Origin of the sequence: Vibrio sp. 10N.222.55.A1 (assembly GCF_041473835.1) — a bacterium.
In the GTDB taxonomy this organism is placed as follows: domain Bacteria; phylum Pseudomonadota; class Gammaproteobacteria; order Enterobacterales; family Vibrionaceae; genus Vibrio; species Vibrio crassostreae_C.
Window position 1 is genome coordinate 1 of the sequence record NZ_JBFRSX010000015.1, and the last position, 57,671, is coordinate 57,671.

The 57,671-nt window shown below is 45.6% G+C and carries 42 protein-coding genes and 2 pseudogenes (1 of these 44 running past the window's edge); 14 read left to right on the top strand and 30 right to left on the bottom strand.

From position 1 onward, the window contains the following. Together AB4493_RS04380 and AB4493_RS04385 are read left to right on the top strand one after the other, a co-directional pair. Window positions 1-242 (top strand): annotated as a pseudogene (locus AB4493_RS04380) (radical SAM protein); the annotation flags it as partial. A 10-nt stretch (window positions 243-252) separates the two neighbouring features. Beyond that, window positions 253-606, top strand: coding sequence for a hypothetical protein (locus tag AB4493_RS04385; RefSeq protein WP_372154562.1), 354 nt, complete (start codon window positions 253-255; stop codon window positions 604-606). A gap of 388 nt (window positions 607-994) precedes the next feature. Here the strand turns inward: AB4493_RS04385 and AB4493_RS04390 are convergent. The 3 genes and pseudogenes from AB4493_RS04390 to AB4493_RS04400 all read right to left on the bottom strand — a co-directional run. After that, window positions 995-1,675: pseudogene (locus tag AB4493_RS04390) on the bottom strand (MFS transporter); the annotation flags it as partial. After that, on the bottom strand, window positions 1,665-2,813 hold the full coding sequence (locus AB4493_RS04395; protein WP_372154563.1) for a phosphotransferase: 1,149 nt from the start codon (window positions 2,811-2,813) through the stop codon (window positions 1,665-1,667). The gene AB4493_RS04395 and the pseudogene AB4493_RS04390, both read right to left, overlap by 11 nt. 11 nt (window positions 2,814-2,824) lie before the next feature. After that, window positions 2,825-3,109 carry a GNAT family N-acetyltransferase gene (locus AB4493_RS04400; RefSeq protein ID WP_004732803.1) on the bottom strand — a complete coding sequence of 95 codons (285 nt, stop codon included), beginning with the start codon at window positions 3,107-3,109 and terminating at the stop codon, window positions 2,825-2,827. A 274-nt stretch (window positions 3,110-3,383) separates the two neighbouring features. Here AB4493_RS04400 and AB4493_RS04405 point away from each other — a divergent pair, with 274 nt between their 5' ends. Then, window positions 3,384-4,130, top strand: coding sequence for a flagellar brake protein (locus AB4493_RS04405; protein ID WP_017065025.1), 747 nt, complete (start codon window positions 3,384-3,386; stop codon window positions 4,128-4,130). A 167-nt stretch (window positions 4,131-4,297) separates the two neighbouring features. Here the strand turns inward: AB4493_RS04405 and AB4493_RS04410 are convergent, their stop codons facing one another. Further along, the gene (locus AB4493_RS04410) at window positions 4,298-6,658 is read right to left on the bottom strand and encodes a Lon protease family protein (RefSeq protein WP_017061577.1); all 2,361 of its coding nucleotides are present in this window, start codon (window positions 6,656-6,658) and stop codon (window positions 4,298-4,300) included. Between the two features lie 240 nt (window positions 6,659-6,898). Here AB4493_RS04410 and AB4493_RS04415 point away from each other — a divergent pair, with 240 nt between their 5' ends. Next, the gene (locus AB4493_RS04415; RefSeq protein WP_029235272.1) at window positions 6,899-7,393 is read left to right on the top strand and encodes a hypothetical protein; all 495 of its coding nucleotides are present in this window, start codon (window positions 6,899-6,901) and stop codon (window positions 7,391-7,393) included. A gap of 12 nt (window positions 7,394-7,405) precedes the next feature. Then, window positions 7,406-9,034, top strand: a complete 1,629-nt coding sequence (locus AB4493_RS04420; protein WP_372154564.1) for an ABC transporter ATP-binding protein — start codon at window positions 7,406-7,408, stop codon at window positions 9,032-9,034. A 322-nt stretch (window positions 9,035-9,356) separates the two neighbouring features. Here the strand turns inward: AB4493_RS04420 and AB4493_RS04425 are convergent, their stop codons facing one another. Both AB4493_RS04425 and AB4493_RS04430 read right to left on the bottom strand, forming a co-directional pair. Next, entirely contained in the window at window positions 9,357-10,370 is a 1,014-nt protein-coding gene (locus AB4493_RS04425) for a LacI family DNA-binding transcriptional regulator (RefSeq protein ID WP_372126514.1), read from the bottom strand. Between the two features lie 96 nt (window positions 10,371-10,466). Continuing rightward, window positions 10,467-13,565: a GH116 family glycosyl hydrolase gene (locus tag AB4493_RS04430; RefSeq protein WP_372154565.1), complete on the bottom strand. Its 3,099-nt coding sequence runs from the start codon at window positions 13,563-13,565 to the stop codon at window positions 10,467-10,469. Between the two features lie 64 nt (window positions 13,566-13,629). On the opposite strand from AB4493_RS04430, the gene AB4493_RS04435 reads away from it, so the two are divergent. Beyond that, window positions 13,630-14,577: an aldose 1-epimerase gene (locus AB4493_RS04435; RefSeq protein ID WP_372154566.1), complete on the top strand. Its 948-nt coding sequence runs from the start codon at window positions 13,630-13,632 to the stop codon at window positions 14,575-14,577. Window positions 14,578-14,705: 128 nt separating this feature from the next. On the opposite strand, the gene AB4493_RS04440 is transcribed toward AB4493_RS04435, so the two are convergent. The 11 genes from AB4493_RS04440 to AB4493_RS04490 form a co-directional block, all read right to left on the bottom strand. Continuing rightward, a complete protein-coding gene (locus tag AB4493_RS04440; RefSeq protein ID WP_372154567.1) occupies window positions 14,706-17,120 on the bottom strand; it encodes a GH36-type glycosyl hydrolase domain-containing protein in 2,415 nt (804 codons plus the stop codon). A 157-nt stretch (window positions 17,121-17,277) separates the two neighbouring features. Then, window positions 17,278-18,369 (bottom strand): ABC transporter ATP-binding protein, encoded by a 1,092-nt coding sequence (locus AB4493_RS04445; RefSeq protein WP_372052400.1) that lies wholly within the window; start codon window positions 18,367-18,369, stop codon window positions 17,278-17,280. Beyond that, window positions 18,369-19,718 (bottom strand): GH1 family beta-glucosidase, encoded by a 1,350-nt coding sequence (locus tag AB4493_RS04450; RefSeq protein WP_372154568.1) that lies wholly within the window; start codon window positions 19,716-19,718, stop codon window positions 18,369-18,371. The genes AB4493_RS04445 and AB4493_RS04450 overlap by 1 nt, the downstream gene beginning before the upstream one ends. Before the next feature lie 17 nt (window positions 19,719-19,735). Beyond that, window positions 19,736-20,584, bottom strand: a complete 849-nt coding sequence (locus AB4493_RS04455; RefSeq protein ID WP_017061568.1) for a carbohydrate ABC transporter permease — start codon at window positions 20,582-20,584, stop codon at window positions 19,736-19,738. 46 nt (window positions 20,585-20,630) lie between these two features. After that, window positions 20,631-21,617: a carbohydrate ABC transporter permease gene (locus tag AB4493_RS04460; RefSeq protein ID WP_017070431.1), complete on the bottom strand. Its 987-nt coding sequence runs from the start codon at window positions 21,615-21,617 to the stop codon at window positions 20,631-20,633. Window positions 21,618-21,684: 67 nt separating this feature from the next. Next, window positions 21,685-22,932, bottom strand: a complete 1,248-nt coding sequence (locus AB4493_RS04465) for an ABC transporter substrate-binding protein (RefSeq protein ID WP_372154569.1) — start codon at window positions 22,930-22,932, stop codon at window positions 21,685-21,687. An 18-nt stretch (window positions 22,933-22,950) separates the two neighbouring features. Next, window positions 22,951-23,958, bottom strand: coding sequence for a LacI family DNA-binding transcriptional regulator (locus tag AB4493_RS04470; RefSeq protein ID WP_009846150.1), 1,008 nt, complete (start codon window positions 23,956-23,958; stop codon window positions 22,951-22,953). A gap of 446 nt (window positions 23,959-24,404) precedes the next feature. Next, window positions 24,405-26,423, bottom strand: coding sequence for a methyl-accepting chemotaxis protein (locus tag AB4493_RS04475; protein WP_372154570.1), 2,019 nt, complete (start codon window positions 26,421-26,423; stop codon window positions 24,405-24,407). 200 nt (window positions 26,424-26,623) lie between these two features. Continuing rightward, complete coding sequence (locus tag AB4493_RS04480; RefSeq protein ID WP_372154571.1) at window positions 26,624-27,964, bottom strand: carbohydrate porin; 1,341 nt, start codon at window positions 27,962-27,964, stop codon at window positions 26,624-26,626. A 373-nt stretch (window positions 27,965-28,337) separates the two neighbouring features. After that, window positions 28,338-30,398: a prolyl oligopeptidase family protein gene (locus tag AB4493_RS04485; protein ID WP_372154572.1), complete on the bottom strand. Its 2,061-nt coding sequence runs from the start codon at window positions 30,396-30,398 to the stop codon at window positions 28,338-28,340. A gap of 11 nt (window positions 30,399-30,409) precedes the next feature. Then, a complete protein-coding gene (locus AB4493_RS04490; protein ID WP_017081288.1) occupies window positions 30,410-31,327 on the bottom strand; it encodes a LysR family transcriptional regulator in 918 nt (305 codons plus the stop codon). A gap of 247 nt (window positions 31,328-31,574) precedes the next feature. Here AB4493_RS04490 and AB4493_RS04495 point away from each other — a divergent pair, with 247 nt between their 5' ends. The 3 genes from AB4493_RS04495 to AB4493_RS04505 all read left to right on the top strand — a co-directional run bounded on the left by AB4493_RS04495 (window position 31,575) and on the right by AB4493_RS04505 (window position 37,625). Further along, entirely contained in the window at window positions 31,575-33,269 is a 1,695-nt protein-coding gene (locus tag AB4493_RS04495) for an L-lactate permease (protein ID WP_017071915.1), read from the top strand. Window positions 33,270-33,470: 201 nt separating this feature from the next. Further along, entirely contained in the window at window positions 33,471-34,610 is a 1,140-nt protein-coding gene (lldD, locus tag AB4493_RS04500; RefSeq protein WP_048663885.1) for an FMN-dependent L-lactate dehydrogenase LldD, read from the top strand. A 159-nt stretch (window positions 34,611-34,769) separates the two neighbouring features. Then, window positions 34,770-37,625 (top strand): FAD-binding and (Fe-S)-binding domain-containing protein, encoded by a 2,856-nt coding sequence (locus AB4493_RS04505; protein ID WP_372154622.1) that lies wholly within the window; start codon window positions 34,770-34,772, stop codon window positions 37,623-37,625. 121 nt (window positions 37,626-37,746) lie between these two features. On the opposite strand, the gene AB4493_RS04510 is transcribed toward AB4493_RS04505, so the two are convergent. The 7 genes from AB4493_RS04510 to AB4493_RS04540 form a co-directional block, all read right to left on the bottom strand. Then, the gene (locus AB4493_RS04510) at window positions 37,747-37,989 is read right to left on the bottom strand and encodes a hypothetical protein (RefSeq protein WP_017061558.1); all 243 of its coding nucleotides are present in this window, start codon (window positions 37,987-37,989) and stop codon (window positions 37,747-37,749) included. A 160-nt stretch (window positions 37,990-38,149) separates the two neighbouring features. After that, on the bottom strand, window positions 38,150-39,886 hold the full coding sequence (locus AB4493_RS04515) for an ABC transporter permease subunit (protein ID WP_372154573.1): 1,737 nt from the start codon (window positions 39,884-39,886) through the stop codon (window positions 38,150-38,152). 4 nt (window positions 39,887-39,890) lie between these two features. Further along, complete coding sequence (locus AB4493_RS04520) at window positions 39,891-41,402, bottom strand: ABC transporter substrate-binding protein (RefSeq protein WP_372154574.1); 1,512 nt, start codon at window positions 41,400-41,402, stop codon at window positions 39,891-39,893. 48 nt (window positions 41,403-41,450) lie between these two features. Next, window positions 41,451-42,302: an ABC transporter ATP-binding protein gene (locus tag AB4493_RS04525; protein WP_017065049.1), complete on the bottom strand. Its 852-nt coding sequence runs from the start codon at window positions 42,300-42,302 to the stop codon at window positions 41,451-41,453. Further along, window positions 42,299-43,057 (bottom strand): ATP-binding cassette domain-containing protein, encoded by a 759-nt coding sequence (locus AB4493_RS04530; protein ID WP_102321379.1) that lies wholly within the window; start codon window positions 43,055-43,057, stop codon window positions 42,299-42,301. The genes AB4493_RS04525 and AB4493_RS04530 overlap by 4 nt, the downstream gene beginning before the upstream one ends. Window positions 43,058-43,266: 209 nt before the next feature. Further along, window positions 43,267-44,604 carry an MATE family efflux transporter gene (locus AB4493_RS04535; RefSeq protein WP_372154575.1) on the bottom strand — a complete coding sequence of 446 codons (1,338 nt, stop codon included), beginning with the start codon at window positions 44,602-44,604 and terminating at the stop codon, window positions 43,267-43,269. Between the two features lie 209 nt (window positions 44,605-44,813). Then, the gene (locus AB4493_RS04540) at window positions 44,814-45,683 is read right to left on the bottom strand and encodes a GyrI-like domain-containing protein (protein WP_136982302.1); all 870 of its coding nucleotides are present in this window, start codon (window positions 45,681-45,683) and stop codon (window positions 44,814-44,816) included. 115 nt (window positions 45,684-45,798) lie between these two features. On the opposite strand from AB4493_RS04540, the gene AB4493_RS04545 reads away from it, so the two are divergent. The 4 genes from AB4493_RS04545 (at window position 45,799) to AB4493_RS04560 (ending at window position 49,279) form a co-directional block, all read left to right on the top strand. Next, on the top strand, window positions 45,799-46,947 hold the full coding sequence (locus tag AB4493_RS04545) for a PLP-dependent aminotransferase family protein (protein WP_017061551.1): 1,149 nt from the start codon (window positions 45,799-45,801) through the stop codon (window positions 46,945-46,947). Between the two features lie 262 nt (window positions 46,948-47,209). Then, entirely contained in the window at window positions 47,210-48,199 is a 990-nt protein-coding gene (locus AB4493_RS04550) for a rhodanese-related sulfurtransferase (RefSeq protein WP_017065056.1), read from the top strand. Between the two features lie 201 nt (window positions 48,200-48,400). After that, window positions 48,401-48,658 carry a YdcH family protein gene (locus AB4493_RS04555; RefSeq protein WP_009846137.1) on the top strand — a complete coding sequence of 86 codons (258 nt, stop codon included), beginning with the start codon at window positions 48,401-48,403 and terminating at the stop codon, window positions 48,656-48,658. 96 nt (window positions 48,659-48,754) lie between these two features. Further along, window positions 48,755-49,279, top strand: a complete 525-nt coding sequence (locus AB4493_RS04560) for an N-acetyltransferase (RefSeq protein ID WP_065583568.1) — start codon at window positions 48,755-48,757, stop codon at window positions 49,277-49,279. Here the strand turns inward: AB4493_RS04560 and manA are convergent. The 6 genes from manA to AB4493_RS04590 all read right to left on the bottom strand — a co-directional run bounded on the left by manA (window position 49,276) and on the right by AB4493_RS04590 (window position 56,513). Beyond that, on the bottom strand, window positions 49,276-50,481 hold the full coding sequence (gene manA / locus AB4493_RS04565) for a mannose-6-phosphate isomerase, class I (RefSeq protein WP_372154576.1): 1,206 nt from the start codon (window positions 50,479-50,481) through the stop codon (window positions 49,276-49,278). The genes AB4493_RS04560 and manA overlap by 4 nt on opposite strands. A gap of 291 nt (window positions 50,482-50,772) precedes the next feature. Continuing rightward, a complete protein-coding gene (locus tag AB4493_RS04570) occupies window positions 50,773-52,113 on the bottom strand; it encodes an MFS transporter (protein WP_065583566.1) in 1,341 nt (446 codons plus the stop codon). 8 nt (window positions 52,114-52,121) lie between these two features. Further along, window positions 52,122-53,618 carry a signal transduction histidine-protein kinase/phosphatase UhpB gene (gene uhpB / locus AB4493_RS04575; protein WP_372154577.1) on the bottom strand — a complete coding sequence of 499 codons (1,497 nt, stop codon included), beginning with the start codon at window positions 53,616-53,618 and terminating at the stop codon, window positions 52,122-52,124. Continuing rightward, a complete protein-coding gene (gene uhpA / locus AB4493_RS04580) occupies window positions 53,618-54,226 on the bottom strand; it encodes a transcriptional regulator UhpA (protein ID WP_372154578.1) in 609 nt (202 codons plus the stop codon). Before uhpA ends, uhpB begins: the two co-directional genes overlap by 1 nt. A gap of 147 nt (window positions 54,227-54,373) precedes the next feature. Next, the gene (gene uhpT / locus AB4493_RS04585; RefSeq protein WP_017061544.1) at window positions 54,374-55,768 is read right to left on the bottom strand and encodes a hexose-6-phosphate:phosphate antiporter; all 1,395 of its coding nucleotides are present in this window, start codon (window positions 55,766-55,768) and stop codon (window positions 54,374-54,376) included. A 406-nt stretch (window positions 55,769-56,174) separates the two neighbouring features. After that, a complete protein-coding gene (locus AB4493_RS04590) occupies window positions 56,175-56,513 on the bottom strand; it encodes a DUF1840 domain-containing protein (protein ID WP_017061543.1) in 339 nt (112 codons plus the stop codon). Window positions 56,514-56,828: 315 nt separating this feature from the next. Between AB4493_RS04590 and AB4493_RS04595 the strand changes: the two genes are divergently transcribed. Beyond that, a protein-coding gene (locus AB4493_RS04595; protein WP_029235516.1) for a GGDEF domain-containing protein crosses the window boundary here: on the top strand, window positions 56,829-57,671 show its 5' portion. 348 nt of this gene lie beyond the right edge of the window; 843 of the gene's 1,191 nt are visible here — the first part of the coding sequence; it begins with the start codon at window positions 56,829-56,831; its stop codon lies off the right edge, out of view.

The window sequence follows — 57,671 nt, forward strand, 5'->3', positions numbered from 1 at the left end:
GTATGCTCCCGCCCTGGGGGTTACCTGTCTTTGCAGAGTCTAACTCTACGATGACAGAATCATACTTGATGATTGATCCTCAGGGGCGCTTTTACCAGAATTCCGCCAATAAATCCGGATATAAGTACAGTGAGAATATTAATCTATGTGGTGTAGAGAGTGCCCTTGCTCAAATTCAGTTTAATCCAAGAACCTTTGCTTCAAGATATCGCAAAGCCGATATTAACGTTGTAGAGCTTTAAGGATACCGGTATGAAAAGCGAAACATGTTTGGGAAAAATGTCCGGCCAACCCTTAACTGAATATTACACCGAAGATGATGCTCAAAATGCAGCAGAGTATTCTAAAGAGCATTATGGCAATGATTTAACTCCTTACAATTGCACTAAGTGTGGACTTTGGCATCTATCACCACGGAGTAGGCAAACCTCAAGTAAAAAATGTAGCCGTTGTACTGGTCGAGACGGCGTTTACAAGGACTCTTATCACTCCAAACGGGAAGCTCGGCTTAGAGCAGATATCATCTACGAAGAACACGGCATTAGCTTACGGACCTATAAATGCAAATATAGCTCAGGATGGCATCTAACAAAGGATGAAAAATAGATATTGTAGTTGCTAACATTGCAATTTATGCAGTGTTAGCACCATATCCGCCCCAAAAATACCTGAGGACTGGATAAGCATATATGAAGATAAGTATGTAAAATGTTCACATGCCAAAGTCAGATTCTGTTGGTTGATAACACATAATGAGATAAAGGCGTGTTACGATCTCAATCTGAGAGGCCTTTAGGTAAAAATGCATGGGTAAATGATTGATTACTGATGATGAGCTTACAGAAAGTGTAAAGAATGAGCTCAAAAATCAAAATATATTACATAAAGCAGTAATTATGTAAAGAATGTGGCAAGAAAAAAAACACACGCACCATACAGCGCGGTACGTAGAGAGCTTTACCAAATATCAAGCAAGTCTAGTTACTCTGTATAATGCAAATACGGTGAAGATTTGTCTTCTCGCACCGCTCATAAACGTTAGCGCGTAGCAGAGCCAGTAACGCTTTCGCAGCACCAACTTCTTATTCTGTGGCGTCTTGGTTTGAAATTCAGGGAAACCAAAGGTCATCACCAAAACCAGAATAAAACCAATACCGCCAGTAATACCGTACACCCAAGCAAAGTCGAGCTTCAGCTGTTCTAGCATCACCCAGATAGATCCGTAAGTGATTAAGGATGCCAGTGCGCCGACTGAGATCATCTTACCTAGCATCTCTGGCGCTTCTTCTTTACTCAACCATTGCAGTGACAAAGACTGCTTCAGCGTTTCAAAATAGTGAAAGCCCGTCGACATTAAAATGGTAGTCAGCAACAATCCAGTGAGTGAGGGGAACAGACCCGTAATCGCGGTGCCTACAGTGAGCATCGCCAGCGATATCAACATGAAGCGTTGCTCACGAATGAATGCCAACACAAACACTACGGTAAACGCTAAGAAACCCGGGATCTCACGCACACTTTGCAGCAAGCCAATATCCGCACCATCAAAGTTCGCCTTCTCAATCACGAAGTTATTAAGTAAAGCCATCCAGCTCGAAAACGCGATCGGTACAACAATCGAAATCAGTAATAAAAAGTTTTGCGGCGTTTTCCAGCTCGCGGTTCTATCGAACATTGACGGACTCCTGTTCGTCTAATTGAGTGAGCACTCGTAAGGTCAACTGCTCAGTATAAGGGTTAATCTTCCAATGCTCTGGGCTCCAGCCTTTTACGAAACGTTGGAAATCGGCCCACGCCACGTAAAACATTGGTCGCCATGCTGCTTCTACCTCATCAAATGAAAGGTGTGGCTGATAGTACGCCAATGCCTCTTTCAAGTAGTGGAAGTAAGCATCTAGTACTTCTGATTCAAGCTCTGCGCAATCTTGTGGCCTAATCGCGCTGCTCATGAACAAGGCGACGTCTTTCATCGCACAGCCGTAACCCACATATTGGAAATCGACCGCAGCTGCTCGCTCGCTTTCAGAATCAAAACAAAAATTGGCGAGCTTGGCATCGCCATGGACTAAGGTTTGATATGGACACTCTTTGAGTAAACGGTCGATGTGCTTGGCTTGATTCTTCAATGGTAAATCAGCCAAGGCATTGAGCTCATCAGGACGTGTATCTAGATGCCAATAAGTACCGACTTGCCACAATGATGACAACTGCTCTTGATTGATATTGATATGCTTTGCGTGAAAGTTAGCGAGCCATTTAAGGCAAGCATCGCGTTGTTTTTGCTCTTCTCGTGTGTAACTAGGTGCCTGATAGTCAGAAGCAGCAAGCACATCAAACTGAGAGATCAACGGGAAGCCAATATCCGCTAAGTCTTGCATCACTATCAGCCACTCATTCTCTTCTAGTTCACATTGCAGCCCAACAGGTACAGGGCAGCGCTCGTCCCATTGTTGGGTGAATGACTGATACCAAGCTGTTTCCACTTGGTAAGAGTGTACCTTTCGTTGGTGAGAGAGTTTGGTATTCCAACCCTTTGGGTGTTCAGCTTTATCTGGCAACGCGACATGTTTAACAATCACACTCTTGAGTTCCGCACTGCTTTCTTGAGAAAAGACTAAGCGAACTAACTCGCCATATCCACCCCATAGGCGTTGAATCACTTGGACATCAAACCCTTCATGACAACCCAGCGAGGTCGCTATTTTTTGATAAAGCTCATTTTGATAAAGCTCTTGTTGATAAAGCTCTGGCTGATTTTGACTTGAACCCGCTTCAGGTTGAGCTCGATTATTCGACGATATTGATTGAGACATATTACTCGTTGTTATGCTTTATCGGATAGAAGGTGTGACCACTGTGGCTGCCTATTCATGTAGTGAACCACATAGCTACAAACCGGCACAATTTTGAAGCCCGCTTGTTCAATTTCAGGCAATACCGACTCCATCATCACCTTCCCAAAGCCCTTGCCTTGCAGTTCATCAGGAATGCGTGTCGACGTGATATGTAGTACATCTCCGTCCTTTTGATACTTAACGACCGCGAACTGGTTGGGTTCTAACTCTACCGTGATCTGGTTCACTTCTTGATCCCATTTTACTGCCTGCATTCTCAACTCCTGCAAATAATTGATACGACAAACAATAAAAGTTTGAAGTATGAGTTCCTTGTAATAGACTAGCGCAAGTGCATATAAATAAAACTAAGTACTTACAATCAAAGAAAATATTATTATAGCGTGTGGTTATAAATAAAATTCAAACCAATTAAAAGCACTCTATAAATTGCGTTAGTACACCTACTAAATCTAGCACGTAATAACCCCTTGTTAGCAAGTTACCAGTATAACTAACAGACGCATGTTGGCGCATGGAGAACATATAATGAACGCACCCCTGAAGAAGCCTTTGGAGCATAATCAGGCACTTCAAGACCCTCGTAATCGCACCGTTTCCACCATCAATAGCACTGATGCACTGGCCATGATTGAGCACGGCAGTGAGCTGACATTAAATGTCTCGACTCCCGTTGGCACGAAGTTTCTCGCCACCACCAAGTTTATCGGAACGCACAGTGATAACTGTATTGTGGTTGAGGTTCCCGAGGTATCCAATGAAGATCTGAACTTTTTCTTTCAAGAAGGTTTTTGGATGACCGCTCGTGCGTATTCTCTACGAGGTGAAGGCGCGCTTATCCACTTTAGAAGCCAAATTCACCATAAGATTGGTGAACCCTTCCCTATTCTAGTGCTGTCTACACCAAGCACGATGCAAGTGACTCAGCTACGTAAAGAAACACGCTATGAAGTGAATCTGGCTTCAAGAATCATCTTCAACGACCAGCGAGCAAACTGTGAGATACGAGATTTATCGAAAAGTGGTTGTCGTTTCGTTACCTCACCAACCTCTCGTGCGATTCAGATTGCCGATCGCGTGTCTATTGAGATAACCCCTGAGAACTACAATGGCCCACTGATTCCGCCATTGCGAGGCATCGTCTGTAATTTACAGAAATCGACGCACTACGCTCGATACGGTGTCGAATTTGATGATATTGGCAGAGCTAACGCCAAACACTTATTGGCAAAACTGAAGTTCGATGGCACCAAGCTCTGCTTGCGAAACGGTTAACACCATTTAACACGCAACTTTTACCGAATACCGTAAGCTGACCAAATACAAATAGCTCACTGGCAAACTAAACCTCAACCAACAAAAAAGCCATCGATTCTAGAATCGATGGCTTTTGCGTTTTGGCTGTTTGTTTGTTTATTTGTTTAGCTATCTAGATATTCAAACTATTTGCGCAGTGCGTTCAGTTTAGCTTGGGCGATACCAAAGATAGTATCAATTGGATAGCTACCCTCATCACTCGCCTCACCAGCGGCTTTGCCTGTGAACAGTTCAATCGCCTCTGTTACATGGTCAATCGCCCAGATATTAAACTCGCCCTTTTCAACCGCTTTCACAATATCGCTACGCAGCATCAGGTTGTGAACATTTGAACGTGGGATGATCACCCCTTGTTCGTTTGAACGCCCTTTGATTTCACACACATCAAAGAAACCTTCAATTTTCTCGTTCACACCACCAATTGGCTGAGACTCACCAAACTGGTTCATCGAGCCTGTAATCGCGATGTCTTGACGGTTTGGCTGCTTAGAAAACGCTGACACCACCGCACAGAACTCAGCCATACTCGCACTGTCACCATCGACGCCACCATACGATTGTTCGAAGGTGATGTTAGTGGTGAGCGGGACTTTGGCTGTCTTGCCAAATACGGAAGAAAGGTAAGCCGACAAGATCATCACGCCTTTTGAGTGAATGCTGCCACCTAAGTCTACGTTTCTTTCGATATCAATCACTTCACCATCGCCGTAAGCCGTGGTGGCAGTAATTCGGTTTGGCGCACCGAACATGTGATCGGTGGTGCTTAATACAGACAGAGCATTCACTTGCCCAACCGCCTGACCATCAACATGGATCAGTGTTGTGCCGTTGGTAAACGTCTCCATCACACTGTCTTGCAGTCGTCCGACACGCATCTGTTGGTTAGATAACGCTTGGTCGACGTGTGTTGCTCGAATCAGGTTCGACTTTGAACCTCTCGCCACGTAGTTTGACTCACGAAGCAGATTAGCAATGTGTGCCGAGTGCAGAGACAATTTACCTTGGTCACCCGCCTGACGAGAGCTGTGCTCAATGATGCGAGCGATCGCTTTACGGTCACAATGCAGCATGTTGTTGTCGTGCACGATACTCGAAATAAAGCGCGCGTAGTGCATTTCAGAATCGGGAGTACGCTTCATCTCATCTTCAAAATCGGCCGTCACACGGAACAATTCACCAAACTCTGCATCGTAGTGTTGCAGCAGTTGGTAAGTTCGGTAGTCGCCAAACAGGATGATCTTGACGTCCAATGGAATCGGCTCTGGATCAAGCGATACCGCGCCCGTTAAGGTCACCTCTTTCTCTAATGAAGTGAAGCTCAATTGACGTGAACGCAGCGCTCGTTTCAAGCCTTCCCAAACGTACGGCTGCTCAAGTACCTTCACCGCATCCATCAGCAATACGCCACCGTTAGCTCTGTGTAAGCTACCTGCGCGAATCAATGAGAAGTCAGTAAAGACAGTACCCTTGAACGTCGCCGTTTCTACATAGCCAAACAGAGAGTGATAATTTGGATTCTCTTCCACCACGATCGGCAGAGTCTCCTCCTTTTGGCTCACAATCACGTTAACCTTGTAGCGACGCGGCATTTTCTTATCCAAAGAGGCCGTTGCAACTTCTGCTTGCTCCGTGCTCTCTTCTAAGAAGATGTCAGCGTTGTCGACAATGTCTTTACGCAGTGCCGTTAGGTACTTTTTGATGTCTGGATATTGGCTGTAATCCTTCTTCAATTGCTTGATGAAGTGAGTGATCACGTCTCGCGCCGTATCATCATTCAGCTTTTGAATTTTCTCAGTGTACGTCTCTTCAAGTTCCGTCAGTTCGCGAGAAATGGTTCGTAGGCCGACTTCCAATCCATCAATGGTTTTATCAAATTGATCTTGTTCTTCCGGCGAAAGCAGATCGAAGCTCTCTTCGGTATGAAGATCATCACCATTCATTGCCACAAATTGGTAATCACCCTGAGTGGTAATCGTCAGGTTAATGCCTTTGTCTTTCGCTTCTTGACTAATGCTTTCTAACGCGGCTTGTTGCTTAGCTGCCAGTTGATTTTTAAGCCTGTCAGCACGGCTAAAGTACATCTCGTTATCAAACGCTAGAGGCATACCTTTCAGCAGTTTACGCATCAATTTTTCAATATCTTGCTTTAAACTGCTGCCAACGCCACGCGGCAATTTCAGTACCTTAGGTGTACGAATATCTTCAAAGTTCGCGATATAACACCAATCAAAAAGCTCCTGCACTTCTTGAGGGTGACGGTTCAGATAGCGCAAGATCATGGTGCGTTTACCCAGACCATTTCGCCCTATCGCATAAATGTTGTAACCCTTTTCCTTGATTGACATCGCGAACTCAACGGCTTTTTGTGCCCGTTCCTGCCCGACGATTTCGTCAATTGGAGCCAGTTCTTTGGTCGACTTACATGGTAGCTTGTCTAAATCCGCCACCTGATACAGCTGTTCTGTATTGAGTCTTTGCATCGCCATCGCCGCCTCCTTAGTCCTTCATTACTTGGGTGTAGATAAAATCAGTGTAGATGTAATTTCCTACAAATTTAGTGACTTACGCTACACAGCTGTTCAACTGAACAAATAACACACAATTTAAGCCATTTTTAGGAATAGCTCGTTATTTAATTCACCAACTTAACATGTGAATGATTTTAATTTGCAATTGATAATAAATATCATTAACATTTTCAGATATTATAAATTGAGGATGTGGATATGGAAATTGAACGATGCTGGATGCACTACCTAAAAGCTGAACAGTTAATGGAACAAGGTCACTGGCCTGAAGCACAGCGCCTGTATGGTGATGTTCTAACCTCACTTCCTCATCACATCCAAGATGCAGCATACCAAAGCGATATTAAGCCTTGCCAATTTGCCTGCCTGCTTGCCGGGTTAAGAGACGCAAGTGTCGCTCAATCAGAGATACTCAACCGATTAGGTCAGCATCAACAAGCCTTCGATACCTTGAATCAATCTTACGCTCTGATGCAATTTATCTCTCTTGAGAACACTGAGCTGATTCAACGTACCTTTGGGTTATTGGAAAAGCAGAGCGAAGATTTACTCAATCACCTGATCGCTTTTTGCAGCGCTCAGCGCAGTTCGCATTGGATGCTCGAACTAGAACAAATTCAACGTGCTCATCACCATTTTGGGCAACTTAAAACAACGTCAGAAGTTCAATCTTCACCTAATGTCTTAAATTGATAAGGATATATCATGTCGGACCGGGCCATACTTAAAGTCAATAACCTCTCCGTTAGTTTCACAACCAATGATGGAATCATTGATGCGGTCAAAAAGGTTAACTTTACCCTTAACTCAAGCGAAACCTTGGCCATTGTTGGTGAATCAGGTTCAGGGAAATCCGTCTCTTCCAACGCGCTTATGCGTTTGCTTCCTGATAACGCGATTATTGATAAACAATCAGACATCGAGTTTGAGGGACAATCGATTCTTGGGAAAACTGAGCGAGAAATGCAGTCGATTCGTGGCGATAGAATCGGCATGATCTTTCAGGAACCGATGACCTCTCTCAATCCTTACCTTCGTGTTGGCATTCAAGTGGCAGAAGCTATTATGTGTCATCGTAAAGTGTCAAAGTCTAAAGCCAAACAGCGAGTGATTGAGCTGTTTAATCTTGCGCACTTGCCAATGCCAGAAAAGTCGTACACCAAGTACCCTCACGAATTTTCGGGTGGTCAGCTGCAACGCATCATGATCGCAATGGCGCTGATTAATGAACCGGATATCCTGATTGCTGACGAGCCTACAACTGCATTAGATGTAACGGTTCAAGCTGAAGTGCTTGCTCTTATCAAAGAGATCCAAGGCAAGATGGGAATGGCAATTTTGTTCATCACCCATGACTTAGGTGTGGTGAAACACTTTGCAGACCGCGTGCTAGTGATGTGTAAAGGTGAGCTCGTAGAAGAAGGGATGACTCAATCTTTGTTCGATAGTCCTAAACATGATTACACAAGAATGCTCATTAACTCGATTCCGAAAGGCGCTAAGGTTCCTGTTGAGGCGTCAGCCCCAGAGCTATTGTCTGCTGACGACATCCGAGTTCAGTTCTTGGTTAAATCACATTTCATCAAGAGTAAAAGTCAGTACTTCGAAGCCGTAAAAGGCATTTCGTTGAATCTTAAACAAGGCGAAACGCTAGGCATTGTGGGTGAATCAGGGTCAGGTAAATCGACCCTTGGACGTGCATTAATCGGCTTGCTGCCAAGTACCGGACGTATTGTTTACAAAGGCCAAGACGTTAGCTTATTAAATGATAAAGAGCGTCACAAGCTCAAGAAAGATGTCCAAATGGTGTTCCAAGATCCTTATGGTTCTTTATCACCACGCATGACCGTTGGGGAAATCATCACCGAAGGCTTAACGGTGCATCAACCTCATCTATCCAAGCAAGAACGTTTAGAAAGAGCGCGCAAAGCATTGATTGAAGTTCGCTTAGAGCCGAATTCAATAAACCGTTATCCACATGAGTTCTCTGGCGGGCAAAGACAACGTATCGCGATTGCTCGCGCACTGATTCTAGAGCCCTCTTTCATTTTGCTGGATGAACCAACTTCAGCACTCGATCGCTCAGTACAACTGACCGTGATTGACCTGCTAAAAGACATTCAAGCCAAGCACAATATCGGCTTTCTGTTCATCAGCCACGATCTCTCGGTAGTAAAAGCACTGTCGGATCGTGTACTGGTGATGCAGAAGGGTGAAGTGATGGAAGAAGGGTCTGCCGAAGAGATTTTCAATGCGCCGAAAAATGACTACACCAAGAAGTTAATCGCTGCGTCATTCGACTTAGAAGATAAATCGAAAAAAAATGCCGCATAAAGGGAACTAATCAACATTAACAGCGTCTTATATGTACATTCTGAATATTTATCGATACTCAAAATAATTGGAGTTGCAGCTAGGCAACAAATAAGTTCAGCCCTATGAGCATAGGGGTTCTATGTGATTAGGGTGAACTTAGGCAGTTAACAACGCTGCAGCTTCAAGTATGAAGAGTAGAATGGATTGAAATCTAGAATGGATATAGCAAAACTGGTTTGGCCGCCAAAAGAAAAATGTCGCATGGATGCGACATTTTTCGTTTCTGAAGGGAAATAATGTGTCTTTGACTGTAACTCCCTATGATTCAATCATTTCACAACTAACGATACAGAGACTTGGTCGACTCTCTGACGATTAAATCTATCGGTGGTAGTCGTGCTTCATGCCTCTCACCTGAAAGTAAGTTCAAAATCGACTGAGCACACACCTCTCCAATCTCTTCAATTGGCTGCCTTAATGTTGTTAACGCAGGTGTGAAATACTTAGACGTTGGCAAGTCATCAAACCCAATCACTGACACATCTTCTGGCACTTTATAACCGTGGTCAGACAGCGCCTTAATCGCCCCGTAAGCCGTTTGGTCATTTGCAGCAAACAAGGCGGAGAAGTGAACCTTAGATTCAATCAACTCTACCGTTTTCTCGTAGCCAGACTCACTACTGAAATCACCCTGTTTAACGAGTTTTGGCATCACTTTTATGCCCGCCTCTTGAAGTGCTTTCTTATAGCCTTCAAAGCGATTTCCCGAATCAGGTTGACTTGAAAGTCCCTTAATATGAGCAATATTCACATGCCCTTGTTGCAGTAAATGTAAGGTTGCCATGTAGCCGCCCAACACGTTATCAATGTTGATGGAGCGGACGTTATTCTCAACAAAATCGTAGCCAACCATCACGATAGGAATGTCTTGTGCATACTTGGTAATCTCTTCTTGAGTAATGCTTCCTGTCACGATGATCATGCCATCCACGTTACTTTTTGCGAGATACTCCAACGCGTGCATTTCTAACTTTTTCTGCCAATGCCCTGTCGCGATTACTAACGAATAACCTTGAGCGATCAGTGTTTTCTCCATGTCATTGAGAATACGGCTGGTATAAGGGCTGTCAGGGTGTTGCACCAACACACCAATGGTGAGTGAACGTCGGTTGGTGTTTTCTTGCATTTGAAAATTAGGTTTGTAGCCAGTGTCTTTAATCGCTTGCTCGATGTTCTGGCTTTTATCATCCGACACATAAGTGGTTCGATTAAGAAAACGAGAAACTGTGCTGGGAGAAACACCAGCCAGTTTTGCTACATCGTATACTGTTGTTTTTTTTGTTTTAGTGCGCATCTCGAACCCCTAATCAAGTGACATTCGGGGAGCTTTAAGCTCCCCATCAGTTTCAACCTGCATACCACTGCTTTAGCTGAAAATCGTGTCATTAAGTTAATACAAGTAGGCGAAGATCATCCCCGGTCTAAAGTAACGACCAGCCGTATATTTCAAGCCAGTACTCAGTAACCATTTGTGTAAGCCTGCCAGCTTTTCTAACGGAATTTCACCGCTCACCATTTTAACAAAATTATCAGTATCTTTCGTCAATGTTGGATTGATCCGACCGTCAGACAGCACACAGTTTTGATATTTAAGTACACTTAGCCAGTTTTTCGCATCATTTTGCGTCAATTTAAAGGCTTCTATAAGATATTTCTCATTGACAGACACAGAGCAATTGAACCCTTCTGGCGCTGCAAATGGAATTTTTGAATAGTCATAGAGTGCGGTATACACGGTATCCATCAATGTTTCTGCTTGCTGGTTTTTACCTGCCAGACTCAACGCCGTTGCGACACTAAACTGCACACCAATCCACACATCTTGAGCCTGAAATGCCTCATGCGGCGAACCATCGGCCAACGTCATATTCGCAACCCCAAGCTTAGGGCTGTTAATTTCGAAGTTATGCTTATAAACATAGTCTAGTGCGCGTTGGATGTTCTCTTGCGGGAAAATACCTTCTAAACCGATGAGCTTTAGGTAGCTGTCAGCCAATAAAGCATCGCCAAAGCTGTTGTCTGAATCAGGTACTAAATCTAAGTAGTCTTGTGTAAAGGCTTGAGGCGCGGTCTCGCTCAATAAGCGCTTCTTAGATACTCTTTGAGACACCTTGCTGATGCTGATTGAAGTATCTGTTTCATTGAGATAGGTATTAAGCGTGTTCTTATCGGCAATCGCATCGCCCGTCAAAGTTAGGCCTAAGGTTTCCAGAGCTTGGTAGCCTTCACCCGTTAGATGCTTGGCTTGAACTGGCGTCACGAAGAAGTGGTAGTAACCCTCTTTGTCATCCCACAAGCTTTGCTCAACCGTGGCTAACGCCTTTTTAGAACGCGTTAAGTAACCGCTAGCTCGCTCGCTTTCACCCATCAATTGTGCAAGTTCGCTCGCGGCTTGCAGGCCAGCAACCCACAGGCTCGCACAATAAATAGAGATGCCGTGAGAAGCTAGGTTATCAAAGGTATCGTCTGTGCCTCGGGTTAGTGGTAAATCGTCACCCTCAGCGATCAAATTCGATAAGAAATCGATGCTTTCAGTTACCGCTTGCCAGCACTCATTAACCACAGAGAGATCTTGGGTGTTTTGATAATGGCGGTACACCATCAGAATGTATTTCGGCGCTAAGTCCTTCCATTCCTTAACATTATGCCAGCTATACGCGTCAGGCTGAATGTCGAACGGGCTACCCAAATCGTGGATTACTGCACCTCGAATCGCACGCACACCTTGGTACTTTTCATCAATCAATTCAGCATTCGGGGTCGCTTCATATTCCCAGTAACGGCGCTGAGTGAAGTCTTCAGCCAAAATCGCTTTTGAGAACTCTTTCATTACGCAGCCATCAAGCTCCGGCAGCAAGTAAAGCAGTGAAAATGAGCCGTAAAAATACACATCCAGAGAGTTAAAGAATGGGTAATCAACACACTCTTTCACTAGGAACTTATCTTCTTTATCCCATACCGTAGATTCGGCTAAAAACGATAGTGAGTTCATCGCCATCGTCGCATAGCGCAGCGCTGATTCAGGCTGTGATATTTTGCTTTGAGCTTGCTCTAGGAAAGCGATCTGTTGCTCAATAATCTTCTGCTCAATCACCTCAAGCTTTGGCAAAACATCTTGTAACATCGGTAAGGCAGGCTTTGCTTGTGGGTAGAATTGCGTGTAAGCCTTGTCTGAGTGCCAGCCATTGAGCATAACTTTACTGTGTGCCATCACCTGTGCGAAACGCAGGTCAACGGATTCGCCCGGCTCCAACTCAACCTGAACCACGACCAATGCGCTCAATGCTTCACGCCCCGTGTAAATTCCTGTTTGGAATTCCGCGTTGGTACGGCCTGTTTTCAGTGCGAACTCTGTTTGCTGAGCTGTCTTAGAGGTATAAAGCGTTGGTTTGACAGAAATCGAAACCTTACCAGATTCAGTCAAATGGTTATCCGCTTGAACACCAAACACCACTTCGCCTTCAATATCGCTTTGATAAGGCGATTGGCTAGACAATTGAACACCCGTAAAGCTGTGTCTTTCACCCTTTAAGTTAACCACTTCATGCTGCTGAGCAATCGGATTTTGAGACAAGGTACATGCCGAATCCTGAATACCATCACGGCCTTTTTGGTAGGTTGAACCAATCAAGTTTTGTAGAGGCTGAGCAAACGTAATCACGCGTGTTTGCGATGAATTATTGGTTAATTCGAAGTGATTCCAGTGCATCGGTAAAGAGCAAAGGCGTTTGTTCTCTTTAACGATCGGAGAGACGACCTTACGCTTTATATTAATATCTTCGAAGCTACTGTATTTATATTCAGCTAATGGATACAAAGCTTGATATTCTATATCCTTGCCATTAACACTATCTATATCACGGCCATTGATATTATCCATATCATTATTATCACCCGCAGTGAGTGATAATAATCTCGTTGTATCATTTATTAATAAACCATTAAAGAAATCTAAGGCTACATATAATTGACAAATAATCGAAGATGAATCTTCTTCAATCAATAATTGAGTCTTATTTGAAAATTCAACGTTCCATTTTGTAAAGTTATCTTTATTTTCTTGGTAGAAGCGACCATTTTTTAATGCTGCTTGAATGAGACTAATCGCATTCGACATTTCTCGACTTTCAATCTTTTTGCCATCGAACAAAGCCGGATAAAAGTTCAGGTGAACGCTTAACTCTTGTTCATTAAGAACTTTCAGCGTGTCGATGGTTGGCACATTCATCACTGACGCATAAAAATCATTAAAATTAATAGCTTGCTCTGAACAATCGACAAATATTCCCGGAATAAAGCTGAAGTTCGGCGTGTTGCCGTTTGGTGTGAGTGTAAATGTGTTACCAATTCCGCCGACTGCCATACCGGTATTTTCTGGTGTAGTCGAAATTGGCGTGTACCAAGGTTGAATAAATTCAACTGCATCACCTTTTTTACACAAGTGTTCTGAATTTCCTGAGTAGCTCGTATATGGAATTTTATTATTCATTTTAAAACCGCCATTGAATATTTTTTTCTTCTTGTTAATATCTTTTAAAAATGGAGACATCAACATGTTTAAAATTATAAATGAAAAATTTGGAAATATTGACTCTGTCACATTAATAAATCAGCAGCATGGTATAGAACTTCAAATAATCAATGGGTTTGGTGCTGTTATAAATAAATACATTGTAAATAACAGTCCATTCTCTTTTATTTGTGGCTATCAGAATTATGATGAACTGATCAACCAACATCCGTTCTTTTCCCGCAGTGCTAAATTATTCCCTTTTCCAAATCGTTTAAACTTAGGTCGCTACAGTTTCGACAACCAAAACCATCAACTCCCAGCTAACTTCCCTTGGTCTGATCACGCCGTACATGGCTTGCTCTACAACCAACCTTTTTCAATCAAAAACAGCGCAGCCAATGAAAAATCAGCCAGTGTGACGCTGCAATATCAGACATCATCTTTACACCCTGCTTTCCCGTTCGCTTTTAACCTTGAAGTCACCTTCACTATCGACACAACGGGTAGACTCTCTTCCTCAACGACCGTCTCTAATCTGGGTGATTCAGCCTTCCCATTCGGTGATGCTTGGCACCCTTACTTTTCACTCGGCACTGAGCTAGCACAATGTGGACTCGCTATGTCGCCTTGCTCTGAGGTCATACACGAAAACGACTTACCCAATGGTGAAAAACACGCTTTTGACCGTTTGTCTTTGGACGATTCACTGACCAATCAAAGCTTAAATCACTGCTTTGAATTTGATTCCAAGACAACCAACCAACTTGCGTTTACGCGCTCAGATTCGTCTGCCGCAATTCGCTACCAACAAGATGAAAGCTACCCATTCGTTCAGCTTTACACGCCAACTAGCGAGCAAAGTATTGCAATAGAACCAATGACTTGCCCAGCTGATGCGTTCAATAACCAGATCGGCTTATTGACACTTAGCCCGAACCAATCTCAGACCTTTACTTGGCAATGCCAAGCCAACTATCAACCCAACTAAGGCAAGCAAAGTAAGACAGCCGCTGAATGCGAAATCAGCCCCCAGAGAACGCATTGCTAACGAAACAACGCAACGAAAGAACCAAACTAAAGAAGCAATAAAGGGCGCATAAAGCGCCCTTCTCTTTGTTAACCTAAAATCACCTCGATGGTGTGCTCACCAGAGGTAAACACTGGCGCTTTATTACCTGAAATTAGGTCACCGTTGACCTTCATCTCTGCCACTCCCTTACACACGTTATTTGGGTTGGTAACATGGATATTGTAGGTCGCGCCACGGAACTGACGACGCACTTTGAATTCAGGCCACTCAGCAGGAATACAAGGATCCACCAGCAAACCATCCACTTCAGGTCGAACACCCAGAATCCACTGCGTACCCGCCACGTAAGTCCAAGATGAAGTACCTGAAAGCCATGCATTACGTCCTAAACCGAACTGTTTGTGCTCGTCACCCAGAATGTTTTGTGGGTAGCAGTATGGCTCAGATTCGAAGGTATCAATATCGTCGTTCTTAGAAGCCGGATTAATTTGACGGTAGTACTCATAAGCACGCTCGCCGTTGCCCATTTTCGCTTCCGCGATCATCACCCAAGGGTTGGAATGCAGGAAGATACCGCCGTTCTCTTTCGCACCCGGTGGATATGTCGAAACGCCACCAAGTTGTGGATCAAAGCCGTTGTAGCCTGGAGTTGAAAGCTTGATACCATTGGTCGTGTTCAGCTTGTTGTAAACCGAATCTAGCGCTTGTGTGGCACGTTCTTGTGTCGCGAAACCAGAAATCACAGGCCAGCTTTGACCGTTAGTGTAGATCTGCCCTTGTTCATTCTTGTGAGAACCAATTGGCAGGCCTTGCTCATCAAAGTAACGCACAAACCATTCGCCATCCCAACCGCACTCATTCACTGTGCTCTGCATTTGTTGGTATTGCTCTTTGAACTGAGCGGTCAGCTGTTCCTCACCGCGTAACTCACAGAGGTCGAGCATATCAAGCAGGGCTTTACCGTACATGTTAGCGACCATCATCGACTCAGCACCCGTTGGCAGGTTCACCGTGTCATTCCAGTCTGCAAAACCTAATAACGGTAGGCCGTGCTCACCCGTATTGGTGTAGGTAAACTCGATCGCGCGACACAAGTGATCCCAAACGGTGCCTGTTTCCACAGGGTTGCCCGCTTTGTCTTTTTGATAGAACGGAATCACTTTGTTCAAGAAATCAGCATTGCCTGTCTCTTTCACATATTGAGTGACTGCGTAGATGATCCACAGATGATCGTCGCCGTAGTAATCCGGACGATCTTCCTCTTCACGTGAGTCACCCGCGTTCGCTTCCATGGTTGATGGGAAGAACTGGTGCATCGCAGAACCATTGATGTTTTGCACTGATAGTAAGCGCTCAATGAACTCACGCGCCTCTTCTGGCATATGAGTAATCACGCCCAACGTATCTTGCGAAGAATCACGGAAACCGATGCCACGTGCGCCATAGCCAAGCTGGTACAGAGACAGGTAACGAGACCAGTTTTTAGTGGTGTGACACTGACGTGGGTTATGTACGTTAAGCATCGAGTTCATAGCAGGGTCTGGCGTTTCAACCTGAACCGCTTGTAGGTAACCATCCCAATGTTCAGCCAGTTCAGCGAAAGCTGAATCAACCACTTGATGGTCACGATATTTAGCCAGCAGAGGAAGTGCAGCTTCTAGGCTCTGTTCTTGCGCGATTTGTACGACCGTACGTTCTGTCTGCTCTGGAGATAACCAACCCAAACGCAGGTTAAGCGCGCCAATGTTGTCACCACGCAAACACTCAGTATTGCCAAGCTCATCGTTTTCTAACGCTTGCGGGGCAGCCCATGTGCCGTAACCAAATTGACCAAGGAATGATTGGCGATCACCATCAAACGACGTCGCAGGGCGATCCGCTGTCATCAGATTTACCGCGTAGTCGCGCTTCATGAAGGCATACTGCTCAAGCACAGTATGACCCGACTCTTGCTGGTGCGCTTTCAGCGTCATGGTTTGTGGAACCCAATCAGCATTAAGTAGCTGCTTAAGCGCATCAAAGTGTGTGAACTCATACACAGGAACCACATCAACGTGCAGGGCTTTATCTGAAATGTTGGTGACTTTGATGTCTTGTAACAGCACTTGGTCAGCTTTTGGCACGAAGAATGTCGCTTCACAACGCACACCAAACGCTTCTGCAATGATGGTGGTGTAAGACAAGCCAGTGTGGTTTTCAAACTTATCAAGCGGCTTCAGAGTCGGTGTATAGAAAGGTGAGAACACCTCTACGTTACCCGCTTCGTCACGCACCTTGAGGTATAGGGTCGAGCCTTTGAAGTCTGAGTTTGGCAGTTGTGCAATGTACTTGGTGATACGGTTCAGTGCCGGATCGCCCTTACACAACAACACGCCACCGTTGCTATCAACAATGCCACCGAAATCTAATGTGCCAACATAGTTACACCATTTGATTGGTGTGCACGGCGTGGTTGCTACGTATTCTTTGTTTTTATCGTCAAAATATCCGAATTTCATCATCACTATCCCTAGCCCCTCCCAAATCAGGAGGAGCCAAAACAATTTGTCGTAAGTTGGTTGGTGTCAGCTCAATGACTGACTTAGCCGTTTGAGTCAGGCTTCTCTCACTCGCCCTTGCAGATCAACTGGCTGTTGCAAAATAACTAGCTCTTGCAAATCAGCTCGCTAGCGAGTTCTCACTCAATGCATCAAACAAGTGGAAAGCATCCAAATCCAAGTAAAGCGTCAGATCTTTTACATCCACTTCAGCGGCTTGGGTTTCAACCATCAGCGGTTGACCGCCAATTTCTGTTTTCAGAAGAATGCTCGCGCCTAGTAGTTCCTTGTCTTTGATTTTCACAGGGAATGGCAGCACGCGGTCGTGGTCAACTTGCTCGGCACGTAGGTGAATATCTGTTGGACGAACACCAAAATGCAGAGCTAGGTTCTTAGATGCCAGAGACTTAAAGCGCTCAGGCAGTGGGATATGAACATCGCCGATTTCAACGAAGTACTCGCCTTCTTTTTCAATCAGTTTTGCTTCCAACATGTTCATTGATGGGTTACCAATGAATTGCGCGACAAACTTGTTTGCCGGACGCTGGAACACCTCGGTTGGTGTACCAACTTGAGCAACATATCCGTCTTTCAGGATCACGATGCGATCCGCCAATGTCATCGCCTCGATCTGATCGTGGGTTACGTAGATCGTGGTGGTTTTTAGTTCACGGTGTAGATGTTTGATCTCTTCACGCATCACGCCACGAAGTTTTGCATCTAGGTTAGACAGCGGCTCATCAAACAAGAAAACCTTAGGCGTACGAACCATCGCACGGCCCATTGCCACACGCTGACGCTGACCACCAGAAAGCTCTTTCGGCTTACGGTTCAGTAGTGGATCAAGCTCTAGCATTTTCGCCGCTTTTAGCACTTCTACGTCGATTTCTGCTTTTGGCATGCCCTTCAGCTTCAGAGCAAATGCGATGTTCTCGTACACTGTCATGTGCGGGTACAGCGCGTAGCTTTGGAATACCATCGCTAAGTCACGATCTTTAGCATCGACCTTGTTCATCACTTTGCCACCAACGACGATGTCACCAGAGCTGATGCTCTCTAGGCCTGCAAGCATGCGTAGTGTTGTCGACTTACCACAGCCAGATGGGCCAAGGAAAACCACGAACTCGCCGTCTTCAACCGTAAAATCAAACTCTTTTACAACTTCAACATCGCCGAATGATTTTTTGATGTTCTTAAATTCTACTTTAGCCATTATCTGTTCTCCTCAGCGCGCTCTTGAAGCATGTTTCGGTACGCAATTGCGCTCTGTTTCAGTGTTCTTTCTTGAGTGGTGTAATCAACATGGACAATGCCAAAACGTTGGCAGTAGCCGAATGCCCACTCAAAGTTATCCATCAGACTCCAAGCGAAGTAACCATCGACTTTCACACCCGCTTCAACTGCGTTGTGAACTGCTTCGATGTGGCCTTGGAAGTAACGAACACGTTGTTCATCCATCACTTGTCCGTTAACACGCTCATCGTTACCTGCTGCACCATTCTCTGTGATGTAGATAGGCGGCATATTTTCGTAGCGAGCATCCAGCCTTACCAATAAATCGGTTAAGCCTTGTGGGTTGATCTCCCAGCCGATGTAAGTGTGTTCAGCATCAGTCTGTTTTACTGATTCAATATCACCATTCTCGTTGAAGCGAGCGACATTGCGTGTGTAGTAATTGATACCGATATAATCAACAGGTGCGCTTATGATGTCTAGGTCGCCTTCTAGAATCATCGGCATGTTCATCGCTTGGCGCTCGACAACTAGCTGTGGGTATTCACCTTTCAATACTGGGTCGATGAACCAGTGGTAGTTCTCCGCTTCACAGTAATCTGCGGCACCTTGATCTTGTGATGTTAATGGGTAAGCCGGAGTCGCGTTAAATACCACTCCATGCTTAGCATGAGGCGCATTCTTACGCAGAATCGGCATCGCCAAACCGTGTGCCAACATTAGGTGGTGAGACGCTAAGTAACCCTCTTTCTCACCCTTGATGCCTGGTGCGTGTTCGCCCCAACGGTAGCCTAGGAATGCAGACACAAACGGTTCGTTCAGCGTTGTGTAAACATCAATCTTGTCACCGAAGTAGTTACTCACCACTTCTGCGTATTCTGCGAACTTGTAAGACGTTTTACGATTCAGCCAACCACCTTTGTCTTCGAGGTATTGCGGCAGATCCCAGTGATACAGAGTTACGTAAACCTTCATGCCACGAGCATGACACTCATCGATGATCTGCTCATAAAACTCTAGGCCTTGCTGATTCACCACACCGTCTTGCGGCAGGATACGTGGCCAAGCAATGGACAGGCGGTAAGCATCAACACCTAAGCCTTGAATCATCTCGATATCTTGTTGCCACAGATGGTAGTGATCACACGCCACATCACCATTGTCGCCGTTATCGACCTTACCCGGCGTCTTACAGAAAGTGTCCCAGATAGACGGTGTACGACCGCCCTCTTCAACGCCGCCTTCAATTTGGTATGAAGATGTCGCGACACCGAATACAAATTCCTTACTGCGTAACTTTGAATCACTTGGAAGTTGATATTTATTCATTGTTATAACCCTTAAACCTAACCTTTGACTGCGCCGGACGTTAAACCACTGATCATCTGTTTCGATGCGAACAGGTAAGTAATCACGAGCGGTAAAATAGAAATTGTTGTACCTAGCATTACCGCGCCCCATGGCGTATTCGGAATACCTTGAACACTTCGAAGTGCTTGCGTAATAACATAGTTATCTGGGTTATTTAGCACCACGAGAGGCTGCATAAACATGTTCCAGAAGAAAACGAACTGAACGATAGCCAGTGTTGCTAAGGCAGGCTTCATCAGTGGCAATACCACACTCCAGTACGTTCTGAACTCACCTGCACCATCCAATTTCGCTGCTTCAAGTAGCTCTTTTGGAATCGATGCAATCACGTGCTGACGCATCAAGAAGATACCAAACGGCGTGGTTGTGAACGGTAGCCATACCGCCATGTGGTTATCCAACAAGCCTAAGAATTTCACGATCATGAAGTAAGGGATCAGGCTAAGCACTGGCGGAATCGCCATTGAGCCAACCAACATGCCAAACAACACGTTCTTACCGCGAAACTTAAACACAGCAAACGCGTAACCACCCATGCTACAAAACAGCAGCGAGATGGTTGTGCCCAAGAAAGCCACGTAAATCGAGTTAAACATCGCTTTCCAAAACGGCATGATTTCTAGCAGTTTTGCGTAGTTCACCATTAGGCTGTCGCCAATCGCAAAGCTGATGCCCGAGCCGAAGATCTCCGAGCGGTCACGTGTTGAAAGCAGTGCTGACCACACAAACGGGAACACCGTAATGATTGCGGAAACAATCAGTAATATGCCGAGCATGACCATCAAGATCTTAGTCATGATGTACATGGTGCGTTCGCTTGGCATTAGGCCACTTAATGGTGAGGTATTTGTCTTAATTGATGTCGACATCTTAATGTTCCCCTAAGCCTTTCTTACCGAAGAATAAAAATTGAACCAAAGTACAAGACGCGATCAGTGCAAACAGAAGCCATGAAATTGCTGACGCTGTGCCCATTTCTAACCATTCCCAACCCACTTTGTAGAGGTACATAGAGATAGTTAAACCAGATTGACCCGTACCACCTGTACCACGCGTTAGAACGAACGGTTCTTCAAACATTTGCAGGTTACCGATGATGGTCATGGTGATTGCAAAGAAGATGAATGGACGAATCATTGGTAGTGAGATGTTCCAGAAGCGGCGGAAGGCATTCGCACCATCCATACGTGCAGCTTCTAAAATGTCTTTAGGAATCGTCATTAAACCAGTGGTGTAAAGGACGATATTAAAACCGGTGTATTTCCAGAAAACCATGATCGCAATAGACGGCTTCACCATAGTGGCATCGTCTAACCAGCGGATTGGTTGAAAATCGTTAACCCAAGCAAATGCCCAACCAAACAGCGTGCTATCGGCCAATGCCATTAACGTTTGGTTGATAATTCCTGAGTTAGGAGAGTACATGTTGAAGAAAATCAGTGATGCTGCGACCGTTGATGTGATGAACGGTAGGAAGTACGCCGATGTTAGCCAGTGACGCATACGGTCACCCATTGAAACCAACATGTAAGCCACTGGAATAGCGACTAAGTGCTGAGCAACACCCGATGTGATTGCTAGCCACAATGTGTTCTTTAATGAACGCCATAGCCATGGGTCAGTCAAGGCAATGTGATAGTTCTCAAAACCAACGAACTCCATTGCATCCATGCCCTGTACTGGATTCCATTCGTGGAACGACAGATAAACAGAGAACAACAGCGGGAAGATCCCAAATACAGAAAAAATGATCAGAAACGGCAGAAGGAATCCATACGGTGTAAGCGCTTTCAGATTTAGACGAGAAAAAAGGCTTTTGTCCGCAGGTTCTATCGTTGTGCTCGCTGTATGATTCATAGTAACGACCTCTTAAAAAAGGAAGCGCGTTATCCACGCTTCCTCACTTACTCAAAGTAATAACAAATTAAAGATTACGCGTACGACGCTTGATTAGACGCTCTGCCTCTTTCAATGCAGTCTCGATGTCCTTACCTTCATCAAGCACTTCCATCAATGCGTTCTCTAAAATTATAGAGCGTGCTACGTGGTCGCCTTGAGCTGGAGATACTGGCTTGATGTTCTGTGCCACTTCAGCAAATAGTAGACGTGCTTTCTGTCCACCTAGGAATTCCATCTCTTCTTGAAAAAGCTCATCGTCATATGTCGTTACGTTCGCAGGGAAAGCCGCAATCGTTTCGAAGTGCTTAAGTTGAACATCACGATCCGTCGTCATGTATTCAATAAGTGCCCATGCTTCATCTGGGTTGTCAGATTGAGTTGGAATCGATAGGAACGAACCACCCCAGCTGCCGTAAATGCCATCAGGTAGGTTTTCTACTGCCCACTTACCTTTGGTTTCAGGAGCGATCCAGTTGTTTAGGTGACCAAGTAGCCAAGCGCCAGAAAGTTGAGTTGCAAATGTGCCTTTGCGGAAGCCCTCGTACCATTCGTTAGACCAAGCCAAAATGCGGCCGTCTAAGCCTTTGTCGCGAATCTCTTTTGCTACTTCAAAAGCGTGAACAAAACGCTCAGATGTCACAACTGGGTTGCCATCTTTATCGAAGTAAAGACCTTCGCCTTCAGGAACCGTTGTGAAGATGATTGCTTGTGCCACGTCGGCTGCTGAAGCGATAAGTTGTACGTTTTGCTCTTTCAGTTTTTCACCAGCAGCGATGTATGAATCCCAATCTTTGATTGCTTCTTCTACATCAATGCCCGCTTTTTCGAATACGTCGGTACGGTAGTACATAACACCGGGACCTAGGTCGACAGGAATGCCGTACATGTCGCCGTCAGCGCCTTTACCTTGTGCCCATGCGTATGGTGCGAATCGTTCTTCGTATTTATCTGCACCGTAGTTTTCAGACAGGTTAACTAGGCCGCCAGATCCAACAAATGGACCAATTTTCTCAACGTCGACAACAATCACATCACCGGCACCAGAGCCCGTTGCAAGGTTCGTTGTGAGTTTCGTGTGGTGGTCACCGTGGTTGTTCATAAGGTAATCAACTTTAATCCCCGTTTCCTTTTCGAAATCAGGCAGTAATACCTTCAGGCTGCTATCGAAATCAGGGAAACCGTCGAAACGAATTTCTTTGTCTGCTGCATTTGCAGCTGTTGTACCTAATCCTAAAGCAACCGCGCATGAAAGCGCTAAGGTCTTAAATTTCATGTTCTATCCTTAATATTTTTATAGGGTAACTGGTAAATCCGATACCGAGTTTCTAGTGACCAACGTCGGCAGCAATTTAAAGTTCACGTCATGTTTTATTTTTTTTAGCTTCTGTAGAGTGAGCTGTACTGCTTCAACGCTCATCTCTTCAATAGGGAAATTAATGGTGGTCAAACTAGGGGTCAGATAGCGCGCGAAGATGGTGTTATCGAAGCCCACCAGTGATACATCTTTAGGAACAGACAGCCCCTCTTGATGCAGCACCTCGAAGGCGCCAAATGCCATGTGGTCATTCGAAGCAAATACTGCTGTGAAATGACACTTACGATTAATCAGCTTCTTCATAGCACTGATGCCCGTCTCTTCAGTAAAGCCCGCTTCCGAGACTAATGCTTCATCGTATGGCACACCCGCTTCTTCCAAGGCCTTTCGATACCCCTGCAAACGCCCCCTAGCATCTGCTTTATCTAAAGGCCCGGTAATACACGCGATATCTGTATGTCCCTTTTGCAAAAGATATTGAGTAGCGAGTAGCCCCCCGACTTCGTTATCAATATCAATGCAACTCATCGCCATTTCTGGGATGAAGCGGTTAATTAAAACCACAGGGGTCCCCTGTTCTTCCAATTCAATTAAATAGTCATCACTGAGCAGTTGAGTATGAAGAATCAAAGCATCGACACGACGCCCCAACAGAAACTCCACCGACTCGCGCTGCCCTTGTTCGGTGTTCGAACCCGCTGTAACCACTGCGTGGTAACCGAAGCGGCGTAGGTTTTCCTCTATGCAATGCAAGATGCCTGAATAGAAAGATCCGCCCAGTTCTGGAACAACAACACCCACACTTCCGGTACGACTTGAAGCCAAAGCCTGAGCGATAGAGTTCGGGCGATAACCCAGCTCTTTGATCGCCTTTTCAACCTTTAACTTCTTGTCGTGGCTCACTCTACTGGTGCCGTTAATCACTCTAGACACTGTCGCTTGAGACACACCTGCATGCTCTGATACGTGTTTAATTGTTGCCACTCGAACCTCGATACTTCATTAGCTTGTAACCGCTTACAAAACGATTATTAAGAAATTACGTTTTAGTTGAAGTGAGTGTCATCACACTAAACTTGGAGGTAAAAAGGCTGGATTTGGAAATCTTGAAAGCGCTTACAGATTCACTTCACACCATGAAACTGTTTCATGAGATTCTTGCTCACCTTATCAAAACAGCACTCGGTTACTTGCTCCCAAAGTGCTAACAAGCATGCATAAACTCCGTTTTCAAAAAGCACGATTCGGTGATGAACCTGCAACAGGCGGTAATATACAGAGCAAAATTGACCCTATTATTTCAGTGGCTATGCGAAATTGTATGGGAACATTTCATAGGCACTTCTAATTCTCTTTCCAGAACCCGAAACTTGAAACAACAACGCCCAGCAAAGGCTGGGCGTGAAACATTGAAAAACTTAGAGTCGCCTTTAAACCTCGTTTTCTGATTGCTCCGCGAGCTTAAACTCTTGAGTTAGTGAGAACTGCTGCTGCGACATGGTTTCAAGCTGTTGACCATGAGAAAACAAAACCTGAGATCGTTGTGAGTTATCTTCAGCCAAGATGTGTATCTGGCTGATATTTTGAGTGACTTGAGAGGCAACCACTTGATGCTCTGTCGTCGCGGTCGCAATTTGATGACTTCTTTGCTCTACTTCGTTGAGAAGATCAGACACCGTCGATATCGAGTGATTCACTTCGCCCGTTTGCTCAACACATTGAACCATCCCCACCACACATTGATTGATTTGTTCAACCGCCAGTTTAGAGCTAGTTTGCAACTGCTCGATCTTGTTGTGTATCTCTTGCGTCGAGGCATTGGTTTTCGCTGCTAACACTCGAACCTCATCCGCAACCACAGAGAAACCACGCCCTTGCTCTCCAGCTCGCGCCGCTTCTATTGCCGCATTCAACGCCAGTAGATTAGTTTGCTCAGAGATCCCAGATATCACATCCAAAATGGAGCCAATGCTGGCACTTTCGCTTTCGAGCTGGCCAATGGTCGCTGTTGATTCTGCTAACTTACGCTCTAAACTGCCCATTAACTCGACGCTTTTATCCATGGTCTTCTGACCAGCACAGGAACTCGACACCGCTTCGGTTACAAGCGTTAGCGTTTGATTAGCGGCTTGAGTTATTTCGGTCACCGAGCACTCGATCTGCTCCATAGCTGTTGCCACCATCACGGTCTGATTGGTTTGGTCTTGCATCGCCTCGCTCAATGAACGGCTCGTGCTTTGATTCTCTATGGACGCCTCTTTTAAGCACGTCGACGAATAACGCATGTTCTCAATCATTTGAGTCAGATGACTGATCACTAAGTTGACCTTGTCGCTCACTGAGCCGAACTCATTATTGGCTTGATACTGCACCATCGCGCTCAAGTCTTTATTGGCAACTTGGTCGAGTGCACTTTGTAGCAGCTTGCTTGGTTTACGGATACCTTTGGCAATATTCAACCCGATCAACAGAGCAATAAGCACGGAAGCAAGTGCAATAAAACCCTGCATCACAAGGGCTTGCTGTGAAGAGTCCATCGATTCGTGATACAGGCGTGTCGCGGTGTCTTCCGCGTACATAGAAAGCTCATCAAAGTGACTTAACTGTTGATCGATTAGCTGTTCAATTTCCTGCTTTTGAAGGGAGATAGACTCATCGAGTTTGACGGTTTCTTTATGGGTAGCGACTGAGCCACTGGCTGAAAACGCGTGTGAAGCGAGCAACGATAAAGACTGTTTACTGCGGCGCAGCAAAGATGAATCCAGATTATCTAAACCTGCGACCGCTTGTTCGAATCGCTCTTTGCGACTTTGTAGGCGACGCTCTACCCCACGAACCTCCGAAGATGTTTGCAGTGAAAACGCTTCGTTGGCTTCCGCGGCAATCAAACTCAATTGCACCAACAAAGCTTCGACTGCCTTTTGTGTCTGCTCTGAATCTGCACTCGCGAGTTGATTCACCAAAGTATTATTGAGCTGTCCAACCACAGATTGAAATTGCGCTTGTCCCATCGAACCGAGATCTTTGCTATCCAAATACTCAACATAAAGCTCTAATACCTGCTCTATCTTATCGATAGTCAACAAACCTGTTTGAGTGATGTTGTTAAGCATGGCTTCCATTTGTGAACCAGCTACGCCCTTACCTTCGAACCAGTTCAATTGCTGCTGATATAGCTCGATGTTGTTTAAGACGGTTTGTTTCAGTGGCTCAAGTTCATCAATATAGTTAGCGGATAAGTAGGGTGTGGTGCTGCGATTAATGTCCAGAAATCGGATGGTTAACGTTGAAGATTGAAGCATTAATGGCGTAGCTTGCTGGGTGATGTTTTCGATTCGAGTGGTGATGTCTTTATTGCTACTGATGCTTAACCATGCAGAACCCAGCATGATCACAATCAGTACGAAGAAACCTAAATAAACTCGAGACACGATGGAAGAAAGTCTCATAGTAAATCCCTGATCTAGTGGCGAAAAAAAGGGCACAAAAATGTGCCCAAGAATGGAGTTAATTGAAACGTGCCCTAATCAATCTGCCTTTAGGGCTAAAATGGACAGTATTTACGTACTATTGAAAAGCATGGATATTCGAAAGCATGGCTCTTTGAAAATATGCCGAATTCAAAGAGCCGCTCTTTCTATATCGGTGATTACCACCAAGCTTCAAACATTGCGCCGAACGACAATGTGTCAACATTCGTTGTCTTCACTGTGTTGCCTTTGGTTTCTACATCACCCACGGTTGTGTAGAAGCGCAGCATTGGACGGCTCCAAGGTAAGCCACCTAGAGAAACGTTTTGAGAAAGCGTTACTTTCCATGCGTTCTCTTGACCGTCGTCATCGTAATCAACCATGCCGTAGCCAGCTTCTAACCATGTAGAGTGAACATCATCCCATTGGTACTGTGGACGAACGATACCCGCGTATTCAGTATTCTCGCGATCTAAGTCTGAGCCAGAATTGTCTTTGTAAGACACTAAGTAATCAATGATGAACTGTTCAGATGCCGCGTAGCTACCCTCAACACTTGCATACAAAGTCTGGTAATCACCTTTAAGGTCATATACCGATGAATCTGCACCGTCACCATACTTAACAACCAACTTGTTAGAATCGCCTAGCCCAAGAGTCGCACCCACAAGGTAGGCCGTTTCATCACTGACTTTTTGTCCTTGAGTCACGACAGGCTGCATTGAATCTGTCACTGGATCGTATACGTACTCAGTCGTCGTAGACGTATCCGCTTCGCTCGATGCAAAACCGTAGTTCGCGTAAAAATCCAGATTACCAATACCTGCGTCAATACTATGTAGCTTCGCTGTCACGGCGTATCGGCCATTGTCATTTACGAGGCCGCCTTTCACTTGGCCAACAAAGCCCATATCTAGCTTAGCGCCGCCGAAATCTAGGTTGTTAAAGCCAGCGCCTTGACCATCGTGTGTCATCCAGAAGTAATCGTTCAAACCTTGTTGCGGACGTTGATGGAAGTCGCGACCAGCCCACATATAAAGTTCTGGTTGGCTTTCAAATACGTTAGTTACACCTGCGTACATTTTTTTCATACTCAGGCCGCCGTCGTCAGCCCAAGCGTCTGCTTCCCAGTGGTCAGCCATGAATACGATGTCCCAAATCGCACCATTGTCAGCTTGGAAAAGCTTAGCTAGCTGAACCTCACCACCATTAGCTTCGTTACCCAAACGACCGACAGAACGACCTGTTGTACCGATGTCTACGTAACGCTCATCACCGCTCTTGTAGTGAGCGCCGTAACGAGCATAACCAGAGAAGACGATGCCATCTGGAACCTTAGTTTCTGCTGTTAAAACTGCGGGCTGTTGATCATTAACATAATCAATATCCACAACCTTAGATTCTAACTCTTGGATTCGTTTTTCTAATGCTTCGATATTAGTATCAGCAGCAAAAGAAGAGAGTGAAGCAAGCGATGCCGCCACTGCGACCGTTATTGGCAAAAGCTTAAATTTTTGCATTGTATTTCCCTATTATTTTTTTGAGTTTTCATCGAACAGGGAAATATTAAGCAATGAAAGAGTTGAAAAGTTGGTCGCTGTTCACACTGATAAATCAGCTTAAATGCCATGAAACTTTTAGAAAACCCATGACTAAAACTACTGACTTTAGATCAACAGGTTATAGTGAAAAATGCGTAAAATATCAGCTTGAAATCGCTTTCATTTCATCAGTAATGGTGGCGGCTATCACGTAAAAGGGTGCCGAAAAGCAAAGAGAACGAGGTGTGAATTTGATTGGTTTTCATATATATGAAAAACCTCAAAATCTAAGGCAGATTTTGAGGCTTTTTGGTCTGAGTTAAATACCCAGTTATCTAAAATCAAGTATTCGCTACAATGAATCTAGGGACTCTATTCCCATATTGAACAGGGTAAATGCGTAGATATCAGCAGTAAGATCGATAGCTTTACTCAGCGGCATACCTGCCCCATGCCCTGCATTGACGTCAATACGGATCATCACTGGCACGCCACCTTCATGCTTATCTTGCAGCTCTGCAATGAATTTATAAGAGTGAGCAGGTACCACGCGATCATCGTGATCGGCTGTAGTAACCAATGTCGCAGGGTAATCCGCGCCGCGCACCACATTATGAACCGGAGAATAACCAAGCAGGTATTCAAACATCTCTTTATTCTGCGCTGACGTGCCGTAGTCGTACGCCCAGCCTTCACCAGACGTGAATGTGTGGTAACGCAACATGTCCAACACACCAACCGCAGGTAAAGCTACTTGGAAAAGCTCTGGCCTTTGAGTCATACAAGCGCCTACCAGCAAGCCTCCGTTAGAGCCGCCGCGAATCGCTAACTTATCGCTGCACGTGTAGTTTTCTTCGATTAAGAACTCCGCAGCAGCAATGAAGTCATCAAATACATTCTGTTTTTGTTGTTGTGTACCCGCTTTGTGCCACGCCTTACCGTATTCGCCACCACCACGTAAGTTCGGCACTGCATACACACCACCCAGTTCCAGCCAACTGCCCACCGTTCCCGAGAAGGAAGGGGTTAGGCTAACGTTAAAGCCACCATAGGCGTACAACATGGTTGGAGTATTACCATCTAACACTAATCCCTTCTTATAAGAGATAAGCATCGGAACCTTGGTGCCATCCTTCGAGGTATAGAAGACTTGTTTAGACTCAAATTGATCCGACTCAAACGGAGACTCAGAACGTTGGTAGATTTCAGATCTTCCAGATTCAACATCAAAAGAGAAAATCGTTGGCGGCGTTACATAGTTGGTAAAGGTGTAATAAAGCTGAGTTTGCTCGTTTTTTCCACCTAAGCCACTGGCCGTTCCCAGCCCAGGCAAATGAATTTCACGAACTAGATTGCCTTGGTAATCTAGCTGCTCAATCTTAGACACCACATCCACCATGTAGTGAGCAAACAAGTAGCCACCACCCGTGCTGATCTCTAAAGGCTGTGGCTTTTCGGGAATGATATCGAGCCACTGTTGATTGCGAGTCTCAAAGCTCACCACCTTGCCATTAGGCGCATCAAGATTCGTATATAGAATGAAGGTCTCATCTTGGTTATCGATGAGATAAGTGTCGCTATCCACATGATCAATCAGCGTATTCAGCTTTTGCTCTGGTGAGTTTAAATCGATATAGAACAGTCTGTTACCCGATGTCGACTCTCGCCCTAGAATGATCAAGTAACGGTCATCTTCGGTGGTGTAGCCTGATACATAGCGGTGCTGCTCGGCGTTGTTCTCACCAAAAACCACTTTGTCGCTAGCTTGCTCTGTACCCAACTCATGGAAGTAAAGTTTGTGCTGTTCGGTACGTGCAGAAAGCTGGCTGCCGTCTGGCTTGTCGTAACTAGAGTAATAAAAGCCGCGATTACCTAACCAAGAAATACCGGTAAATTTAGCGTCTGTGATTTCGGCTTCAAGCTGCTGTTTAGTCTCGGTATCGATAACAAAAATCTTGCGCCAGTCGCTACCACCCTCTGAAATACTGTACGCCACTAGGCTGTAATCTTTAGAAAACGACACCGAACCCAGTGATGTGGTGCCATCTTCCGAGAAAGTGTTAGGATCTAGGAAAATTTCTTCTTGTTGCCCTTCTTTGTGACGATAGAGAATGCTGTGATTCTGCAGGCCATCGTTCTTATAGAAATAGGTGTGCTCACCTCGAACAAACGGCTGCGAGCTCTTTTTGTAGTCTTGCGCTTTCGCTAATCGCTCTCGCAGTTCAGCGCGATACGGAATTTGAGCAAGGTAATCGAACGTGACCTCATTTTGGCTCGCCACCCACTGCGCGGTTTCGTCGCTTCTATCGTCTTCTAACCAGCGATAAGGGTCTTCAACTATGTGATCAAAATAGTCATCGCTGACGATCTGTTTGTTGGTGACTGGATATTGATACTCTTTTAAATAGCTCATCGTGATCCTTATTAAAAATAATGTGAAATCGTCAGGTAACGCGTTCTGATGTGTTCAATCAATAACTTAATCTTATTCGGTGGCTGGCGCGTAAAGGGGTACACCGCATAAATACCTAGCTTCTTGCCGACTAAATCAGGGAATATATCCACCAGCTGGCCGTTACGAATGTCGTGATAAACCAAACAGCGCGGTACATACGCGACCCCATGACCGCCCAACGCGGCTTTTCTTAATGCCGTCGCATTATCGGTAGAAAAAGAGCCCGAGACGCGCACGATGTATTTATCGTTATCAGTAAAGCCATCTTTACTATGCAGAAATTGCCACTCACTGGCACCCGTTGTTTGATAAGCGTATTGCAGACAATTGTGCTCAACCAAATCCTTGGGCTGCATCGGCTTACCATTCTTGGCGATATAAGACGGAGAAGCACATACCACCCATTGAGAGTCCAAGATATGACGGGCAATTAAGCTGGAGTCTTCCAAGTAGCCGGTTCTAATCACTAAGTCGAGGCCATCATCAACCAGATCCACAAAGCGATTGTTAAGAGACATATCGACCGTTAAACCTGGGTGCATATTACAAAACTCGGCAACAGCGTCTGCGAGAATCAAATCTCCGGAGATAGTAGGCACTGACATTTTGATATGACCACTAACATTTTCACCAAAGCCTGAAACTGCGTCCATAGCCTCTTGAGCCGCCTGCTTCACATTTTTGGCTCCGTGTAACATTGCCTTACCAGCCTCGGTAAGCGTCAATTTACGCGTGGTTCGATATAATAGCTGCACGCCAATCTCTTCTTCCAAACGCGCAATTCTCTTACTAACTACCGAATTTGTAAGGTTATTTTGCTCTGCCACCTTACTAAAACTGCCCAGCTCTACTACCTGTGAAAATAGGATCAAATCGTCTGCTCGCATTTGATTATGCCAATTTTGGAATTAATTATTTTCATTATTTCCCTATATCAATAAAAAATAAAGGGGTAAATTCACGCCAAATTAACAAAACAATTACAAAAACAGCTTTTGCAATCACATCGGTTACAAATAAAGCGACTCTAATTACAACAATTGAATCCTCGAGATTCAGATTACACCTACAAAACTAATGACGTGTTATTCACTTCAAACATGAACGTTTGAAAACAAGTACGAGGAAGTACCCATGAGTGAAACTCTACTAGCATTATTGGCCTTTTCGCCAATAGTTGTTGCAGCGATTCTGCTGGTTGGCCTTAACTGGCCTGCAAAAAAAGCGATGCCAGTGGCATTTGCATTAACCGTTGCTATCGCCCTATTCGCATGGGATATGTCTAGCACTCGCGTGCTGGCTTCAGTATTCCAAGGCTTCGGCATTACCGTGTCGGTTCTCTGGATTGTGTTTGGCGCCATCTTCTTATTAAACACTTTGAAACACACCGGAGCTATCACCACCATCCGCAACGGATTTACTGACATATCAGCAGACCGTCGTGTTCAGGCAATCATCATTGCTTGGTGTTTTGGTTCATTCATTGAGGGCGCATCTGGCTTCGGCACACCCGCTGCAATCGCCGCTCCATTATTGGTTGCAATTGGCTTCCCAGCGTTAGCCGCGGTACTGATGGGCATGATGATTCAATCTACGCCGGTATCGTTCGGCGCGGTGGGTACACCTATCATCGTTGGCGTAAACAAAGGTTTGGATACGCACAACATCGGTGAAAGCCTGATTGCCAATGGTTCAACATGGGATGCTTACCTACAACAGATCACATCAAGTGTTGCAATCATCCACGCCTGCGTTGGTGTGATGATTCCTGTATTGATGGCGATGATGCTGACTCGCTTCTTCGGTAAGAACAAAAGCTGGACTGAAGGTCTTGATATCCTGCCATTCGCACTGTTCGCAGGTGCCGCTTTCACCATTCCTTACGCACTAACGGGTGTTTTCCTCGGTGCTGAGTTCCCATCACTGATTGGTGGTTTGGTTGGCCTTGCGATTGTTGTAACAGCAGCAAAACGCGGCTTCCTAGTACCTAAATCAAAATGGGATTTTGAGAGCGAAGACAAGTGGCCTGCAGAATGGCTAGGTTCTCTGAAAATCGACCTTGACGACAACAATCAAGGCCATAAGAAGATGAGCATGGCGATGGCATGGGCACCATACGTGCTGCTAGCGGTGACCTTGGTTGCGAGCCGCGTGAGCCCTGAATTCAAAGGCCTACTGAAGAGCGTTAGCCTATCGTTCAGCAACATCCTTGGTGAAACCGGTGTGAGCACTGCGATTCAGCCTCTGTATCTACCGGGCGGTATCTTGGTCTTCGTCGCGCTGGTTGCTGTTCTCATGCAATCTCGCAGCGCAACGCCACTGGCTAAAGCCTTCGGTGAATCGAGCAAGACTCTGATTGGCGCAGGCTTTGTGTTGGTGTTCACCATCCCAATGGTTCGTATCTTCATTAACTCTGGTGTGAACGGCGCAGATTTAGCAAGTATGCCCGTAACCACGGCAAACTTCGCAGCTGACCTCGTTGGTAGCGCATTCCCAGCATTGAGTGCAACGGTTGGTGCGTTAGGTGCCTTCATTGCAGGTTCGAACACAGTTTCAAACATGATGTTCAGCCAGTTCCAATTCGAAGTAGCGCAGACTCTGACTATCTCTAGTGCGGTGGTTGTTGCTCTACAAGCCGTTGGTGCAGCAGCAGGTAACATGATTGCGATTCACAACGTGGTAGCGGCATCAGCAACTGTTGGCTTGCTAGGACGCGAAGGTGCAACCCTACGTAAGACAATCATTCCAACGTTCTACTACTTGGTGATGACAGGCATCATCGGCCTAGTGGTTATCTACGGATTCAAAATGACCGACGCACTTATGTAAAACATAAGTCGTTCAAAAGCACTTGGCGTTAATACTCAATTCCCCGACAGCGACACCGTCTAATAAGACAGTTGATGAGTTCCGGGATGGATACTAGAGCACATCAACACCCATGGGTATTAACGCCATTTTCCCGAATTAAAGCAGCCCAAACCAAGCTCTCAAAGAAGAGCAACATCCCAAGAATTTAGGACTGAAATTATGATCATATCCGCATCGACTGATTACCGCGCCGCAGCAAAAGCAAAATTGCCACCGTTTCTTTTCCACTACATTGACGGCGGTTCTTACGGAGAACATACCCTACGCCGCAACACAGCCGATCTTGCAGAGATCGCGCTCAAGCAGCGTGTCCTCAATGACATGTCAGATCTGAATTTGGAAACTGAGTTGTTTGGCGAAAAGCTGGCGATGCCAATTGCCTTAGCACCAGTTGGCCTAACGGGCATGTACGCGCGACGTGGTGAAGTGCAAGCAGCAAAAGCCGCGGACAACAAAGGTATTCCTTTTACGATGTCGACGGTGTCGGTATGTCCAATAGAAGAGGTCGCACCTAAGATTGAACGCCCAATGTGGTTCCAACTTTACGTGTTAAAAGACCGTGGCTTCATGAAGAACGTTCTTGAACGTGCTAAAGCCGCTGGCGTCACAACACTAGTCTTCACCGTGGATATGCCCGTACCCGGCGCTCGCTACCGTGACATGCACTCAGGAATGAGTGGTCCAAATGCAGCAGTACGCCGCGTATTCCAATCTATGCGTCATCCTAGCTGGGCAGTTGATGTTGGCTTGTTAGGTAAGCCACATGACCTAGGCAATATCTCAACTTATCGTGGTTCTCCTACCAAACTGGAAGACTACATCGGTTGGTTGGGCGACAACTTTGACCCATCAATTTCATGGAAAGATCTAGAGTGGATCCGTGATTTCTGGGACGGCCCTATGGTCATCAAAGGCATTCTTGATGAAGAAGATGCAAAAGACGCCGTGAGATTTGGCGCAGACGGTATCGTCGTTTCAAACCACGGCGGTCGTCAGCTTGATGGTGTTCTATCAAGCGCTAAAGCATTACCTGCAATTGCAGATGCAGTAAAAGGCGACACTAAGATTCTGGTCGACTCTGGCATTCGTACTGGCTTAGATGTAGTGCGCATGATGGCGATGGGCGCAGATTGCACCTTACTTGGCCGCTCATTCGTCTACGCGTTAGCGGCTCAAGGACAAGCAGGCGTTGAGAACCTACTCGACCTGTACGACAAAGAGATGCGCGTTGCGATGACTCTAACTGGCGCCAAGACAATCAAAGACTTAACCCGTGAATCTTTGGTGGGGCTAGATTAAGTCCGTTGATTCACTGTAATGCTTTGGTCTACTTAGACCGAAGTTCAATCGGTGTCACAGCAATTCCACTGCCGTTGTGACACCGTTTAAGCACTGGAAAATAAAATAAAAAAACAAAAAAGCAAATCAGTGCCAAATAAGAAGCACAAGGAAGCAATGATGGAGACAAACACATCCCATGAGCGAGCAATAGACGCACAAGCTTATCAGCAGCTTGAAGCGATACTGGCTCAAAAAATAGAAACGGAACGCATTGTCACGCAAGAGGCAAAGCGATTGGCCTACGGCACCGATGCGAGTTTTTATCGCTTGGTGCCGAAAATGGTTCTAAGGCTTAAAAACTTAGACGAAGTGATATTCACCATTCAAAGCTGTCGCGAACTCGGCATTCACTTTACCTTCCGCGCCGCAGGCACCAGCCTGTCAGGACAAGCGGTTTCAGACTCGGTGCTCATCACCCTTACCGACGACTGGCGTGGTCATGAAATTGTCGATAACGGCAATCAGATCATTCTTCAGCCCGGTGTGATTGGTGCTGATGCCAACAAATACCTCGCCCCTTTCCAACGTAAAATCGGCCCAGATCCAGCTTCAATCAATACCTGTAAAATCGGTGGCATCGCGGCGAATAACGCCAGCGGCATGTGTTGTGGTACTGCGCAAAACTCGTATCGCACCGTTGAGAGCATGAAAATCGTATTGAGTGATGGCTCCCTGCTTGATACGGCTGACAACGCAAGTGTTGAGGCATTCAAGCAATCACATAAAGACCTGTTTGAAGGCATTGTCGAATTACATCAACAGACAGCGTCAAACCAAGAACTTGCAGACAGAATCCGCCACAAGTACCGCCTCAAAAACACCACTGGCTACGCTCTGAATGCCTTGGTCGATTACCACGATCCAATTGAGCTCATCAAACACCTGATGATTGGCTCAGAAGGCACGCTAGGCTTCATCGCAGAGATCACCTACAACACCGTTATCGAACACCCGAACAAAGCTTCGGCTCTGTTGGTGTTTGCTGACATCGAACAAGCAAGTAAAGCCGTTACTACGCTATCAAAAACACCAGTTGCTGCCGTTGAATTGATGGATGGCAGAGCACTGCGTTCAGTGGCTGATAAACCGGGTATGCCCGCCTTTATGCCTAGCTTGGATTTAGAAGCCGCGGCTATTTTGGTTGAATCACACGCCAGCTCCCAGCAGGACTTAGATTTACAATGTAAATCAATTTTGGATGCATTGACTGAATACACAATTGTTGAATCAGTCCCTTTCACGTCCGATCCGAAGACAGTCGCGACTCTGTGGGGCATCCGAAAAGGCATGTTCCCAGCAGTTGGAGCCGTTCGTGAAGTTGGCACAACCGTTATCATCGAAGACGTGGCTTTCCCTGTCGAAAACCTCGCTAACGGTATTCGAGAGCTACAAGAGCTGTTCGACAAATACGACTACAGCGAAGCGATCATTTTTGGTCACGCCCTCGAAGGCAACCTGCACTTTGTATTTACTCAAGGCTTCGACAGTCAAACAGAAATCGATCGCTACGGCGGTTTCATGGACGATGTTGCCGAGCTGGTTGCGGTGAAATACCAAGGTTCTCTAAAAGCAGAGCATGGTACTGGTCGTAACATGGCGCCTTATGTGGAATTGGAATGGGGCAAAGACGGCTATGCCTTGATGCAACAGATCAAAGCGCTGTTTGATCCAGAAAGACTGCTCAACCCCGGCGTTATCATCAACGACAACCCGAATTCACACATCACCAATTTGAAGCCAATGCCTGCTGCCGATGACCTTGTCGACCGCTGTATCGAGTGTGGCTTCTGTGAGCCTGTTTGTCCGTCTCGTACCTTAACTCTATCGCCACGCCAACGTATCGTGCTGTACCGCGAGTTACAACGCCGCCGAGCTGCGGGTGAAGAGATAGAAGCAAGCGAACTAGAGAAAACCTTTGAATACCAAGGCATTGATACCTGCGCCGCAACCGGCCTGTGTGCCGAACGTTGTCCAGTGGGAATCAACACCGGTGATTTGATTAAAAAGCTTCGTATTGCCAAGTACGAGAAATTTACGCCAATCGCTAAGTGGACAGCGGATCATTTCTCGACCACCACTAAGCTGACCAAGGCTGGCCTCAAAACCAACCAAGTGGCGAGTAAGGTTCTGGGCGCCAACACGGTCGGCAAGCTTACCAATAGCCTACGCTCAGTGACCAAAGGCGCGACACCGATTTGGATGCCAGAGATGCCGCAATCCAACAATCACTCCCTCACGGCTTCACCAATGACAGCCGAAACATCGAACAACGCGAAGAAAGTGGTTTACCTCCCTTCGTGTGCCAGTCGAACCATGGGGCAACAAAGTGATGCGGGCGACCAACGTCCTCTTACTGAAGTGACCATGTCTTTGCTCAACAAGGCAGGATTCGAGGTAATTCTACCGAAGAAGCTAGATGACCAATGCTGTGGTATGCCTTACGACAGCAAAGGAATGACCGACTTAGCACAGTCGAAGGCTCAGCAGTTGGAAGAAGTGCTATGGCAAGCCAGTCGTCAGGGTGAATACCCAATATTGATGGATACCAGCCCATGTGCTAAACGCAGTATTGAACAGTTCACCAAGCCATTAGAGGTGTTAGAGCCAACAGGGTTTGTGAATCAATATTTGCTTGAACATCTGACGCTTGAGCCGCTACAAGAAACCGTGATGCTGCATGTCACGTGTAGCTCTCGTCGAATGGGCTTAGAAGGCGCGATGTTAAACCTTGCTAAAGCGTGTACCGAAGAGGTGATTGTTCCAGAGCATATTCAATGTTGTGGTTGGGCAGGTGACAAAGGCTTCACTACACCAGAGCTGAATGAGGCGGCGGTACACCCACTCAAGGAACAAGTGCCGAGCAACTGCACTCGTGGCTTTAGTAACAGCCGAACCTGTGAGATCGGTTTATCACACCACAGTGGCATTCCGTATCAATCAATCTTGTACTTGGTGGACGAAGTGGCGCAGTAGATCCACTCATACTGCGAGCAACGTGCTCTAGCTTAAAACGAAAAATGGCAGCCCAATCAGGCTGCCATTTGTTTATTCGATTTAAAACGTATTACCGAGCTAGATATTGCTGAGCTAGCGGCTACTGAGCTAAGCGCACCAACTCTTCTGGCGAGTAGTGTTCTGCTTCTGCGCCTTTGGCGATTAAGTCGATCACTTGGAACTCGTTCATGTCACCAAACTCTTTGGTTAAGTAATCACGGAACGCTTTCTCGTTCGGCCATTTGCCTCGCACGATATAGCCATCTTCCTTATCGAAATCTTCCGTCTCAAAGAAAGAAAAGTCGGTCATACCAATATTGTGGCAATACAAAACGAGATACATGTTGAATCCTTAACGCTGAACACTTAACTAGGCTAAAAACCGGTCGACAACCGATCCGAAAGCCAATTCTAAAAAACAGGCCTAAGGTTACAACATAAAAAGCAAATCGAACACTCAATCGAATAGCACGTCGAAAACTTAAGCAGCCTGTTCTTTTTCGTTAATCATCAAACATCATGTTAATGGCCGCACCTAACAGAATCAGCCCAATGATTGGCCCCATTACTGCCAATGGTGCGCGCTCGATGTAAGGCAGGTTCTCTGCGATCATCAAACCCCATTCAGGTGTTGGTGGCTTTGCCCCTAATCCGATGAAGCTCAGCGAGGTCAGACTTAGAGTGATAACCGGTAGCCTCAACATCGCGTGTCTTAGCAAAGGTGGCAACACGTAAGGAAGCAGATAGAAGCGGAAGATTCTGAGCTTGCTCGTGCCCCACAAAGGCGCGAGATGAGTATAAGGCTGAGCCTTTGCTTCCACGATTAAACTTGAGCAGTGCGCCGCTAGCGGCGCCCACGACACCAATACAATCGCGATTAATGCGCTGTTCGGATTCATCCCCGTTAAGCCTGCAACAAGCAAGCCTGCAATGATGTATGGGATACCCTTAGTGATCTCGATAAGGCCTTGGCTAAAGCGGGTGTTGAAACCCATGATGATGCCCGTCACCAAGCTCAAGAACGTTGCCAATATGCCGGCTTGGAAGGTCGCAATCATACCAGAACCAATTCTCGCCAGTAGGTCTCGACCAATGCCATCTGCGCCCAAAGGTGCTTGCCAACTCGGTGATGCCAAGCGTGCGAATTGGCTAGTGTATGGGTCTCGGAATGCAGCCCATACAACGATAGCAATTATGAAAGAGAAGATCGCAAAAGCAGTGACACGCTTTGCGCGGTTCTGGGTAAAACGAAACGAAGAGTGGCTACTGATGAGCTTGCCGCTTTTCAGGCTGTGGCCAAGAATCAATTGCTGAACAAACAAGCTCATGCTGCTCACGGCAATTGAAAATAGCAGCAATACCAATAAGCCGCCCTGCAGAATTGGTAAATCTTGCGCCTTAGCTGCGCCTAAGATCATGCGCCCGATACCCGGAATCGAGAAGATAAGCTCAACCGCGACCGCGCCACCAGTCAAACCAATCACGATCATCGCGATTTGTGGGATCAGGCTGCTCAGCGCTCTTTTCAGCGCAAAGCGAATAATTTGGTTGGAGTGAACATTGGCACTGAGCCAGGTGATCACCCAAGGTTCATTTAAAACGCGTTGTAAACTGTCTCTGAGTAGGCGACTAAACAGACCACTGGCAGGCAATGCAAGCGCTAAGCTCGGTAGCCAGATGTCTTGCCAACCTTGCCAACCATACGGCGGCAGCCAACCTAACCAGATAGAGAACACCAGTATTAATACCGAGGCCACTACGTACTCTGGCAACGATATTAATACCGTACTTAAACTGCTGTAGCTCTGCCCCAGCTTGCCCTTCTTCCAACTGCGTAAGGTGGCAAGCAGGCCTGCACCACACAGTACGAAAGTCATCACCAATCCGCTAGACATCAAAAACAGAGACGTAGATGCTGTTTTTTGAATGCTTAATGCAACCGAGGAACCATCAATCCATGATTCACCTAGATCACCTGAAAAAGCACTTCCTACCCAGTCGAGCAGGCGCTCAATAGCTGAACGGTCAAGCTGAAGATCAGCGCGTACCGCCGCTAAAGCTTCAGGCGTAAGCAGGTGTTGTTGCCCCGCCCTAGCCCGCAGAATAGATTGGCTTGGATCGACGCCTGCAATGTCAGGCATCAAACCAACAAGAATCACCACCACAATCAGTGAGGCGATTCTTGATAGCCAAGGCGTCAAGATAAATAGAGTTCGACGCAGAGTCTCAGCAGATAACATTTATTTAGTTAGCCTGTGTTGCCGGGTTAACTTGTGTCGTTTGATCAACCAAGCGACGTTCACTTGGGTCACGAACGACATTGCTTACACGCTCACTTTCACCTTGAATCACACGTTCGTGAAGCAGCGGGATAGCCGCGAAATCGTTAAGGATTTTTTGTTCAGCTTCGATGATCGCTTGCTGACGCAGCGCACCTAGCGGTTGTAGGTCAGCGTGATTCAGTGCTTTATCTACCTCTTGAGAACAGAACTGGCCAAGGTTGAATGAACCCTTACAACCAAAGTCGCTCATCATGTAAGCCACTGGGTCACCCGAATCTAGAACCGTTGCACGAGAAAGGATAAACGCGTCGAACTTACCAGATAGCGCATCGTTCTCGATCTGAGCGTATTCACGAATATCCAGCTCAACCTTGAAACCAGCCGCTTCAAGTTGTTGCTTCAGTAGCGCTGCCACTTCTGGAAGCTCTGCACGGTCGGTAAAGGTACCGATAACAATACTTTCACCGTTTGCTTTTAGCGTTTTGTCGATTGCTTGACCTTCAGGTCGGATCGGCTCAGCCCAAGCAAGTGCAGGACCTAATAGGCCTTGTGCGATGTCCGCGTGGTTTTCATAAACAGTATTCACGATTTGCTCACGGTCTACCGCAGCCGCCGCTACCTTACGCAAGTTAATATCGCTGAATACGCCTGACTTGTTATTTAAGTAAAGCGTATTGGTACGAGGCATCGCCACTTCATAAAGTAGGTTCGGATCAATGGTCGCGATTTGTGAAACGGGTACTGCTTCAACGATGTCTGCTGTACCTGTTCTTAGAGCTGCAGCGCGAGCAAAACCGTTAGGGACGTATTCTGCAATCACAGATTCAACTTGCGCTTTTTCACCCCAGTAGCCATCGAAACGTTTTAGCTTCGCGCTGGTTGTACCGTTAATTTCAGTCAACTCAAACGGGCCCGTACCTGCACCCATTGGACTAACTCGACCATCTTCTTGGTACGCGCTTGCTGCAAGAATCGCTAATTGAGGGCTTGATAAACGACTTGGTAGAAGAGGGTCATCAAAGCTGGTTTTGATCTCTACGCGGTAGTTGTCCATTGCTTTCACTTCTAGCTCTACGCCATCTAGGATGCGTGGCTTAGGTGCCGCTTCCAACGCTTTCTGTAGTGAGTTCACAACAGACTCTGCCGTTAATGTAGAGCCATCGTGGAATTTAACACCTTGGCGAACCGTGAATTGCCAAGTCAGTGGATCAACGTGTTTCCAATCCGTTGCTAGCATAGGTTCTGCTTCTGAGGTTGGGCTCAGGTTAACCAGAGTTTCTGCTGTGCTCCAACGAGATAACTTAAAAGCGTCATCAGAAAGTGGCGATAAACCCGTTCTTGGTGGTTGCATCATCGCAACTCGAATTTCAGATTTTACTACGGCATCGCTAGACCCTGGTTGAGAGTCAAAACAGCCCGTCAAAGGCAGAGCCAACGCAAGCGTGCAAGCCAGTTTGATTGAATTAAAACGCATAATTATTTTTTCTCTGTAGCTGTATTTTTTTTATAAATAAGGTTGTGTTTAACAAGTAGATTTCGAAAGAGGCTGAGACTCGATCAGCATCTGAGTCGCAGGATGAGCAGGTTTACTCATCACTTGATCGGTCGGTCCGTGCTCCACCATTTCACCATGGTCGAGTACCAGTATTTCTTCACAAAGGGCTTTTGCGGCACCTAAATCGTGAGTAACCAAAATAAGGCGCATATCGCGCTTCTTTTTTAATGAATTAACCAAGTCCAACAACCTTTGGCGATTCACTGGGTCAAGGCTGGCAGTAGGTTCATCGGCCACCAGCACTGCGGGTCTAACGACAAGAGCCCGAGCAATAGCCACACGTTGAGCTTGACCTGTAGAAAGCTGATTAGGTTTCAGTAAGAGCAAACTGGCAGGCAATCCAACGTCTGAAAGCGCCTCTTCAATGATGGCTTCATGATTACCCGAAACATCTAAGTTACTTAGAGGTTCGGCTAAGATCTGTCGAACGGTATAGTAAGGGTTGAGGCTAGTGTGGGGCTCTTGAGGCACCAATTGAATCAAGCGACACACCGTTGCTTGCGCTTTGCTATCGCGAATTGGGAGCGAATAACCGAACAAGTTTATTTGACCAACGGTTGGCGCTTTAAGGCCAAATAGCAGTTCAATTAACGTTGATTTACCGGCACCAGAACGCCCAACAATTGCTAGGCTTTTGTCTTCAACATTAAGGTCTATGTTCTGTAGCGCTTTGAACGCTTTACCACCCAACCAACTTGGTACGGAGTAGTAGTGAACACTCACATTGTCGAACTTAATCTCTATCGGTGTTTGTGTTTCTGAATCAGTCACTGGCATTAATGGCGAGGCTTCTGAGTTTAGTGATAAGGTCGAGCTCATTCGATTAAGTCTCTCAATGAACAGCAGAAAGCGTGAGAGCTCGACTCAAGTGCATGTTTCGGTGCACCGTAAGCCACCACACCACCATCATCGATGACTAACAGCTTGTCACATGCCAACGCGCTATGCAGGTCATGGGTGATGAGTAAACCACCAATTTGACGCTGTTTAACATTGTGTCGAATCAGCTTAAGTATCTCTTGCTCTGTCACCGGATCTAACGCACTGGTTGGTTCATCGGCGATGATAATATCGGCGTTACTCAGCAAGCCAATCGCAATACACACACGTTGGCGTTGCCCACCCGAAATTTGGCTCGGGTACAACGGCAAGATGGTTTCTGGATTAGGAAAACCAAGTTGATTCAGCAACTCGGTAATTTGAATTTTTTCTTTTGATTTAAGCTTAGTGCGAGTTCCCGTCAAGGCAAGGCAGAGTTGACCTTCTATTGAAACCAGAGGGTTCAAAGCTTGAAGCGCATCTTGGAAGATAACTGCGGGGCGCTGTGTGGCAGTTCTTTGCAACATAGGCAAACCACATACCGCTTCACCAGACAGAGAAATATGACCTTCAACCTCGACCGTTTCTGGCAGAAAACCCGCAATCGCACGTGAAAGCATCGACTTACCAATGCCTGACGGTCCCATGATCGCCAACAGCTCACCTCGATAAACATCGAAGTGGATATCTTGGAAAAGGGTTCTCGAAGAGGTTTTGATCGTTAGGTGGTCAACAGACAAAAGTGGGGTGTTCACGCAGATACTCACAGATAGATGTTATAACATAACAACATTATCATTTAGCTGAGGCGATGAAAAGCGGACATTGAACTGTATCGCGTTTTACTTACAATTTTATTGACCATTTATAGTGAGTCATTACATACAAAAAAGCACTCACTAAATTTATCGTGTAAAAATAGTAAAGCGCTTTCATAAAATATTACAGGTGGTGATTAGGTTACTTAGTTAATGGCACCATGAGCGGTATCTTCGACTGGGTAACACTTCTGCTTAACTTGTGCGATGAACGGATACAGGAACGCAATACGCCCAAGATAGAACAGAGTAAACGCCAACCACAAACCATGATTACCCCAAATATCGACGGTGAATGCCTGTACCGCTAAGAATACCAACAAAGTCTCGATGCTTGAGTCTCTAACCGGACGCGTGGTTCCCGTTCCGGTAAAGATGCCGTAAACCGTTAAGCCAAAGCCAGCCACTAGCGGGAACACAATCAGCCACGGGGCCATCTCTTGGTACAGCGTGACCAGCGCTGGAATATCGGTAAACAAGAAAACAATCATGTCTTTGAATATCAGGGTTAAAAGCGTCAGCGCAGCAATGAAACCTGCCGTCCATTGGAAGTTAAGCCTTAAAACACGATCAAGCATTGAAGGGTTCTTCTGTCCTACCGCCTTACCTGCAAACACACTCGATGCGTTGGCAATACCATCAAACATATAGCTGACAATGAAGGTCACCTGCATCAAGATCGCGTTAGCCGCTAGAACATCGGTACCCAGTTTAGAGCCAGTACGCGCCATCATGTTGAAGAACACCAAGATACAAATGGTGCGAAGCAATAGATCGGTATTCGAAGAGATGATTGTCGATAGGTCTTTCTTGGTCATCTTCGAGCCTTGCAAGAACTCAGAGATCGAAATATTGCTGGTCTTCATCACCAAGGTCACACCAATCGCAAAGGTGGTAACTTGTGCAATCAAACTTGCGTAAGCCACACCTGCGACACCCAAATCGAAATAAAGTACAAACACCGCATCCAAGACAATGTTCAACACATTACCAAACACTTGTGTATAAAGAACGTCTTTGGCTTTCGCCTGTCCCATTAACCAACCAATAATGGTGTAGTTAAGCAACACGAAAGGCGCGCCATAAATCAAAATACTGAAGTAGATATGCGCGTGCTCGGCTACATTGGCTTCAGGCTCTATCACCCACATTGCGCCTTGCCAGATGAGTGGTTGTATCAAGATAAAGATCAAACCCACTAAACCAGACAGCACAAACGGACGCATCAAGCTACCCGCCAAATCAGTGCGGTTTCCCTTACCCAGTGCCATCGCACTTTGGCCCGTGGTACTGACACGGAAAAAACCAAACAACCAATACATGGTGTTCATAATGATGGTGCCGATCGCTACGCCACCAATCAATTCAGCAATACCAAGTTGGCCAATAACAGCGGTATCCACAGCACCTAACAGAGGTTGTGTCACCGTTGAGATGATGAAAGGGAAAGCGATTTTCAGATAATCTTTGTGGGTAATGGTCATATTCTATCGGGTGATATTAAGAACTATTTGCAATTAGAACGAAATGCTATCGTTTAATCCGTACGTTGTCATCATTTACTTAGAGTAGATTATCAACAAAGCATCTTTATCTTAGGCCAACTGCATAAAATCGTTAGCTGCTATTGGTTGTGCTAATTTGTCTCAACAAAAGATCAAAGTCTGGTTCAACAAAACAGCACAACCATCGATTAGTAAAAGCTCACGGGAAGGTAAAAATCGAGTTCGAATATTTCATCACTATTAAGAAAGTGATTCTGATGATAATGCACATACGCGGGAGTCGAGCGCTGTTTGAAACCAGATGTGGGTAGCCACTTTTCTAACACCATACTGATCTGTGGTAGCAGCTCACCATAGCGGCCATTCAGTCGAAACACCGCATGCAAGCCTCCTGGGATCACCATCTGGTTCACGATACTGCGATACTTAATCGGTTCATCAATCGCGATACACGCGACATAACGACACTGATCCATCTCAACCCAAGCAGGGTTTGAGTGATGCAAACCAAATTGACTTGAAAAATCACGCTGTTCTGAATTCGCCCACGCTTTCAATATCAACCACGCATTGCGAATGGATCGATTATATCCCGTATGTCGAACATAGGCCGCCATCCGTTCAGGCACTTCAATAATCTTAGGTTCAGGTAACACTCGCTGCGCAACATTCAAATAGCCCGCCGCCACTTCGGGATCTTTTAAATAGGGTTTTTCTGCTACTTGTAAATCGTGTTTACGCCACTCGCCCGGAGACATATTAAAGGTCGCTTTAAATGCTCGACTAAACGAAGACACCGAGCTAAAGCCACATTTATGGGCGATCTCGACCACTGACGAGCTGGTATCAAACATCAATTGGTTGGCTGCATACTCCATTCGAGTGCGTCGGATATATTGATGCAACGACTCCCCGACCACGCTTTTAAAGGTGCGATGAAAGTGCTGTTCTGAATAGGCCGCTATCTCAGATAACTCTTTGGCAGACAAAGGCTGACTGATGTCTTGGTGAATATGGAACAGGACATCATTGATTCGCGATATGTGTTGACGTGACATCGTTTAAATAGCATAAATGGACATGTTTAAGAGCATAAACGGACACGCTAGTTTTTACAATTGCCGTGTAATATCAAGCGATAGAATAAAAACGATAAACGACGAGACACAACACATGGAAATCGCACAGTCATTACAACAGATTCAATCTTCATACATTCGGGAGATCCTCGCAGCCGCAAGTGATCCAAATGTTATCTCATTGGCCGGTGGTTTACCGGACGAGAAAACATTCCCTATCGATTTAATGAAGCCAACGCTAGAAAACCTAGCGAACATGCCTGAAGTTTTCCAATACGGCTCTACTGCCGGTTACGGCCCGTTGCTTGACCACCTAACACAAAGCTACCAATTGCCAGAGTCACACACGGTAATGATTTGTACTGGCTCTCAGCAAGGTTTGGATTTGATTGCGCGTGCGTATGTCGATCCAGGTGATGTGGTTGTGATGGAAGCGCCAAGCTACTTAGGTGCGATGCAGGTGTTTGGCCTAGTTCAAGCAAACATTGCGACCGTGTCTCAAACCGAATTTGGGCCGAATCTAGATGAATTGGAAACATGCTTTGCACAGCAAGCGCCAAAAATGTTCTACGCGGTGCCTGATTTTCACAACCCAACCGGTGTGTGCTGGGCAACAGAAACTCGTCAAAAAGTGGCTGAGCTGTGTATCAAATACAACGTGGCATTCATTGAAGATGCGCCATACCGTGAGCTACGTTTCACAGGCACAGAGCTGCCGTTGGTTTCTTCGTTCTGCCCTGATAACTCTATCGTTCTTCGTTCATTCTCTAAGATTGCATCGCCAGGTCTACGTATTGGCGCGGTAACAGGTAAACGCAGCTACCTTGAACCACTGATCAAAGTGAAGCAAGGCGCTGACTTACACTCAAGTGTACCCATGCAAGCACTGCTTGTTGGTCTTCTAAAACATGAAGACTTTGGCGTACACATGGAGAACATTCGCACCCTGTACAAGTCTCGTTATGAAGTGCTGTTCTCAGAGCTAGAGAAACAACTGCCTGCAGATTGCGTGTTAAAAGCCGTCGATGGCGGGATGTTCATTTGGGTTGAGATCCCAGAGTGCGACACCTTCGAATTGGCTAAAACTCTATTATCGAATGGTGTGGCGGTTGTACCAAGCCCAGTATTTTATCCAAAGGCTGATGAAGCAAAAGCTGCACTGCGCTTAAACTTCACTAACGCTAAACCAGAAGAGCTGACTGAAGCGGTGAAACGCTTAGCGGAAGTACTTAACCAAGCGTAATCGCTGATTAAGTAAGACAGATTCAACACCAAGCCCTGCTGTATTTGTACAGCAGGGCTTTTTCGTTCCTCAAACCATAAATCCACAATAAAAAAGGCGTTATATAGCCCTACGTTTGGTTGGTTTTTGTCCCGCACCGCCTTGGTTATACTGCGCCTGATTTTAATAAGCCAACAAGACAGAACTAAGTTGAAATACTCAGTTCTGATCAAAACAGGCAACCGCTCTGGATTTACGTTCCAGCTCGCAGAAAGGAAAAACCATGTCTCAATATGTTGTATGTGCTCTGTATAAATTCGTAGCACTTGATGATTACCAAGAAATTCGCCAGCCACTAACCGACGTGTTAGAAGCCAACCAAATCCGCGGTACTTTGTTACTTGCGAGTGAAGGCATCAACGGTACCGTTGCAGGTAAGCGCGAATCTATCGACGCCCTTCTTCAATGGTTCAAACAAGATTCTCGCTTGGCTGATGTTGTTTACAAAGAGTCGTTCAACGAAGAACAACCATTCAACCGCACCAAGGTTAAGCTTAAGAAAGAGATCGTAACCATGGGCGTTGAGGGCATCGACCCACGCCACGTTGTCGGCACTTACGTGAAACCAAACGAATGGAACGCATTGATCTCTGATCCTGATGTGATTCTGGTTGATACTCGTAACGACTACGAAGTGGACATCGGCACCTTCAAAAATGCTGTAAACCCAAACACAGAAACCTTCCGTGAATTCCCTCAATACGTTGAAGACAACCTTGATCCTAAGAAGCACAAGAAAGTTGCGATGTTCTGTACTGGCGGTATTCGTTGCGAAAAATCAACAGCCTACATGAAAGAGCAAGGCTTTGATGAGGTTTATCACCTTGAAGGCGGCATTCTTAAGTACCTAGAAGAGGTACCTGAAGAAGAGAGTATGTGGGAAGGCGACTGCTACGTATTTGATGGTCGAGTTGCAGTAAACCACCAGCTAGAAAAGAGCGGTTACGATGTGTGTAACGCGTGTCGCCTGCCAATCACTGACGAAGACAAAGCCTCTAAACACTTCGAGAAAGGCGTAAGCTGCCCTAAGTGTATTGATAAGCACAGCGACGAGCAGAAAGCCCGTTTCCGTGAACGTGAAAAGCAAGTTCAACTGTCGAATGCTCGTGGCGAAACCCACGTAGGCGGCGAAGCTGCTCACCTTATCGAGCAACGCAAAAAAGAGAAGCTTGCACACAAAGAGCAGCAACGCTCTGGTAAGAAAGCAAAGTAAACTTTCTGCTTTAAACTCTTATAGTTCTAAACATATAACTATAAATAGTTAGCTATATACATACAAAAGGGCGCAAGTTCGAGGATAATCCTACGAGTTTACGCCCTTTTTTGATCGCTTTACGGCTTTGTGTTTTGAACCACATTTCTTTCGAAAAATTACTTCTATACTGTTAATAATTCGACTAGAGAGGAAGTGCCAATGCTCAATGAAAACCATGCCTTTATCTTAGATTTCCCAGATCTTAAATTAGACATTGTTCAGCTCAACCACGACGACGAAAAATTCAAAGCAGACATGCAGAAATACCACCAACTCGACTACGACATCCGTCAGCTAGAAATCTCTGGCAGCCCTATCGATGACGACAGCATGCACAACCTCAAAGTAGAACGCATGGAGCTAAAAGACTCGCTACACAAACAGCTCACACGCCATCACGCGCTTAAGATCGTATAGAAAAATCAATCCAAGACTTTATTCTTAGCCATGCATCACGCATGGCTTTTTGGTTTCATCACTTCGCAAATCTAAGCTAATTCGGCTTCTTCAATTATGTTACTGTTTGCTTATTCAAAGGCGTTTGATAAGGAAGCGGTAAAAGTGGCAATGAAAGAAGAGAACATACAACTCCAACTCGCTTCAAATTCTGAATTCGATGAACTGTTTGCGTGTGTTAAACAAGGTATCTTCATACACGTAGATAGCGTTTTCGGCTGGGATGACGACTTTCAACGTCAACGACTTTTAAACGAATACCATCCATCTTGGTTTCATTGGGTATATCGCGAAAATAAAAGAGTGGGGCTCGCCTGCTTTAAACCTTATGACAACGCATACCATATTCATTTGCTGATCATTTTCCCCCAGTACCAAGGTCGTTCGCTTGGCAAGCAAGTCATGACTCTCATACATAAAAAAGCTATGGCAGAGCAACTTAGTCAAGTCACTCTATCGAGTTTTAAAAGTAATGCTCGTGCTATTAACTTTTATCAATCGCTTGGCTATCACGTTGTTGATGAAGGAGATGATGATTTTGTGGGGATGGAGCTCAATCTATACCACAAACACCATCTCTAATTAAACGCCCTAGCCACTCGCCCATTACTGCTCAGTACATAATGACCAATATAAGCTGGGATAAATACCGATTGCCCTTTGGTGAGTGTTAGGTGTTCACCTTTCTGACTCATTAACGTTAAATCATCATCTATTGCCATCAAAATTTCAGCACCGCTTGTGATCACTTCTTCTTGCTTTGGGCGATGAAAAATATTGAAATCAAAGTCACTAACTGGGATATCATAGCGATCACATTGACCTAACTTTGAAGGTGCTAACAACAAGCGTTCGAACGGGATTGGTGTAAACTCTGTGCAGGCAACCAACTCAGCGACATCAATGTGTTTTGGCGTTAAGCCAGCTCGCAGCACATTGTCTGAATTGGCCATAATCTCGAGCCCAGTCCCCTTGATGTATGCGTGCGGAGTGTTTGCATTCAAATACATCGCTTCACCCGGCCGTAGTGTGATCAAGTTAAGCAGCAGAACGCAAAACAAACCGATATCATTCGGGTACTGGTGGCTAAGCTCAGTAACCAAAGCAAACTCAGATTGACCTTGGTGAGCGGCTGCGTAAGCCAGAAGTTGCTCTAATGCTCGGTGTTTACGTTGGTCATCTAGAGTTAACAGCTCACGGAAAAATGCTTCTAAGCCTAGAGAATCAAGGTTGTTGCAAAATTCTTCAACCAAACCAGCCAGCTCGCTCGAATCCAACTTTCTGAACAACCCTAATATTTCATCGAATTCTCGAAAGCCATTCATTGCTTGATATTCAGTGATCGCGTAAACCAATTCAGGTTTGTGGTTAGAGTCTTTGTAATTACGATGCCCTGCAGTCAGAGGGATTCTTGCTTGCTCTTCTCTTGCAAATCCAACCTCTGCTTGCTGCTTGTTTGGATGAACCTGAACAGATAGCGCTTTTTCTGCTGCCAATATCTTAAATAAGAACGGCAGTTCACCAAACGCCTGCGCAATATCGGTTGATAGGTAGGCCGATTTATTCTTGTTAATCAGCTCAGATAGAGGCACTAAATGTTGGTCCAGCTTGACCATTGAGCAACCTTTCGGATGCGCTCCCATCCAAACTTCCGCTTGCGGCTCTTGTGACTCATTCTGAAAGCCAAACAGTTCACGTATCGAAGAAATGCTCCCCCATGCATAATTTTGGATGGTGTTTTCCATTGGGAAAAATGAGTGTTCTGAGAGGTGGCTGAGTGACATGGCGTTTTCCGTAGTGAGCCCTTTGAACACAATTCAGAGAGCTGATTTCTAATAACGTAAATAATTAGAAAGACTACAGAGCTCGGCTAGAACCCACATGAGATGAGGTCTTAGACGCAATAGGAAAAATTCTTAGAAACAGGTGAGACCGATGAAAAGCGTGAAAATAGTCACATTTGAATATCACGAGTAGAAAGCGCTGAGAATAAGATAGCGGCTTGTATCGCACTGATTACAGCAGCGATACAAGCATCTGAATACAAACACTAGTGACTATCTTGTTATCGTTCCTTAAAAACCAGAGCGAGCTTCTGCACTTTTCTGAGGTGATTGAGCTTGTAGGAAAGGCAGTAACAGCAAGCCAATAACGGCCGCACAAGTAGAGATGGTAATGAAGAACCCACTCCAGCCGTAAGCTTCTAGAACGAGCGCTAATGGGTAACCAGAAAGTGCTGCTCCCATATAAGCAAACAAGCCAACAAAACCTGTCGCCGCCCCGGCAGAGTCTTTATGTGAACATTCCGCCGCCGCCATGCCAATAAGCATTTGAGGGCCAAAAACAAAAAAGCCAACGCAGAATAGCCCAGCCGCTTGAAACACAAAGTTGGTTAAAGGCATAAGCCATAAAGCCGAAACCGAAAGGAAGATGCCAATCGCAAACAAGATGTTCATTGGACCGCGGTTGCCACCAAACAACCTATCCGATCCCCACCCAGCAACAAGTGAACCAACAAAACCTCCTATCTCGAACAGAGACAAGGCAGCGTTGGCGTTGATCAAACTGTAATCGTGTTCTTCGGTGAGGTATAAATTGCCCCAGTCGTTAACTGCCGTTCTTACGATGTAAACCAACACATAACTAAAGGCGAGCAACCAAATGTACTTATTGCTGAACACATAGGTTTTCAGGATCTCTCGATAGCTTAACCCTTGCCCATGGCTCTCTTGCGCTAATTCCAGGTGATCACTGCGCCACTTCCCTACCGTCGGAAGTCCCATGGTGGTGGGCTTGTCACGTAAGCGCCAGCAGACAATAAGACCGATAAAAACACCAATCACACCCGGCCAGATAAACCCAGCTCGCCAACTGAACTGCAGCGTTAGATAACCCACAAGAATAGGGATAAGCGCTCCACCAACGTTGTGCGCTGTATTCCAGATTGCCCAGCGAAAGCCTCTTTCGGAGCGAGAATACCAAGTCGTCAATAACTTGGAACACGATGGCCAGCCCCAACCTTGGAACCATGCATTCAGTACCCATAGCGAGATAAAAGCCGCTAACGAACTCGAAAAGCCAAACGCGATGTTTATCAGACCAGTCGCGATTAGGCCAAGCCCCATGAAGTAACGAGGGTTCGACCGATCCGATATCGTGCCTGAGATAAATTTCGATAAGCCATAAGAAAGATAAAAGAGCGTGCCAATTAAGCCGATATCGCCTTTGTCCAAACCTAGATCGGTGATCATTGCAGGCGCGGCGTAATTAAAGGTTTTACGAGTGAAGTAAAAACCCGCATAGCCGACATACATTCCTATCATGATGTGAAGGCGCCAATAGCGATAACTCTGATTGACCTCATCATCAGTTAGAGCATCACTCTCTGACGTTGTTGAGCGCAGAAATCCAAACATATTCGTTCTCACACTTTAGGTAATGTAACGCTGATATTGGTACCCGAAGACGAGCCATTAGCGTTGATTGTCATCTTGCCGCCGAGCGCCTGAACACGCTCTTGCATACCACGAACACCCATTCCTTTGAGAAGATCTTGCGCTGTAAAACCAATGCCATTATCTGTGATCTGAAGGTAAGCCTGGTCACCTAAAATCAGTTCAATTCTGATCTCGCTCGCGTTGGCGTATTTAGAGGCATTATTTAGAGACTCTTGGCACAGCCTGAAGATAGTGACCTTAAGCGTGTCACTCAAACACGAGTAATCTCCTTGCCAATTTAACTGGATATCAACGCCGTGATCCGAGAACTCCATCTCTCGAATAAGCTGTTCCACGGAATCTTTTAAGTCCAGATCGTCCAACATCTTAGGTCTTAATTTTGTAAGTAGACGTTTGGTGGTGTCATAAACATTCAAAGATAATGATTCAATGGTACCCGCACAGCGAACGCTCATCTCAGCCGCGTCGACGCGTTTAATAATGCTTGCCTGAGTACGAATTGCCGTGATGTTTTGGCCGATTTCATCATGCAGTTCACGTGCAATATCACGGCGAACCGACTCTTCAGCGGTAACTAACTGACGTGAAAGATTTTGATTTCTAGAGAGCTCACTTCGCAATTTCGAGTTGAGATCTTTCTGCTTTTGAACCGCTAAACCAAGCAATATACCAGTGATGGTTTGAGCAGATAGAGACAAGAGCAAATCGGTAATTTCGAGTTTGGACGTTCCACTATGAGCAGCAATCAGCGCGACACTATTTAGCATTGTTGCAAGCAGAGCGCCTTGCCATCCGTAACGAACGGCGAGCAAGATAATAGGGATCGCCATACAGAACGGGGCAAAGCGCCTTAGCTCATCAGGCAAACTGGTTTGTATCAAAATACTGGCGACCAACAACACGCTATATAAAGCAATATGACGGATTTTGAACTCAACAACATTGTTGATTAAATAAGAGCTCAGTGGCGCCCACTTATTTTGGAATAGATAGTTCCAGACCAGATAACACATCGGCACCAGCATCAGTCCACCCGTGATACTCGCTAACCACACCATGTAAACGGCTGGTACATGAGAGCCCACCACGGCAACATTAATAAATGCTGTGACCATGATTAAGCTCGCCATCACTAACAAGTGACGATTTTGGTCACCAGAATAATAACGCTTGGCAATTAGAGTGGCAGGAATACTCAACCCACTGGCGATGAGTATCGTCAGCCATTGAGGTTCATCAAGTAGCAGAGCTAAAGCGATCGCAAGCCCCCACTCTGCAATATAGATAGCGGGCCAATAGTGAGTGCGAGTGTGCAGCGTCATTCCCAATCGAAGTGAAAACGGGAAAAGCAGAATGGCTAACTCAGGGTCATTAATGAAATAGAAGGCAATAACCCATAAACAGAACCATGCACAGCCAGCCATAAAAACCCCACACAGGGAGGTGGCTAGATAGGAACGCATTAGTACTGGTCTTGTGTGAACAATTTAGCTAACTCGACGTTGTTCTTAACATTGAGTTTGTCCATCGCATTGGCTCGATGTACATGCACCGTTTTATGGCTAACTCCTAGCTCTACGGCAATAGATTTTACATCGAGCCCTGTCGCCAATAACTGACACACTTCGCTTTCTCTGCGGGTGAGCTGATTTAAAGAGGCTTTATTCTTCACGGGCGTCGCAAGCTTTATGGCGATATCGGGCGTGAGATAACAGCCACCATTTGCGCTCGTGTGTACGGCTTGGATTAACTCATCAGGTCTACAGCGCTTGCTGAGATAACCTTTGGCTCCTAACTCTAATGACTTCTCAACCATCGCCGGAGAGTCATGTACGCTCAGCATGATACTGGCAATGCCTGATGGAATCTCTTCCAATAAGCTCAGGCCACTTTCGTCTTGCATTGAGATATCTAAGATCACGACATCAGGGTGACAACTTGGCAATCCTAGGCGCGCTTCTGCCGCAGAGTTGAATTCCCCCACGACCGTAATATCAGCTTCAAGACTGAGTAATTGAGCAAAGCCAGATCGAACAATGACGTGGTCATCAACAAGCGCAACATTAATCATGATATTAACCAAAATTAAGAGTAAGAAAGAAAAATAGCCCCAACAGGAGCTATCTAAAATTAAGTTTATTAATAGAGATGATACTGAATCGAACTAACGATTGGTATGATCTCACGTGCTTTAAACCAATAAAGCACGTGAGACTCGCTACGCGTTTTGAGACGCTAAGTGTATTTTCTTAGCGTGGCGAATCTTCTTCTCTTCCGCAACCGCAACGAATAGCAGTAACACGATACAAATGGCAGCTGACGTATCAAGCGCTGCGAACGTGCCTTTCCAACCCGTTAAGCCAAAAATAGGTGTGCCGTCTGCAATCATACCTAGGCCAAGTTTGGCAAAGCTGTCACCAATTAAGTAAGCAAATGTACCTTTCACGCCATCCGCAACGCTGATTGCTTTCTTAGGCACGAAACCTACTGCAGCAACACCAATCAGCAACTGAGGACCAAATACTAGGAAACCAAGCACAAACAGTGATGCTAGGTACATGAACTCACTGGTTGCATGCTGGTAGAACTCTAGCGAAACGATAATCAGGCCAAGCGATACACAAGCAACCAAAGCACGGCGTCCGTTCGCAAGGTCTGACAGATAACCCCACATTAACGTACCGACCAGTGCACCAACCTCAAACAGAGTGAAGCCTGAAATCGCGGTTTCTTTTGATAGACCTAGCTCTTGATACGCATAAACGGTAGACCATTGATCGATACCGATACGAACAATGTATAAGAAGATATTCGCGAAGCAGAGCAACCAGATCACTTTGTTTTTCAGGATGTATTCAACAAAGATCTCTTTCTTAGTCATTTGATTTTCTTCAGCAGCCGTATCTTCTTCGCTGACTTCTTCATCAAACAACTCTTCAACCGTACCTAGACCATAGGCTTCTGGAGAGTCATTACCAAAGCGCATACCAATAAAGCCAACCACAATCGCAATGATTGATGGGAACACGAACATACCGATCACGTTGCCATCAAAAAGGTAGTTAGCACCGAACAGAGCAACACCAGCGGCACCTGCGCCACCCACGTTGTGCGACATATTCCAAAGGCCTAAATAAGAACCACGCTTGTTACGAGGCGTCCATTTAGTGATGGTCGAGTAGCTTGAAGGACCGCCGGTACTTTGGAAGAAACCACTCAACGCATAGAAGGCAACCATCAAGAATAAGCTAGCACTGCCACCGCCCATACTGAAGCTGAAGCCCAACATAGCGATACCAGAAAGGACAAGCATGAATGGCAGGAACTGCTTGGTGTTTTTACCATCGGCATAATAGGAAACGACGGTTTTACCGATACCGTAAGTGATAGAGAAACCCAGACCGATAAGACCTAGATCCGTCATCGATAATCCATAAGTAGAAATCATGTCGTTTTGCGCGACATTGAAGTTCTTACGGATCAAATACATGGTTAGATAACCAATGAACACGACGAGGTAAGATTGTAGGAATGGTTTAAACCACATTTTTCTTCTAGTTTCGACCGGAAGATCCAGCGTCGGTTTTCGAACCTGATCTAGGAACTTTAACATTGTGAACTCTCTTATTTTTTGTGAGGTCTGCACGGCATAATTGCGGCCATACATTGTTTGTTAGTTGACCGTGAAATAATAAGGAGTCTAAAAATCGACCGCATGAGAGAGGGTCTTAGAATAACTAGGAAAAATTCTTAGTTCAGAATTGGGAGTCAAGAAAGCGTGAACAGCATCACTTTGTTTACGGTCTGTTATGGATTGATATTACGATAACAAAAGTCACTCATTTCAGGGCTGACGAACCTTGTAAATAAACAGAAACGAGTGGATTACTTCACTAAAAAAACACCAGTATCGGTTCATCACCATAAAACTCCATGGTCATGGTGTGTCCGATACTGGTTCAGCATTCATTCTGATTAAAATAGATTCAATAGGCTTGTTACGTTTCGCGTGAATCGTACTACAGTCGCTTGCCGCTACCGTCTTCCCACATTACTTCACATTCATCTTTGATGGCAGCTTTTAATAATTCAACCAGTGGGAACGCTCGACTACCGATATTAACAGGCGCTTCAACCACCTCTTCTTCATTGTCGTCATCAGTATTTTCATGCTCTACGGACTTGCTCTGCTCTGCTGCAATAGCAGCACGTAGATTATCCAGAGCTTGAGGAACCTCTGAAGCATCCATAGCACCTGGGATGGAGCCGCTATGCCCAAGCATCTTGATGAACTGGAGGCCGACTTCACCAAACATCGTGACACTAGCATGAGCTTTACAACTAAAGGTAATTAACATAATGAGCCTTTCTTAATTTTGGTCGTTTACAAACTATGTGGAGTAACTCTCTGGAAAGCAAGTAGATAAACATCAAACAACGGTTACAAGTTTGATGCTTAAATCTAATCTTCTAGAGATGACCAGCACCATCGGTGATATACATCACTATTTGGAATTGATTGAACAGCCTTTCATATGAAACCTTGATAGTAGTCACACTAAATAGACATCTAAGCCTCTGCATAGCTTGTTATTTAATCTACTATTAACACCATTATCAAAAACTTTGGCACAGATCACATGAAAAGGCTCGTCGGCAGGCACCTAGAAGAAATGGCGGACATACGATCCACCCGCAAGCAAAAAATTGTCCACTCCTTTTCACTGACTGCCGCTGCGTTATTCATTTTCTATACTTGGGCTTACTTCGAAGGCGAGCATTACACGCTGTCAATATTCGAATTGTGCTTCGCCATCATTGCCATTTCTAACGCTTTATATGTAAGAAAAGTCATCAATCCTGAGTATTCCGAATTGATTCTGAGTGGTGTTCTTCTAGTTCAGGGCGTCATCCTATTCTTGTACAGTCACGCCATCCCAGATCGCATCCTCTGGCTCTACCCAATTCTGGCCGCGGTCATTTTCATTAATGATTTCAGAATTGGCATAATCTTCAGCACCTCGTTTTGCCTGTTCATCAGCACCTTGATTACAGCAATGCCCAACAATTTTTCTTTACCATTTAACAGCACACACAGATTTTTCCTTAGCTTATTTACCATGAGCTTGGTGTGCCACACATCCGCCTATTACTACACAAAAGCCGTCAGTTATATTCAACGCCTGTATAAAGAAGGCATTGAAGATCTCGCTTACAGAGATCAGTTAACCGGCTTGGCAAACCGTTGGAGCTTTGAACGCTGGGCGACAGAAAAATTAATTACGGTGGATAGTGAGCGATCACTTACCGCACTGGTCTTTTTGGATATTGATGACTTTAAAGGCATTAACGACAGCTACGGACACGACGTCGGAGACAGTGTCTTGCAGCATTTTGCCAATCGCTTGAGCAACAATATTCGAACCCGAGACAGAAAAAGCCATGAATACGATTATTCGATTGCGCGTTTTGCTGGAGACGAGTTTGTTTTGATGCTCTACGATGTACCCTCTCGT

Bases quoted from the DNA above. Each gene is read 5' to 3' on its own strand.
- AB4493_RS04385 (WP_372154562.1), top strand. From the start codon at position 253: ATGAAAAGCGAAACATGTTTGGGAAAAATGTCCGGCCAACCCTTAACT.
- AB4493_RS04395 (WP_372154563.1), bottom strand. From the start codon at position 2,813: ATGTCTCAATCAATATCGTCGAATAATCGAGCTCAACCTGAAGCGGGT.
- AB4493_RS04400 (WP_004732803.1), bottom strand. From the start codon at position 3,109: ATGCAGGCAGTAAAATGGGATCAAGAAGTGAACCAGATCACGGTAGAG.
- AB4493_RS04405 (WP_017065025.1), top strand. From the start codon at position 3,384: ATGAACGCACCCCTGAAGAAGCCTTTGGAGCATAATCAGGCACTTCAA.
- AB4493_RS04410 (WP_017061577.1), bottom strand. From the start codon at position 6,658: ATGGCGATGCAAAGACTCAATACAGAACAGCTGTATCAGGTGGCGGAT.
- AB4493_RS04415 (WP_029235272.1), top strand. From the start codon at position 6,899: ATGGAAATTGAACGATGCTGGATGCACTACCTAAAAGCTGAACAGTTA.
- AB4493_RS04420 (WP_372154564.1), top strand. From the start codon at position 7,406: ATGTCGGACCGGGCCATACTTAAAGTCAATAACCTCTCCGTTAGTTTC.
- AB4493_RS04425 (WP_372126514.1), bottom strand. From the start codon at position 10,370: ATGCGCACTAAAACAAAAAAAACAACAGTATACGATGTAGCAAAACTG.
- AB4493_RS04430 (WP_372154565.1), bottom strand. From the start codon at position 13,565: ATGAATAATAAAATTCCATATACGAGCTACTCAGGAAATTCAGAACAC.
- AB4493_RS04435 (WP_372154566.1), top strand. From the start codon at position 13,630: ATGTTTAAAATTATAAATGAAAAATTTGGAAATATTGACTCTGTCACA.
- AB4493_RS04440 (WP_372154567.1), bottom strand. From the start codon at position 17,120: ATGATGAAATTCGGATATTTTGACGATAAAAACAAAGAATACGTAGCA.
- AB4493_RS04445 (WP_372052400.1), bottom strand. From the start codon at position 18,369: ATGGCTAAAGTAGAATTTAAGAACATCAAAAAATCATTCGGCGATGTT.
- AB4493_RS04450 (WP_372154568.1), bottom strand. From the start codon at position 19,718: ATGAATAAATATCAACTTCCAAGTGATTCAAAGTTACGCAGTAAGGAA.
- AB4493_RS04455 (WP_017061568.1), bottom strand. From the start codon at position 20,584: ATGCCAAGCGAACGCACCATGTACATCATGACTAAGATCTTGATGGTC.
- AB4493_RS04460 (WP_017070431.1), bottom strand. From the start codon at position 21,617: ATGAATCATACAGCGAGCACAACGATAGAACCTGCGGACAAAAGCCTT.
- AB4493_RS04465 (WP_372154569.1), bottom strand. From the start codon at position 22,932: ATGAAATTTAAGACCTTAGCGCTTTCATGCGCGGTTGCTTTAGGATTA.
- AB4493_RS04475 (WP_372154570.1), bottom strand. From the start codon at position 26,423: ATGAGACTTTCTTCCATCGTGTCTCGAGTTTATTTAGGTTTCTTCGTA.
- AB4493_RS04480 (WP_372154571.1), bottom strand. From the start codon at position 27,964: ATGCAAAAATTTAAGCTTTTGCCAATAACGGTCGCAGTGGCGGCATCG.
- AB4493_RS04485 (WP_372154572.1), bottom strand. From the start codon at position 30,398: ATGAGCTATTTAAAAGAGTATCAATATCCAGTCACCAACAAACAGATC.
- AB4493_RS04490 (WP_017081288.1), bottom strand. From the start codon at position 31,327: ATGCGAGCAGACGATTTGATCCTATTTTCACAGGTAGTAGAGCTGGGC.
- AB4493_RS04495 (WP_017071915.1), top strand. From the start codon at position 31,575: ATGAGTGAAACTCTACTAGCATTATTGGCCTTTTCGCCAATAGTTGTT.
- lldD (WP_048663885.1), top strand. From the start codon at position 33,471: ATGATCATATCCGCATCGACTGATTACCGCGCCGCAGCAAAAGCAAAA.
- AB4493_RS04505 (WP_372154622.1), top strand. From the start codon at position 34,770: ATGGAGACAAACACATCCCATGAGCGAGCAATAGACGCACAAGCTTAT.
- AB4493_RS04510 (WP_017061558.1), bottom strand. From the start codon at position 37,989: ATGTATCTCGTTTTGTATTGCCACAATATTGGTATGACCGACTTTTCT.
- AB4493_RS04515 (WP_372154573.1), bottom strand. From the start codon at position 39,886: ATGTTATCTGCTGAGACTCTGCGTCGAACTCTATTTATCTTGACGCCT.
- AB4493_RS04520 (WP_372154574.1), bottom strand. From the start codon at position 41,402: ATGCGTTTTAATTCAATCAAACTGGCTTGCACGCTTGCGTTGGCTCTG.
- AB4493_RS04525 (WP_017065049.1), bottom strand. From the start codon at position 42,302: ATGAGCTCGACCTTATCACTAAACTCAGAAGCCTCGCCATTAATGCCA.
- AB4493_RS04535 (WP_372154575.1), bottom strand. From the start codon at position 44,604: ATGACCATTACCCACAAAGATTATCTGAAAATCGCTTTCCCTTTCATC.
- AB4493_RS04540 (WP_136982302.1), bottom strand. From the start codon at position 45,683: ATGTCACGTCAACACATATCGCGAATCAATGATGTCCTGTTCCATATT.
- AB4493_RS04545 (WP_017061551.1), top strand. From the start codon at position 45,799: ATGGAAATCGCACAGTCATTACAACAGATTCAATCTTCATACATTCGG.
- AB4493_RS04550 (WP_017065056.1), top strand. From the start codon at position 47,210: ATGTCTCAATATGTTGTATGTGCTCTGTATAAATTCGTAGCACTTGAT.
- AB4493_RS04555 (WP_009846137.1), top strand. From the start codon at position 48,401: ATGCTCAATGAAAACCATGCCTTTATCTTAGATTTCCCAGATCTTAAA.
- AB4493_RS04560 (WP_065583568.1), top strand. From the start codon at position 48,755: ATGTTACTGTTTGCTTATTCAAAGGCGTTTGATAAGGAAGCGGTAAAA.
- manA (WP_372154576.1), bottom strand. From the start codon at position 50,481: ATGTCACTCAGCCACCTCTCAGAACACTCATTTTTCCCAATGGAAAAC.
- AB4493_RS04570 (WP_065583566.1), bottom strand. From the start codon at position 52,113: ATGTTTGGATTTCTGCGCTCAACAACGTCAGAGAGTGATGCTCTAACT.
- uhpB (WP_372154577.1), bottom strand. From the start codon at position 53,618: ATGCGTTCCTATCTAGCCACCTCCCTGTGTGGGGTTTTTATGGCTGGC.
- uhpA (WP_372154578.1), bottom strand. From the start codon at position 54,226: ATGATTAATGTTGCGCTTGTTGATGACCACGTCATTGTTCGATCTGGC.
- uhpT (WP_017061544.1), bottom strand. From the start codon at position 55,768: ATGTTAAAGTTCCTAGATCAGGTTCGAAAACCGACGCTGGATCTTCCG.
- AB4493_RS04590 (WP_017061543.1), bottom strand. From the start codon at position 56,513: ATGTTAATTACCTTTAGTTGTAAAGCTCATGCTAGTGTCACGATGTTT.